Here is a 57,671-nt window from a genome sequence, read left to right on the forward strand (position 1 = left end):
TTGCGAAAAGGACGAGGGAATGAGAAAATATTTCCTAGAGATCGGGCCAACAAGTGAAGGAACAAGAATAAGATGGGAGCACGACAAAAGATCCCACTTCGTTCATTGAGCGAGGCAGAACGTGGCGTATTGCAACGAATCGCCAAGGCCAGCAGTGAGCGAGTTGATGCCGCCAAACGGGCCAAAGCACTTTTGGCAGTTGCCGATGGAAAGACCTTTACCCAAGCTGGTGGAGAGGTTGGTCTTTCCCGTGAGGGTGTTTCCCAGCTCGTGGAACGCTTCAATCAGAGCGGGCTTGCTGTCTTGCTCATCGCTCAGGGACGAGGAAGGAAGCCGATCTATGGAGTGCACGAGCGAGGGCTCGTAATCCAAGAATTGCAACGCCAACCCGATCGCATACATGATCAAACCGCGACCTGGTCGCTCAAGCTATTACAGCGAGCCTTACGACGAGGGACTCTGCCCTCCATCGGGGCAACCACCATTGGACGCATCCTCCATGAAGAGGGCTATCGTCTGCAACGTGATCGCACCTGGTGCCAGACGGGAACAGCCTTGCGGGTACGCAAAGATGGCGTCTATCGCGTTCAAGATCCCCAAGCGCAGGAAAAAAAAGATTAATTGAGCTGGCCTACCAGGTAGCGGAGAGTTGGGGGATCGCAGTGTGGTGCCAAGATGAAGCTGGTCCGTATGCAACCAGGCCTCAACCAGGGGCTTCCTGGCAGCTCCAAGGGCATCCACAACTGCAACCCCACGAATATCTGCGAGATGGGGGAGCCAAACTCATGACCCTGTTTCGCCCAGCCACTGGCGAGGTCCGCGCCAAAGGCGTCCACTCCGTGACGAACGCGGTTTTGCATCCCTGGATGCAAGAGCAATTGCTCGATATTCTTGCCAATGAGGGAGGACGCAAGAAAGATACCTGCCCCAGAGAGAAGAGAAGGGAGGCAACTCCCTATCATCAGTGGGAAACTTGGCTCGGCTGGCGTCTCAGTGATCGCTACCCTCCTGTGCGCATGATTTTGATCTGGGATAATTTGGCAGGCCATCGCAGTGATGCGATGGTTCGGTGGCTCTTTGAACACGGGATCATGCCCTTGTATACACCTCTTGGCGGCTCTTGGTTGAATATGGCTGAGTCCATGCAGCGTATCTTGGTGCGTCGGGCCTTGTCGGGTCAGTATCCTCAAACTCCTGAGCACATTATCAGCTGGTTGGAACAGACTGTAATCGGCTGGAACCAGGACCCAACGCCGTTTGTGTGGAATGGTAAGCGAAGAGAGCGCAGGCAACGAGCACGACTTCGACGCCTAGCTGGTTCTGGAGCGGCTCTCCTCTCTTACGCAAGGTAATTGCGGATTGACCCACTAAGTGGTGCATCCACCAAGTAATGGTAAAATAGGAACATCTCAAAAGTGAGGTGTTCCATGCCAAAGATTTTACAAGTACGAGCGATGACTGACGAAGAAAGCAAGATGATAGAGCATTTGAGCCGTTCTAGAACAGCGCCAGCAAGGCAGGTAGAAAGAGCCAAGATAGTGCAATGGGCGAGCGAACAACAGCGTGTTCCCCAGATCGCAACCCGGTTAGGAGTCGCGGAGAATACCGTGCGCAACTGGCTCCATCGCTTTAACGAGGCAGGATTACCTGGACTCTTTGATGAGGACCGAACCGGGCGACCGCCAACATATAGTCCCCAGGAGGTCTCAGTCGTGGTGGCGACCGCTCTTACCAAGCCCGATGACCTCGGTTTGCCCTTTGGGCACTGGACCCTAGATCGGCTTGAGGTGTACCTCAATGAGGAAAAAGGGATCGCCATCAAGCGCAGCCGGATCAACGAAATCTTGCAGGCGGAAGGGCTGCGATGGCGCAAAGATGAGCATTGGTTTGGCGAACGGGTTGATCCCGACTTCGCCAAAAAAGGGGGTCATCACCACCCTCTACACGGTTCCACCAAAGAGGAGCACCGTCGTGAATCTCGATGAAATGGGCCCTGAGTCGGCGAAAAGTTTTCTGGGGAAGAAACTGGTTCATGCTCAGCCCGCTCCAGAGAAGGGCAAGCCCGCCGAGCGGGCCAGCCAGGAGATCGACTATGGACGCCGGGCCAAGGGGTATATCTTTGGTGCCTTTCAACCTGCCACTGGCGAGGCGTTGACGAGGCCCTACGACCGGCGAACGACGGAAAACTGGATCGATTTTCTCAACCAGGTTGAGCAGTGGGTTCCCCAAAGCGTCGAACGCATCTACGCGATCTTGGATAATCTGGCAATGCATCGGGCAACCGATGTCCTGCTGTTTGCTTTGCAGTATCCGCGTTGGGAATTCGTCTTCCAGCCGACCTATGCCGCTTACTTGAACCTGATTGAGCCCTGGTGGAAAACGCTGCGTTCCCTGGCGCTCAAAGGGCGGCGCTTCGAGACCTGGGAACAGGTCTGTGATGCTATTGATCGAGCGACAGTTTACTGGAACGCTCATCGTCATCCTTTCGTTTGGGGGCGAAAGCGGCGTCATCGCCCTCGTCGTTCATCTGGGATTGCCATCCCGGCCAATGTCCGTTAATTTAGTGGATGCACCACTAAGTACACTCAACTAACTTTTTGGGCATTGGAACCAATCACTGACAGCATTTTTTCCGGGCACTGGTTAAAGCGGTCGAAGCAATCTTGGGCCGCCGTCAGCAGTGCCTGCTTGGTCTCAAACAATTCACAATGGGTAACTTCGCGACGAAAATGCCGCCAGAGCATTTCAATAGGATTGAGCCAGGGGCTATAGGTTGGCAGATAGAGCAAGATGAGCCGTCCAGCTGCCGCTCGCACAACTTCTTCCACTTCATCATCCTCATGCGTACCAGCATTATCCCAGGCGACATACATGGTTCCAGTTGGATGCTTCTCAACCAGGACTTCCAGCAACTGAGCAATCTCCTTTCGGCGCTTGCGACGCTGAAACTGGACCACCGTTTCACCCGTATGATAGTTCACAGCTCCAATGCCATAATACTTGTCCGGCTGCTTGGGCGTTGGGATCATGACCTGCCGTCCTTTTCGGCTCCACATCGCACGCAACGTTGGAAACCAACTGAGATTGAACTCGTCGGCATAATAAAAGACGTCTCCCTCTTTTAGACCGTCACGCGCCTCTTCGATCGTCTTTTTTTTTCCAGATACTCTGGATCAGGGCTACTTACTTTGTGTTGAGGACGCGAGAGCACGACCTCTCCGGCTTTGAGCACCTGACGCACGGTTTCGATGGACGCTCGAATGCCTGTTTGTTCTGCCATGTAATCGGCGAGCCGTTGCAATGTCCACATCGAATATGGCTGATCTAAGCTGCGGGGCCGACGCCGGACTGCTGCCAAGACCTGCTCTTTGTACGCTTGCGTGATCTTTGGCGGAGGACCAGGCATTGGTCGATCTTTCAACCCTTCAATTCCTTCCGCCATCCAACGTTTGAGCCAGTTGCGGACCGTTTGGGTCGCTTCCCGCACAATGGGAGCAATGACCGACACTCTCAGTTGCTGTTCTCCGGCGAGCAAGATGATTTGAGCCCGGGTACGCAGTCGCGGGTCTTTTGTCGTTCGGTACAGTTTCTCTAACGCTTCCAACTCTTCTGTTGTCAGGGACGGTATCTCCAGGGGCGCTCGCATGGATCCCTCCATTTTTTCTGACAGTTTACCTCATTTCACAAAACATTGCTTGATTGTACTTACTGACCTCGCGAGAGAGAGCTAAAGTAAAAGAGCTACCAGCCGAAAGAAAGGAGGTATGGGAGCACCAAAGAAAGCTGATTGGCGAGAAGAAAGGCGTAAACGCGCCTGGGAACTGAAACAAGCTGGATGGAAACAAAAAGAAATTGCAGAGGCACTAGGAGTGACAGAGGGGGCAGTGAGCCAGTGGATGAAGCGCGGGCGAGAAGGAGGAGAAGAAGCCCTCAAAGCCAAGCCTGCGAACGGAGCCACCCCGCGTCTGAGGGCGGACCAACAAGCACGCATCCCACACGTGCTGGCGAAAGGAGCACCCGCCTACGGATTCTGCGGAGAGGTCTGGAATAGCCGGAGATTGGCGGTAGCAATCAAGCAAGAGTTTGGGGTGAGCTATCATCCCGATCATTGTGGGTATTTGGTGCGCAAGTTAGGCTACAGTTTGCAGAAACCGGTGGAACGGGCCACTCAGCGCAATGAGCAAGCGATAGAGTACTGGAAAACGCACCACTGGCCCATGCTGAAAAAAAAGCCGAGCAGGAACAGCGGACGATAGTTTTTGTGGATGAAGCAGGCTTTTATCTGCTGCCAATGACTGTACGTACCTACGCTCTACGAGGGCATACGCCCGTACTGCGTGTCAAGCTGACACGTGATCATCTCTCTGCGATTGGGGGCATTACTCAGAAAGGGCGAATCTTCATGCAACAGCAAGAGCGTGCATACAATGCCGAAGACGTGGTGCGATTTTTACGCATGCTGTTGCGCAAGATTTCTGGCAAGCTGCTTGTCATCTGGGATGGATCGCCCATCCATCGCGCAAACGCCATCAAAGAGTACCTCGCGACTCGCGAGGGCAAAAGGCTGCATCTGGAACGCTTGCCTGGCTACGCTCCTGAATTGAATCCGCAGGAACAGGTCTGGAATCTACTTAAACGTCGTGAACTCAAGAACCTGTGCTGTGAGGATTTGCCTCACCTGAGTCAAGAGCTTGTACGCGCGAAGGAACGCCTGCGCCATCGACAGGAAGCCCTTCGTCACTGCTTTGCCCACACTCTTGATGAGGTTTAGTTGTTTCTCACGAGGTCAGTAGTAGCAGGCTTTACAATACAATCCATTTGACAATCCGCCCCTGTTTTCGTTTATACTCATGCATATATTTATCACCATTCCTGATAAGGAGCGCCCCCTCTCAATGCTATTTTGTGATTATTGTGGTGCCGAAAATAGCGACACCGTAGCCCAATGTATCTTTTGTCATCAACCCCTTATTTCCACTACCACAACCGCGTCTTCCTCCTCTTCGGGGCTGCAACAATTGCTGCTTCCAGCCAGTGCAGCCCCCTCCTCGCCCCAGGCCACTCCTCCTCCCAACCCACAAGCATCCGCTTCACTCCTGTACCAGAAATATCGTCTCCTTGAGCAGATCGGTGAAGGTGGCTATGCCTCCATCTACAAGGCTTGCGAGCGCGAAAACCAGCGCCTGGTGGTCGCCATTAAAGCCATCAACCTGCAGGGTATGAGCGCTGACCAGATCATTGATGCCACCGCAACCTTTCATACAGAGCTCACCATCCTGAGCACGCTCAAGCATCCGGCAATTCCTACCCTCTACGACCACTTCACCGACGCCTCCCACTGGTACCTCGCCATAAGCTTTATTGAGGGCAAACGCTGGAGAAGTATTTCTCGACTCTCACCCTGGACAAGTATCGCGATCCGCAGACAATGTGTACGCTGTTTGAGATCGCCCTTGAGCTTTGTAATGTCCTGATGTATATGCATCGCCAGGAGCCAAGCGTGATCTATCGCGATCTCAAACCCGCCAATATCATGCTCGGTCCTAAAAACCGCGTCACGCTGATCGACTTTGGCATCGCGCGCCACTTCAAGCCTGGACAGAGCAAAGACACGATTCCCTTTGGCTCTCCAGGCTATGCCGCCCCAGAACAATATGGCAAGGCCCAGACGACACCGCGCTCCGACATCTATAGCCTGGGCGCCCTGCTCCACCAGATGCTCACAGGCCAGGACCCGGCTGAGCATCCCTTTGCGTTCCCCCCCATTCACATCACCACGCCCGGCCTTCCCTTGGAACTGGGTAGCTTCATTGCTCGTATGCTTGCATTATCTCCTGAGGAGCGCCCCACAAGCATGGTAGAGGTCCAATATCAACTCAAGCAGGCCTACATCGGCCTTAAGGACCGACTCAGCGACAAAGTAGAGAACTCAGTCCCAGTTCCAGCACTGGTAAGCCGCCGGGCCATGGTGGGCTGGGGCGCATTTGGACTCGTAGGCCTCGCAGCAATTGGCATTACTGCGCTCTTCGACAAGCACATGCAACCTCCAGTTTCCATCCAATCACCCTCTACACAAGCCCCTACCGCCACTCCCGTCACCTACGTCACGCCAGACGATACCATTCCACGAACTCCTGAGTTGACGAAAATTAAAGTGGTAGCGACACAAAGGGTCCCCAATCAGGAAGTCGCCGCCGCCTTTGTCAATGGAGTTGATGTTCCCTTTAATATCCTAGCCAGTACTAACAATAATGTTCATGTTCTCTATGTGGACCACATCGTCTCTTATACTGGTCACATAAAGCCTGTCAAATATATCTCCTACACAACCGGGGGCACCGATGTTGCCACGTGCGCTGAAAATGAGACCGTTGTACACATCTGGGATTGCGCAACTGGACAAGCCACAATGCGACTTCATGCTCCTGCGCCAGTTGTTGCGTTGTGTTTATGGGAAAATATGCTTGCTGTGGCCTGCGACGACAACACGGTGTACCTGTATGATCTTTCAAACACCTCCGACGCGACTCATCCCACCCCTGTCCGTACGTATCCGACCCTCATGCCGATCACAGCTCTGATTGTTCAGCAACCAGTAGATACCAATTTCTACGATCATCTTTACCTAGGGATTGGCTTCCAGAATGGGATCGTACAGGTATGGGCAGATACTGACATAGTCACTCAATATGAGCATTCGAAGGCGATTACAGCTCTACAATGCTGGGATCAGCTTATTGTCTCTTCCAGCCTCGACCAGACTGTACAAGTCTATCAGTTTACGACGAACACATCTTTTGCGCTGTACCTGGGACATACACACAAGGTCAATACCGTCACCTGGCTCACTTATAACACGCTCGCTTCGCTCGATGAGAGCGGAGAAGTGCATATTTGGACCTATCCTTCAGGCAAGATCGTTCTTACAGAACCATTACTGACGACCAGAGCTGATCCCCACTACCATATGAAGACAAGTGTCGCAAAATCTCACTATTACCTCTCATGTCTTACATCTCCAACCTCCATCACGACCTATCACATTTCGTAAATCGTAGGGTCGATGCTGGCATGGACGCGCCCCTTGACAAGCATGGTTTCGCTCTTCCTGCATATGCTGTGCGAAGCGGAGAGAAACGTTCATGCAGCATAGCCCCTATGGTGGAAGCACCACAAAGTGATGCTCAGCTGTTCATCTGGGCAGGAGGGAGAATGAATGAAAGTTAGCCACACCTGAGAATCGCCCTTATGACTCTAAGCAGAGTCCAGGTGGAGGGTGAGAACACAATGCAGGGCAGCAGCCCATCCCCGATTCGCTGGCTCAGGCCCTCCCTGCCCAGGTCGTCTCCCTGCTCCTGCAAGGGGTCGCGCCCACTGCCCTCCCGCGCCAGTACCACGAGGTGATCTTCCAGACGGTCAAACTGGGCCCCTCTGTCCGCTATCTATGGTGTAGTGACCGCTGGAGAGCGTTCCTTGCACCTCATAATAGGTGAAGCTTCCCTCATCTTCATCCCAATCAAGGCAAGCAGATAAGTACTCTAGGCGCGCACGTACAAAAAATGGGTCGTACCAGGTGGTAATGGTCTGAGCAATGACATAGCTTGAACTCCTTCTCTCACGAACGATGAGGGGCTGCCTGCTCATCAAGACGACACGATAGGCAGGAGAGCCCCAGTAGAAAAATCGAGGCAGAGAACTAGGGCCAACGAGGGCTCTGGAAGGGCTCCTTGATGCAAGGAGGAAGCTGCACCCTCCACTCTTGGGCAGGGCAGCGATTCGCATGTTCCTGGTGGTAAGGGAAGCCAGATCGTGAGCGTCATCAACGCATCAATCGCATCATCCAGAGGAGGACCTTCGCAACAACGTTCCCTTCGTTACTTCTCTTAATAAATTGATGTATTGTACGATCGTGTCGTTCTTCAGAAGAGAGAGTCTGCCAATCTTCTGGCAGGCGGGAGAGGATGCGGTGTATCCATCCAGAGGCAAAAAATGACACAAAAGGGTGAACGAGGAAGGTAATGCCCATGCACAGACCAAGAACGGTTATTATATTCCATCCTAAATAGATCCCCCGATACTCCTACACTCGTACACAGAAATCCCGAAAGCAACGTTCTGAAATTAAAGGGCCGATCATAGCGCATGTAACACTTCCTTACGTAGAGAGAAAAAGAGAGACACACCACCTGTGCATCTGTTTAGCATACTGTAGGATTGCCGAAACGTCCACAGCCGAAACGTGATATAGCTGAGCAAGAAATGTGAGCCCCTAGGCATCTTGTCTGCAGTTCGTGGGCCATACCAACGTTTCAACTGGAAAGCAAACTCGGTGAGAACTGCGTTCCCCTCCATTACATGTACATTCGCTTGGAAGGTGAGCACATCTCAGACTCCCCATCCTTTACCCAATCAAGCAACTCACCCCCCTCTCCATCCAGTTTCAGTCCGAGGCACTGATCTAGAAAGCCAGCCTCATCCCCCATCATCAAGGGAGCACAAGAACCCTGTCAACGCCGCAGTTGTCGCTTCACATTGCACACCATCTCCGGTTCACGCTTACCCTCGATCTCCCAACACAGTTTCAACACATCCACCGCCGTCTCCCGCAATAACCTCTTCGGATCACTGCGGGAGACGGAAACCACGAAAAGAAAGTATCGATCTCCAATCCTGCTGCCCAAGAATGTTCACCCGATGCTCTTGTAATTCTGCGGCAAAGTGCATGTGAATCTGAGAAAGAACGTCTTCAACAGTACAGGGGAAAGCACTTTGGCGGATATTTATCGGGGTCAGATAGAGCGAGTGCTGACGCATCACGCGTTTATTATACCGAAGCAGGATGGATTGGAGAGGACCAAAAGCATTCGTTCGCATGGAGCGAGCAAAAATCGCTTCGTAGCTATAGACATCGATACCAATGACCGGTATATCACCGGGGGCCAGATACGGAAATACGGCTCGTATCTCTTGCCAGTACAGAAATATGGGAACACAGATCGCTGGTAGGTAACCCGTGTAGAGCAGAGGCCCAGGCAAGAAGATGCCCTCATGCGTGATGTGAAGCACTGGCGGCTTCAGCCATGGCCGAATGAACCAAGACGCCCAAAAAAGCAACAGTGCTCCCGCAAGGAGCAACGAGAGAACGTAGATGAGAAGCGAGTAAACATCTGTTCTGAGCGGTGGCCTCAAGACAAAGAGTCTCCAGTAAAAATAGGCAAAATAGAGAAAGGTGAAAAGATGAAAAAACCATCCACCTTTGGACAGGCGAGGACTGCGTTTCAGAGGAATACGCATCTGTGCTTCCGTTTTCTGCATACGGTTCCTTCCCGATGAATATCGATCATGGGAGATCGAAACCATCATTCAACAACAGCAGTAGGCAACTCTTAACGCAAGTCTGCTCTCATACAAGAGGTTCCCAACCATCGACGTGTGGACATCACGTAATACGTCCCTTGATGCATTCTTGCATTCTGTTCATAGCACCCTCAAGCATGTCGAACCGAGAATGCATCGGGAAGCGAAATCGGGCTCGGGGAAGCAAGAACCTCGTCATGTTGCTCCATAGAGATTTGCAGCATCTTTAACGCCCCAATCGAATACCACCCATCAGAATAATGCACTTGTGCATTCGTAAATCGGACTGGTGAGAAACGCTGTAACGGATATAAGGGAACATCCAATTCCGTTGAATTGAGGCTTGGGTCCTCGACGATGAAGTCAGCATAGACTTGACTCGAAGAATACGTGATTCTTTTCGTATACTCGGTTCCTCGCGTCACATCTCGTAATGAGAGAACCCAATGCTCATGACTTCCGGGCTCAAGCTCCATAACCGCAGCAATCCTATCACCTGGAGCAACCGTCATTGACGTCAACTGACTTAATTCTGGAAGCGTTTCATACCAGACTTTATGAGTGGTCTTTCCCTTTTCATCAGTATAGGCAAGTGTTCCGATCTGGACAAGCTCATGGTATTTGGTCTCCCATCCACCTACTCCAATCCAGATGTAGACATTGGCATTCGGCTTCCCAGCGACATCAGGCTCAATCCACTGCGCTCGTACGCCTTCAACACCTTTCCGCAGAGAGGTATACCCACTCCAAGTCTCACTTTGCATCTCATACCATCCAGGGAGAGCCCCAGGCGGAAGAGGAAGTGCTGTTGGTGAGGATGTAGCTCTTCCAGTAGGTGCCGAGATGTATTTTGAGTTATTAGAATTAACGCTAGGGGAGCACCCACAAAAAAGAATTGAGCAAAGGAAAATAGAATAAAATAAAAATTTCATGCTTGAGTCCCTCCGTGTGCTTATGTAAGCACCATCAGCAGAATCGGTTTTGAACGTAGTTCAATAGAATTGGTCTCACTGACATAGGATTCTTTATGTACATACCTACGCCAAATGATTAACATGGGCATTGAAGAATAGAATCATCTATAGCATGAATATGAACATTGGAAGAAAAAAAGCACTTTGCTTTTTTTCTTCCAATGTTCATATTAAGAGATTACACCCATACCCATATATATACGATGCTCTTCATTTTCCCTCGCGAAATTAGCAAATTGTTACTTTCGTACTTTATCCCTTATACTGAGATACTGCACATAGACACCAATGGTTAGAGACAAAAGCAAAACTATGATTGGAAAAAGTATAAAAATAAGCAAATACCAGTGAAAAAGCTCTTTAAGAAGAAGCAAATTTATTTCAAACATTAAATATACGAGAAACAACCAAATACCAATTGAAAATAAGAGACTGCTAAACAGTTTCAAGGTTTTGGGTGCTTTATGCATAGGTATAAGTGGAATGCCTCTATGTTCCTGTTGCATTTGTTTCATACTAGAAGTCAAACGGTGCCAGTCTAGGGTTAAAAACAAACTTGGTAAAATCATAATGCAGCCTACTAAGCCAATAAAAAAAGGTAAAAAGTGCAGCAAAACAGCTAACATATAACCAAATATTTGTAGGAAAATTATTAAAATATAGCTTACCCAACTGTATTTCGCAAACCAATACATTAAAAGAGACCCAAGCGGCTGTGCAGAATAAGGATGTATCTCCTGGTTTTTACTACAGTTACGAGTTTGTGCTCTCATAACCATTATGGCAACGGAAATACCTAAGCTTATTAAGCAAACGATAATCGGCGCTATAATCACAACAAAGTGTTTCATGGCAATAGAAATCTCCTCTTTTACATAAGCCCCACTTTAAAAGAGGCTAATGCAATAACTAATGCAATAACCAATGACGCTATAAAATAATAAAAGCTGTGGCCCTCTCTACCTGACTTAATATAGTCACAAACTTCAATGCGCAAAGCTGGACATTGGCAAACATTCCTGCTCATAACAAAAACCAGTTTTAAAACCTATATCAAAGCCAATAAAAAGGGCCTACAACAAAACTCTTAATAGGGAAACTTGACTGGATGTCCTTTTTCAAACTACCCGCTAGGATGATAGCAAAACACCTTACATTCTTCCCAAGAGTACTAAACTATTCAATGTTACATACTTCACCTTTGCTTTCTGTTAATCCATTTTATTATGTTCAAAATTATTCCCCAAACTGATAGTGAAGCACGTCTTTTTCAGCTTCATGATTCCACGTCCTAAACACAATTGCATTCGCTATAAGGAAGCCTGAAGCAGCAATTTCAGGCCCTGCTGATCCAAACTTAAATTCCCAAGGGATTTGCCTCAAAGCCCCTTCTGCGAGTCCAGACAGATCAGCGATAATATCGACTAGGTTGTTTACGTTATCAAAGAATTCAACAACATTATCGCGTTCAGACCCCCATTCGCTCGCTAATTGACTTGCTGTCGCATAATAATACCCTGCCAATAAGCCAGCTTCTATGCCTATAGCAACTAAAGCCCAGGCCACCACACTTATGTGAAAAGCTAATGCTTTCCCAGCCGCCCCAACCAGAGGGTTACCTTTATCTGCGATTGCAGATAGTCCAGTAATATAGGCAACTAACTGGCCCAATGTTATTGCTAACACTTCAGCGGCAGCTGCAAACACTGCATACTTCCATGCTGTATTCATAAGCGCATTTTGAGCCTTCCCAGAGTCTGTTTTTGGCTTAGAAAACTCACCATAGGCTCCCATCGCAGTTTTGTAATCCTTATTTGTCGTTGATGTTTTAGTGCCACCACCTTTCTTACCGCCTCCACTACCGCCACTAGGATGTACACCACTCGTCGGTTTCCCAACACTACCTCCTCCAGTGCCTCCGCCTCCACTATTCCCAGGATGCGTACCACCTCCTACACCACCAACACTACCTCCTCCAGTGCCTCCGCCTCCACCATTCCCAGGATGCGTACCACCTCCTACACCACCACCATCTCCAACACCCACGAACCTATGTCCACTTGGGTCCGTAAAGGATTCAGGATTCCCTTTCACATATGCATAGGGGTTGGCCCCTTGCGCATTTCCTTGCTCACTATCCGGTGAAATGAAGATGCCGACAACGGGGTCATAGTAGCGGGCGTTATAGTAATCGAGGCCCGTACCATCCTGATACTGACCCGTATAGCCTTTCTCCGTTCCCGTTGAGCCGGAGTTATAAAGGGTATTCCCGTAGGGTCCGTAGGCACGATTCCCAAGCACGGTCCCGTTGCTATCAAAGGACGAGATGACACTATTGAGCTCATCGGTGAGGAAAAACTGGGTCTTGGTGCCATCTGATTTGGCAATCAGATGTCCGCCAAAGGTATAGTAGAAGGTGTCACTCTGATGGGTTCCTGCTCCATCATAGGCGTGTTCTTCTGTCCCAAAGGCATACACGGTGATGTTCGTGCCACTTGTCGTGGTACTACGACGCAACAACCGTGAACCGGACCCATCGTAGGCATACCACTCATGCGTGTCACACTCCCACCGCACTAAGCGATTGTTGAGGTCATACGACAGGGTTGCCGTTTTGCCCTGATAGGTCCTGGTTGCCATATTGCCCCAGAGGTCATAGGTCGCGCTGTAACTGGCAGTGGCTCCACTCCTGGTGCCACAGGTCGTGCCACTTGGATAAAGGCCGGTCACCTGATGCGGATGACCACTATCACAATAGAGATAGGCCTGAGAAAGCCCTTGACTGTTGAGTGGTGCAATCCAGAGTTGCCCCAGATGCGTAAAGGCGTACCCCGTATTATAGTTTGCTCCAGTGAGCGTGTTACTTGGCGTGGCGTTGCCGCATTGCCCATTGCCAGGTCCTGGTGGGGTGCCACTATTGCCCGCCCAGACGAGGCGATTGAGTTCGTCATAACAGAAGTTTTGGGTTTGAGTACCTCCAGAAGTGCTCTGTCCGGGGACTGCCGCTTGAATGGTCGTCGCGCTGAGAGCATTGCCTACCGCGTCGTAGGTACGACCACTCTGGAAGATGGTCGTTCCGCTCTGTTGCAAGGTCGAGGTGGAGCCGGTAGGACGCAAGTTCGCATCATACTGATAGCTAGATGTTGCAAGCGTCGTCGACCCATTGAGATAATTGAGCGCACCTAACAAGCCATGGTTGTTATAGGTCGCCTTCACGATGTTAGGAATGGTGGTCGCGTTGTTGCTCAAGCCGGTTAACTGGCCTGTCGTACTGTCGTAAGCATTGGTGAAGATGGAACCATTCTGGCTCCCCGCAAATGTCTGCGCCGTCGTTGGACGACCATCATTGTCATAGGCTTGCGTCAATGTATAGGTTGGAAGTGGCGTACTGACGTTCCAACTCGTTGGAAGTTGGAATTGTAAGGTACTGGTGATGGGAAGCCCACGCTGATTATATTGATACTGTTGGGTCGTCGTGACAGCAGTATTCTCCGGACTTGGATAATACGTGGTTGCTACCGTCTGGGTCAGCTGCCCAAGAGGGAAATCATCGATCCCACTCGTTCCCAACACACTGGTATCATAGGTGTTCTGAACCAGGGGATGGCTCCCACTGCTACAGGCACCTGAACCATCCGTCGTCGGAGCCGCATCCTGGGCACATACCGCCCGACCTAATAGATCATAGCTGACGCCAATCGTGCGTGTATTCGACCCACTCGTTGTGACCTGAGTAATAGCACGCCCATCTTCATCATAGGTATAAGTAAACGTGCCCCGATCAGGATCAATAGACTTCGTCAGGTGTCCTTGATCATCATACTGAACCGTCGTGCTTACCTGAGTGATGGTCTGGCTTGGCTGCGGTTGCTCATCGGTCATCGAAACCTGGGTCACCTTCCCGATGGCATTATACTGCATCTCCTGTTGTGCAACGATATCGCTATCGGGCATGTCATCGCCAAGCGCCTTATGCGGGCCATACCACTGCACATAACGCGTTTGTTGGAGCCCATCGGTCAGGGTCACTATTGTGTGACTATTGCTATCAAAGGCCGCCGCAGCCTCTATTGGAGAGGAAAAGACGCATTTGCAACACATCGCCACAGCTGTTACTCTCAATATCGTGCGCAGTCTGGCATGGTTTGAGGGTCTGCCTCGTGCTCAGACTCGCCGTTCCGCTTTTGTTCGCCTCTACGACGTGGCTTAAAGGGATTCGCCAGTGGTATCAACTTCGCGGAAGACCCACACTCCGCCATATGAGTGTGGGATGCAAAAGAGAGACGCCGTGATGCGCAGCAAAGCCGCCAGATCCAGGCAGGGCGTTCAACGCCGAGTGTGTCCGCAAGATGCTGGTCTGTGATGGCGGCGGAAGCTGTGCCGAAACAGCTTCCGCCGCCATCATCGTCTCGGTTGACGCGCACGCCACGCGCGTCAACTGCTCAGGCATCCCTCATGAGAGGAAGGGTCACCGTAAAGGTCGAGCCTTTCCCAACAGCACTGTCCACCGTGATGGTTCCTCCATGATGGTTGACGATCTCGGCCACAATGTAGAGTCCCATGCCCAGGCCCGGAATCGCTTTCTGCTTGGAATCAGTGACCCGATAGAACCGCTCAAAAATTTTGTCGCGCAGCTCTCGCGGGATGCCCAGGCCGTGATCGTGGACACGGATCGTGACCGCATCGTCGGAGGCGGAGAGATCCATCTCAACGGTCCTGACATCTGGCGAATACTTGATGGCATTGCTCAGCAGGTTGGTAAAGACCTGTCCGAGCCGGTCTCGATCTCCGATCAGGCTGGTCTGCACGCTCCCACGGACCTGGGTGGTATGGCTTGGATGGAGGTGATGGATGGTGGCAGTGACCTCCCGCAACAACTCGTCGAGATCCACCCGCTCCCGGACGTACTCCAATCCGCCCGCCTGGATCTTAGAAACATCCAGTAACTCTGCGATCAGGCGTTCCAGCTGCTTGATCGACCTCTCCACCCTGGAAAGCGCTGTGGCCGCTTCGCGCTGGGCGTGCTTTTCGAAGCGTTTGCGCACGAGTTGGGTCTGCATCTTGACAGCCGTGAGCGGGGTCTTGAGTTCATGGCTGGCTATGCTGATAAAGTCATCCTTGCGTTGCTCCAGTTCCTTGCGCGCCGAATTATCTAGCACAAAGTTGATCACCTGGCATGGGTGATGCTGGAAGAGGACCCCACCCACGAGCACTGGAAGGCGACTGCCATCTTGACAGATGTACTCTTTCTCATAGGGCGTTATAGACTGCTGGGTGTCAAGTTTCTGATGAGCCTCTACGGTCCGAGCCAGATATTCTGGAGCCGTCATAGGCATCACGTTCATTTGCCCGGCACGCAGGTCTTCGCGGGTAGAGCCGGTCATGTGCAGAAAGGTGTCGTTGGCGTCCACGATTTGCTCGCCTTCGGTGATAATGATGCCGATAATGTTGGAGTTCATCAGGGTATTCGCGTGCTCCTGGCTCTGGCGCAGGGCTTCCTCCGTCCGTTTCTGTTCCTCGATGTCAGTGCCGGTGCCAAACCACTTGACGATCTGGCCTCCTTCATCACGTACCGGTACCCCGTGAGTTAAGAACCAGCGATAGGCGCCCGTTTGGCCCTCCTTGAGGCGATATTCGATCTCATAGGGTTCACCCATTGCGAGCGCCTGATGCCAGATCTTCAGGGTGCGCTGAGCATCGTCAGGGTGCAAAAACTGGCTCCATCTATGACCCAATGCTTGTGCGGGGGAGGAACCACTATAGTCATACCGCCGTTGATTCCAGTACTCCACACAGCCATCTGGCGACGTCGTCCACACCAACTGTGGCACCGTTTCTGCCAGCACACTCAAGCTCTCTCGACTTTCTTTGAGCTGCTGCTCCGTCCGTTTCTGCTCCTCAATGTCGGTGCTAGTACCAAACCATTTGAAAATCTGGCCGGTGTCATCACGCACCGGCAGCGCGCGGGCTAAGAACCAGCGATACTCCCCAGTCGTGCCCTGGCGCAGGCGCACTTCCGTTTCATACACTCCGCCGGTCTGGACGGCGCGCTGCCACGCGTAGCAAACGCGCGGCTGGTCTTCAGGATGAAGACACTGCATCCACCCCTCCCCCTGGGCCTCTGCGGTGCTCTGGCCAGTATAGTCATGCCAGCGTTGATTAAACAAGTCATGAAAGCCGTCCGGTTGCGTGGTCCAGACCAGCTGGGGGATGGCGTCGATGAGGGCATGGATTTCTGCTTCGGCGCGCTTGCGCTCGGTGATGTCGATGCCGGTGATGACGAGGTACGCGACGTGGTGATCTGCATCCCTGCGGGGGGTGACCACAACGTCCAGGTGGCGATCCAGTCCTTCCCTGGGGTGAATGACCGTCTCGAACCGCACGGTTTCTCCCCTGCTGGTGCGTTTGATGGCGGTGCGCAGCTGCGCTTGACTAACCGGATAAAAGGACCACCACCAGGTTTCGGCGAGCGGGTAACCAATGACCTCCTCGCGTCGGAGCTGCGCCTCCGCCAAAGGGGGGACCTCATTGATTTCCAGGACGATCCCCTCGGGGGTCAGCACCACGCCGCTCCTGCTATACAAGCCATCCAGGTCGTCGAGGCCAAGACGCTCGCCCTGGTGGACATGCACCATCAGTCCCCCAACTGTGGGAGCGATCTGCACATGCAGCCAGGCCCCGTTACGGGAGATTCATACTCCACTTCGGCGGGTTTTCGGGTCTGTCTGGTCTGCTGGACGGCCTGGTAGAGTGTGGCGCTTACCAACTGGGGAGCGCCGCGCCACAAGGGCTTGCCCACTACGTCCTCTCGTGTGACGCCAAGCAGGGCCTGCGCGCTCGCATTGGCATAGACAATCGTGGCGGCCTCATCGACGATAAACAGGGCACCTGGAAGCGTCTCAAGAAGTGTGAGGAGCGTGTCACTCGATGCAGGAGTGACATGCTGGGTCTGTTCGGTATTCGACATCGTGCGGTAGTTATCCTTTTCACGTACCCCCATCCCTGAGAACGAAGACGCATTCCTGCTCGCACATCAAGAAATATATTGCATACGATGGGCTCTATTCGAGAACAAGCAAGCTGGACGATTGGATGCCGGTGCAATCGCCCGTCCTTCTGGCGATCACCTGGACATCCCGCGCAAGGGTAGCGGCGGAGCCTGGAGACCTCTCCGGTTCGGCATGCTCTTTGAAAGAGGCGCTTCTGGGACGGGCGCGGGAGAGACGAGAGGCTGATTCCACCCGTGAAAGTCGCGAGATGTCCAGGTGGGGACGCTTGCGCGACTGGATGCTCGGTTTCTTTCCGGCATTGCAGGCTGCCTCGATGTGGAGCCGGTTGCCCAGGGATGGCGCCTGCTCTCGTGCACCATTCGCTCCTCTGGTTGCATTCGCGGCTCGCGCGAGATGCCTGCTAGAATACCGTGACTCCTTGATTGATATATTCTGAGGTGATTGCACCGCCATATGAATAATGACGGCGCAATCACCTCTTTCTCAGTAAGCAGAAGGCTTGTCTTCCTTACGCCACTTTTCACTTTCAGGCGTACCGGGTACTGGCGGTCGGAGGCCTTGGATAGTCCATAAGTCGAAGGGCGTTTCATCAATGTGTATTTCCCATCTCAAGCCGCGATCAGCGACGTAAGGTGCAAGGATGCGTGCAACAACAGCAAGAAATTGTTGTTTTTTCTCTTCGTCCTTGAGTTGTTTTGCGATGTGATCGACGGAAAGGCGAACGAAGGTATCCGTCTGTTTCCCGCCTATATAAAAGGCATGTTTTGGCACGGCCTCGAAGATGACGCCGACATAGAACGGCGGCAAAACGCTTGTGTACAGAGCGGTAATGTGTTGTGCTATGGCAGTCTTGTCGTCATCGGTAAAAGCATTTTCTGGATGATACACTTTCCAAAGGGGCATGTTTCTCTCCTGTTATGATGAGTGAGTGGGAAGAAAAAGCTTGAGCATTGGTGCAACCGCACCTGTCACATGGTCATGCATTGCTCTGGTTATAGCGCGCCGCTGGTTGACCGCCTTGTGTCAACGACTTCACCAGCAAGATCCGAGCGTTGTCGAACTCTTGCCATTGGGTGACATCATGCAAGGTCGGGAAAGTGATAAGCTCACCCTGATCGAGAGCGCTAAGAGCCGTATCAACCAGCGTTTCAGCAGACATAAACAGTTGCTCAGGGAATGGTGCCGGTTGGTCCCCGAAGAACTCCGAGTGAACCATGCTCGGCATCACAGCCTGAACAGTGACGCCACTTTGTCCAAGCTCGGCTTGCAACGAACGGCTGAAGTTCAGCACATACGCCTTGGAAGCGCTGTAACTGGATGCCCCTGAAACCGGCATCAGGGCAAGGATCGAGCCAATATTAATAATGGTGCCTTGCTTGCGTTGTGCAAAAACACGAGCAGCCACCAGTGATAACCGCGTCAGTGCCAGCACGTTGACCCTCACAAGACCATCGACCATTTTGAGGTCAACGGCTGCGCCGGGGCCAAGCGCTCCAAGGCCAGCGGAATTGACGAGCATATCTATATCTCTCGTGCTAGTGAACAGCGCTTCTACGCGCCCTAAATCCTCTTCTTTCGCGAGATCAGCCGGGAAAATCTCTACCTTGCTGCCATATGCGGTATGCAGACGCGCGGCCTGCTCTTCGAGCCGGTCACGACGGCGGGCAACGAGGATCAAATGATGACCGCGAGCGGCCAAACGGTCAGCATAGACTGCACCGATACCAGACGAAGCCCCGGTGATGAGGGTGGTGCCTTTTGATGAATTCATGGTTGTCTCCTTTTGGAAAAAACATTGGTGTAGTAGTCACTCTTAAATGATAGGGCCACTCTTAACGCTTAACACCTGCCGAACGTGAGTCACGTCGTCAGAAAACCCAGCCAGGGCCATCTGGACGGCCGTCACGGTGTTGCCTTCTTTCTGGAGGTATTCAGGCTCCAACTGGAGCCATCTGCCCAGGCACCGTGAACCAATACAATATTCGCTCCCTGGGGAGGGTGTGTATGAGCAAATAGGCTCATGAGTATGTTCTCCTTTCGCTCGCTAGACGAGCAGAGCTCCCAACAGAGGGAAGCACCTCTTTCTCCGTTGCAGAAGCGGCAATCTCCTTCTGAGATATCTTCAAATGATTGGAGCTATGCTCTCTCTGCCTCTTTGCTGTGAGGTGAATTTGCCTGTTCTCTTAGACTTTCACGCGACTACGAGTGAATCGCTTGAGATGCCGCTCGAATAAGCTCGAAGACCTCGAGGGGATGGGAAACCGGCGAGGCATGGCTTGAAGCGATCTCATGGATGGTGGCGCCCATTCTCTTCGCAAAAAAGCGCTCGGCATCAGGATTGATGACCCGGTCTTTCTGGGAAACGAGATACCAGGATGGCACCGATTTCCAGGTGGGCGTTCCTGATGGGGTGCCAAGGCAGGGGAGCGACCAGGGCTTCTGTGTCAGCGCATCCGTTCGGGCTTTGGTTACATCTACATCCTGCATAAAGACAGAGGGAAAGTCCGATGGCGTGATCCAAAGGGCGTTAGGTACAAACGAAGGCGCGAGTGCGTTGCCAACGGGCGTAGCGGGAAACTGACCTATGAGACCCTGGACTGTCTCTCCGCTATCGGGAGCGAATGCCGCGATATAGACCAGGCCACGCACGTTTGAACCAGTGAGTCCGGCGTTGCTAATCACGACCCCTCCATAGGAATGACCAACCAGGATCGTCGGGGTGGAGGTGGTCGCAAGGTAGGCCAGCGCTTCGTTGGTGACGGCGACATCATCGGCTATCGAGGTCATGGGAAGCTGGACCGTCAGCACGTTAAAGCCCTGAGCCTGGAGCAAGGGAATCACTTTGTTCCAACTGGAAGCATCAACAAAGGCACCATGAACGAGCAGAACATTGATCCCCGCTCCTGCTGATGGATGTGCATTAGTCGTGTTCGATGCGCTTGCCGCAAACACAGAAGATGTGGCGTGTCTCAGAAAAGCCATGGCTCCGGCTCCCGCAAGAGCTGTAGTTCCTGCTACGATTCCCGTGCGTTTGAGAAACATGCGGCGCGTGGCCGCGAAAGTACTTTTCAACGAATGGTCCTCCGTCAAGTACAAGCAGTCGTGGAAGAAGAGTAAAATCAGTGACAGCTTGTATCCATATTGCATACTTCAATAAGAAAGGATGGTCTCAAAGAACTATTTCCCAGTTCTATTGATGGTATTCATCGTGACCCCTCAAGCGGTGGTTTCAGGCCGCGTGAATGCGGCGGCATGGAGCTTCACGAAATCATGCACGCTCGTCGGTATCTCTCCAGTGAGCTTGAAAAAGTCGTCTGTCAGTCGGTCGTAACGCCCCTGCGTGTGCAGGTCGGCTATCACTCCGAGATGGTTGACGAGATGCGGAGGCACCCCTGCCTCCCGAAGCTTCTCGGTCCACTGGGGGAGTGGCACGTCGCGATAGCGGATCGTCCGGCCCAGTGCCTCGGAAAAGACGCGCGTGTAGTGGTCGAGATCAGCCGACTCGCGTCCAGTCAGATTGTACACCTGACCGATGTGCGGGACCGGGTCGTCAAGGATGACGGATACGGCGTGCGCCACATCGACCGCCGAGATAGGCGAGGTCTTGCCTTGGCCCATCGGCAACGCCAACTCGTCGGATTCCCGGACGCTCGCCTTGGCAAGAAGCAGGAAGAAGTTTTCGAGGAAGACCGTCGGCCGGACCGTGACGACTGGCAGTCCTGACCATGAGAGTGCCTGCTCCGCCAGCCAGTGCAGCTTTTGCTGCCGGCTGTCTGTGGTCTCTGTGATGCTCATCTGTGAGACCGTCATCTGCGACATGTTCACGAACGCCTCGATGCCGTGGTGGCGCGCTACCGCAGCGGTGTTGACCGTGGCTTCCAGATACGCCGCAGAGACGGACATGCTGAAATAGATACGCGAGCACCCTTCGATCGCACGGTGCATCGAGGTGAGATCCGTCAGGTCGCCCTGCACAACCTCGGCACCGAGCTGGCGCAACGCTTCGGCACGCTCATCCTCCCGCCGGACCAAGGCGCGTACCTTATGCCCCTTGGCGAGCAGCAATGCGGTGAGGTTGCGGCCGATAGCGCCGAGATTGCCGGCCGCTCCAGTCACAAGGATCGGGCTTTCATGGGTAGATTTCATCGTCATACTCCTTACTTTGTAGTTGGGTTCAGATGGATTGGGAGGCGTTCGGAGTTCGGTGTGTTCTAAAGTCTGATCGTCACCGGACAGGATACCTCTTGATGGAACCTCGACGTATGCCGTGTGTCTGATGTCTTCGCGCCCACGGCTTTATCCGGAGCGGCAGAGATGAGCTATCAGTCGTCACAATTGAAGCTGTGGGCACTCGGACCCGATGAATGGCTGCTCTTTCTGAAGCTGCCTGACTACGCATCGCGGAAAAAGCGGAAGCAGGTCGATGTCCTCCAGCTTCCGCTCCCATAGATCGATGAAAATCAGTTGCGGATCGTTTCATCTTAGCTTTTGTGCAAGCCCACTCTCAACCACGACACCGGTCTCGAACTGTTCCTGTCTTCTCCGTGAGAAGACGCATGGCGAGGGAATGCGAAGGTGGTCCAACGGCCACGCCCGCTCGCACTGAAGCCGGCCCGCTTCATCCGCTAGCTCGTGGAACCCAGTCAAGAGCCCCGTCTGGGATGCCGTGCTGGCCGAGAAACAGGCTCAGTTGGGCTGCATGTTCCTGCACGTGACGTATGCCGCACAACTGGAGCTCTAAAAAGCTTATGGTTGCTCCTCCCGGCCAGGGAAAAGTGAACGGTTGGCGCTCTTTCTCATCGGACAACTCAGCAATCGTGGCCTGGCACTTCTTGCGCAGCATCACCAGATAGGTGTGGAGTTCATCCCTGGTATAGGGTTGTTGGGAAATAACATCATCAGATCTCTTCTTGAAGGGTGCAGGGGGAATGAAGTCTTCCAGTGAGCAGCCTGTGAGATGCAGATCGAGCGTGCTGAGGGTATGGTACGTGATCTCCCAGAATGTTCCATAGTCCGCTCTCTCAGAGTCGATCCAGAGATGCTCCTGCCAGAGCGTCTCTGGGCAGGCCATCAGCGCGTTTTCAAGCATATCGACGGCTGCGCCAAACTGCTGCAACAGAGCAGTGCGCATCGTCGTCTCCATTGGTTGTTCATTCATAACATGTGTTCCTTTCTTCTCATCCCATGAAATGCTTCGTCTTCCGCCCAGACATAGTGGTGTTTCTCTCGTTCCTGCTCCAGACGGTTGCTGGGACCTTGAACCCTCGCCGTTCAGTCGCATCTCCACAGAACGGTGGTCTCTGGCACTGGGGAATATGGTTCCGTTTTGCCAGGTGGAGAGAGACCACGGGATGCGGTGAGATGGGCGCAGAGATGACATGCCTGACCGTCTTACGCCTGGCTCTCCGGATGACGCAGGGAAGTCGGTGGTGCGACGACCTCGACCAGCCCGGTGGTCACATCATAAACGAGTCCGGACACCAGCCGGTTGCCGGGAAGGGCTGGGTTCGCCTTGAGGGCAGCCACATCGACCGCCACCGCGGCATATGGATCGGTGACCGCTTTGGCTGCCAGTGCTTCCTGGTCGATGCCAAAGTAGCTCGCCAGCAGGGCTGGCTGCCCTTGGAGGTGCGCAATCCCGCATTGGGTGTGCTGAAGCACGACCAGGTGAAACTCGCCGGCGGAAGGGACTCCTTCCTCCTGGCCGACCCTACCCAGCATCCCCATAGTCTGCAAGGTCGCGGGAGTGATGCGCCCCCCCACATTGCGGATCACGACCGCCTCTCCTGGCTGGAGGCCAAGAAGGTGAGCCGGATCGACGCGCGGATCCACACAGCCAATGATCATGGTCCTCAAGGTCGGCATCATGGGTAACGCCCTGGGAAAATGACGGGCAGCGAAGTCCTGGTTTCGTTCTATCAACGTATCTAGCGTTGTCATACTGCTTCTCCTTTACTGATCTGCTTTTTGAACAGCAGCTATCTACCTCTTGACGGATCCCCGACGTCTGCCGTGTGCCTGATTTTCTCCCCGACCATGCCGGGTCCGGCGCGGCAGGTGGCCGGTGGGACGAACAGCGGGATTACAGGACCTCGATAGTCCTCTCCTCGTCGACAGCCGCGCGCAAAGCCTCAGCCTTCGGGTGCGCGGTACGCTCATGGACGTGCGACGCGGGCGTCCGATCGATCAGCAGACTAAGCAGTTCGGGGCGGCTGTAGTGGCCACGCGCGTCCATGAGTCTCTTGCGGGAGTCGATGAGAGCGAAGTCAAGATCGGCAATTACTTCGCCTTCACCAGCTTTGAGAGGCTCACCTATGATCTGGCCCTCCGGGTTCACAATGGCGGTAAAACAGCCTCCGGATATCGGCTCAATCGCACACCCTGTATCCTTCATAAGTCTTGCTTGCTGATCGGCATCGAGCCACGCCGTCGCGTTGACGACAAAACAAGCGGATTCGAGGGCGTGCTGGCGGATGCTCACTTCCATCTTCTCCGCGAACCGCTGGCCGGCAAATGATCCGGGATACATCGCCGAGTGGATCTCCTCACCATCGGCAATCATCGCATAACGCGCGAGCGGCTGGAAGTGCTCCCAGCAGGCGAGTTGTCCGATACGCCCAACGGCACTCTCGACGGCACGCAGACCGGAGCCGTCACCCTGGCCCCAAATCATCCGCTCCTGATAGGTTGGCGTGATCTTGCGGCGGCGCTGGATCAGCGTCCCGTCCGCGTCGAAAAGCAGCTGCGTATTGTAGATTGAGCGACCATCGCGCTCATTGGCGCCGATTGAGACGACCATATTCGCCTCCCTTGCAGCCTCACCGATTGCATGGGTTTCGGCAGACGGGACCGTGACTGACTCTTCGAGCAGACATTGATGCTCCTTCCCCATCCTCATGTCGAATGCTGGCAGCATGTAGGAGAAATAGGGGTAGTAGGGAATGACAGTCTCGGGGAAGGTCACGAACTGGACGCCCTGCTTACCCAGCTCACGGATCTTCTTCACAACCTTCTCAACAGTTCCCTCTCGGCTGTACAACACAGGGCTGATCTGCACGGAGGCGGCTTTCACAATGGTGCTCATGGTATATGTTCCTTTCCAGTTGACGTGATGGCTTTGTTCTCTTTTTTGTTGTATATACAACATTATGGACCGCTTTTTCCACAAGGTGGATGTGACGGGGTTTGTTACACTGCGCGTTGTGTATACAACATTTACTGCACTCTACATTGCATAGACAACGCTTTGGGTGGCTTACTCCACGAGTTCATCGAGCGGGATGCTGTCAGCCACGGCGACGATGGCAGTCACGCCTTCCTCGCCGAGCAACTGTTTGACTTTCTCCTGCACTCGTGCGCCGTGAGGCAAACAGCTCCGCTTACAGCAAAACCTGTGGAGGTTTATCTCAATGTACCGCCAGGGTCACCCTGTGCCCCTGAGGCTAGCAGTTCAGCGACCAATTGAAACAGCGTTTCCAGTTCAAAGGGCTTTTGCAGCGTTCTGAGATACTTTTTGCCGCTGGCTTCTCGTGGGATATCCGCACTTATCAGAAGAAGAGGGATGTGCTCATGCTCTTTTCGACTCCTCAGCCACTCTGCTAGTTCCAGACCGTTTATTCCAGGGAGATGGTAGTCCAGGAGCACTAACGCGGGAACGTCTGTTTGCAGGATACGCAGCGCCATTTCTCCACTAAGGGCATGGAGCACCCCATAGGTTTCCTCCTGTTGGAGGGCTTCCAGCAGGAGATCACCCAGCATAGGGTCATCTTCAACAATGAGGATACATTTGCTATCAGTATATTCATACGCTCTTGATTGAGTCTTGCCCATCTCTCTTTTCCTTCAATACTTCTGGTCCCCCTCGCCGCGAAGCGGCGAGGGGGAATGTAACGTGAAAAATTGAGCCTTTTCCCTTCTCGCTCTCAACCCGAATTGTTCCCCCGTGACGCCTGACAATCTCTGCGACAATATACAAGCCCATCCCGAGTCCAGGAAAGGCACACTGCTGGAGCGGGACCGCTCGGTAGAACCGTTCAAAGATCCTCCCTTGCAACTCTCGCGGAATCCCAATCCCCTGGTCGCGTACGCTGATGGTAACCGCCGAGGCCTCGGTGGCGAGCCCCACCTCGATCAGCGGGGCGTCTGGAGCATACTTGATCGCATTGCTGAGCAGATTCAGGAAGACGCGCGCGAGTCGATCGCGATCTCCAACCACGGCAGCCGGAGATGCAGCATGACGGAGCATGATCGTATGGGTAGTGTGTACACCCTGAATCACGCCAACCACTTCCTCAAGTATCTCGTCCAAATCGACCATCTCTTGCGCATATTCCAGCTTTCCGGTCTGGATGTGCGAGACGTCGAGTAACTCGTCGACCAGGCGTGTGACGGCATGGAGTTGGGTGTCCATGCGCGCACACACCACCTCCACATTGGGAAGATCTTGTTTCTCAAGTTTCTTGCGCAAAAATTGGGTTTGCAACTTCAAGGACGCAAGGGGGGTCTTCAATTCATGGCTGATCATGCCCAAAAAGGTATCTTTGCGCTGCTCCAACTCCCGGCAAGCGGAATTATCCATGACAAAGCCAACCCCTTGCAGCACCTCCTCATGAAATGCGATGCCTCCCAGTAAGACAGGAAGGTGGCTGCCATCTTTACACACCAGTTCCATTTCAAAGGGAGTCATGCAGTGGTGTGCGACCATTTCCTGGTAGGCCTGCTGGGAAAAAGAGGAAGCGAGTGCAGGTGTCGTGGTCGCCCAGGGGACATTTCGCTGCTGCAGATCTTCCTGGCTGTTTCCGGTCATGCGGAGAAACGTGGTATTGGCACACACAATCTCATCGTCTTCGGCGCAAAAGATCCCAATGATACTGGAGTTCATCAGCAGATCCACGCGTTTCTGGCTCTGGCGCAAGGTCTCTTCCGTCCGTTTCTGGTCATCGATATCGGTACAGGTGCTCAACCACAAGATAATCTGCCCAGCTTCATTGCGCAGGGGGCATGCTGTGCTAAAAACCAGCGATATGTGTTCGTGCGTTCATCCCCGAGGCGATATTCAAACGCAAAGGGTTCACCCATGGCAACTGCCTGGCGCCACAGTGCCCGAATACGCTCTTTATCCTCGGGATGAAAGTTCTGAAGCCAGATCTCTTGCTCAGGGAGGGAATTTGTGTGGGGGGGAAGTTGCCTGTTCTGAACGCCTGGGCAGTCATCAAGCTGTTGATGCGGAACACCCATCTGCTCTCCAACGTGTCGGGCGAGCGGATGGTGATAGTCGCGCCAGCATTGATTCGCGTAGACGAGAGAGCCGTCAGGTTGCATGAGCCAGACAAAGTGGGGAAGTGCATCAAGTAACGCACGATAGTCTTCTTTTATTTCCAGCTGATTTGCTTTTCCAATGGTAGGTGTCATACTATTCTTTTCCCTTTCACTTACCTCATCCCTGATTAAGAATCTGTCCTGCTTTAATTTGGCAAGTGGTGCCATTCATCACGTATCGCCAGCATTCCCTCTGGCGGATGACCCCTGACTCTCGGAGTATACTAGAAGAGCGGAGGGAAAGTCATGGATCGAAGGTGACAGAAGAAGGTGCGTAGCGACATTTGGCACCCGGCACGAAAGTAATAGGAATAGCGCTACTCATATGCCCTTGTCGACTACCTATGTTGGTGAACGTGCATGCACAGAGGATAGCCAGAGAGAAAGAACGCTGCCACAGCAACAAGGCGCAAGGGATCTCTTTCAAGGACAGGGGCCTGCGCGGGTTCAAAAGCGTTGACCTCCTCATCCGCACAAGGGCAAAAGAGCATATCCCCTCCATAAAAGGTGAACGATCATGGACCATATAAACCAGAAACCACAAGGCAACGCGCCCGAACCTGTTCCACGCGCCTCGTCTGATCCTCTGCTTGTGACCAAGTTTCTGCCCCCAACCCTTTCCCATGAGCTCATTGCTCGCCCTCGTCTCCTGGCCTTGCTCAATGCTGGCCTCCACCGGCGCCTTGTGTTCATCTCCGCCGCCGCAGGCTTCGGGAAGACCACGCTGCTGGCCAGCTGGGTTCGCTCGTTGGCTTCAGGCCACCACCTGCCAGCAGCCTGGGTGTCACTTGATGCAGGCGATAACGCTCCTGTGCAGTTTTGGACGTATGTTCTTACCGCACTGGAACAGTGCCAGCCTGGGCTCTCGCCTCTGCCCGTTGCTTCCTTGTCCGAGATACCCCAACCCTCCTGGCAGGCAGTACTCACGGCTCTTGTTAATAACCTGGCCCGGCAACGTGAACACCTGGTGCTGGTGCTGGACAATTATGAGGAGATGACAGAGCCCACAATCCATGCCCAGCTTGCCTTCCTGCTTGAGCACCTACCGCCCACGCTGTGTGTCGTCGTAGCGACTCAGACGGGCTCTCCTTTTTCCCTCGCCCGGCTACGCGCACAGGCACAAATCCAGGAATTACGCACCAAGCAGTTGCGGGCGTCCAGAGAAGAGATAACAACCTTTCTCTGCAATGTGATGGATCTTCGGCTTACCGAACAGGAAACCCGAGAGGTGGATGTACGCCTGCAAGGCTGGTGGGCGGGCATACGACTGGCAGCGCTTTCCTTGGAGGGGGGAGCGCACCCCAGCGAACTGCTGCAAGCACGTCAGGGAACCCAGCCCGAGCTTTTCGCGTATCTGGTACAGGAGGTGCTGAACCGCCAGAAAGAACAGGTACAGCGCTTCCTCCTGCGAACGTCCATCTTACCCTGCCTCTGCAACTCCTTGTGTGATACGGTCCTGGAGCAGCACGATAGCCAGTTCTTTCTGGAGGAGGTAGAACGAGCGAATCTCTTTCTCAATCCCCTGGATGAGCAGCGTCAGTGGTATGCCTATTGTCCCTTCTGGGCCTCGGTTCTGCGTGCTCGGCTAGAGCAGACCTCTCCCACAGAGGTGCCACTGCTGCATCTGCGGGCCAGTCAGTGGTATGCAGCACAGCAGATGCGCAGCAACGCGATCCAGTCCGCGCTACATGCGCACGATTGGCTCTGGGCTGCACTGCAAATGGAGCAGATTCCCGCCCAGCGTCTCTTCTTCCTTAAGTACGCACAGCTCCCGTCCTGGATTGAACAACTCCCACGCGAGGTTGTGCGCGAGCGGCCTCGTTTATGCCTGGCTTATGCTCGAAGCCTATTTTGGGTTGCACATCCAGGGATCACCGAAAGCTGGGTGCACGATGCGAGATCTGCCTGGACACGAGCCCAACGACGAGAAGAACAGGCAGCCAGCACGCGAGGTGTACATGAACCAGAGACACCGGCTTCTCTTCTGGGGGAAATCGCTGCCTTGCAGGCGGCGATTGCAAGTTTTTATCATGGGGATCCAGGAGCAACGCGAGCCTTCTGTCAGGAGGCGCTCTCCCACCTTGATGAACAACAACGGATACTACGGTGCCATATAACATTGGCCCAAGCGCAGGCAAACTTCTCTCAAGGTTATTTCGCACGCAGCACGCAGAAAATGCAGGAGGAATGGAGTCAAATCAAAGCGGAGGATGATCGAGTGCTCGAAGGCGCCTACTTGTATGTAGTAATACAAGAAATGATACTGATGGGCAATTTACACCAGGCGTGGCAACTCTGCGAGCAGGCACTCCATGCGCTTCAAACCCTGGAGGGGGATCAGTCAACCTGGTTGTGCTGGCACTATGCGTCTCAGGCAAGCCTCTTACATGAATGGAACCAGTTAGAGGAAGCCCAGTACCTCGCAGAACAAGCGATCGAGCTTGGCGAACAGGCCGAAGTTCTGGCGTTCTTGCCCCTTGCATATACCATATTGATGCGGATTGCCCTCTCGCAAGAGAGGTTAGAGGAGGCCCAAAAAGCCTTTCAGCAATTGGATTACGCCTGGAGAGTCATGCCGTCGCCATATCGCACAGCGATCTGGAGCAGTGTCGATCAGATGCGTTTATGGCTGGCGGGTGGCCATCTGGAACAGGCACGACACTGGGTGCGCGATCTGGAGCAGAAAGATCCGCTGGTTTCTCCGCTGGCGCGGGAACGACAACAGGTGGCATGCGTTCGTTTGCTGCTTGCCGAAGCCCAACCAGACCAGGCGTTGACCCTGCTCAACCCTCTGGTAAAACAGGCAACGGTCACGCAACGATGGAACCATGTGCTGGAAATGTGGCTCTTGCAGACACAGGCGTACCAGATGCTCCAGCGACAGCAAGATGTATTGTCTTTGCTTTCGCAGGCCGTGCATCTAGGTGCACCAGAAGGCTACATCCGTCATTTTGTAGATGAAGGGGCCCTCATCGCTGACTTGCTCTCCCAACTCAGACAACAGAACCCCCGCATGGAGGATCTCCCCTATCTGGAGACGCTTTTGGGTGCGTTCAATCAGCAGCCGATACTCCAGCCGACTGATCGGAAAAAAGAGCCATCCTTGAGCCCACAACCGCTGCTGGACCCCTTGACCACACGTGAACATGAGGTATTACACTTGCTCGCACGCGGTGCCTCGAACCAGGAGATTGCGGAAGCGTTGGTAGTCGTGGCTGGCACCGTCAAACATCATATCACGCATATCCTCAACAAACTTGAAGCCACCAATCGTACCCAGGCGGTTGTACGAGCACGGGCTCTTGGTCTCCTTTCCCAAGGAGAGTAAGCTTTTTTGGGTATTGTCAACTTGACGATAGAGCTGAAAAATGTGTTAAAGTAGCTTTATGAAAACAATTCCCATTGCTCCCGATTACAAAGGTTACCGCTTTCCACCAGAAATTATCAGCCATGAGGTATGGCTCTATTTTCGTTTCTCACTCAGTTTTCGTGATGTCGAAGAGCTCTTGGCACAACGCGGGATCATTGTGAGCTATGAAACGGCCCGGCAATGGTGTTTAACGTTTGGACAGACCTACGCCAATAAGTTGCGTCGCCTCCGCCCTCACAGTGGCGACATGTGGCAGATGGATGAAATGGTTCTCACCATTCGCGGCAAGAAACACACTCTCTGGCGAGCTGTGGATCAGGATGGCATTGTGCTCGACATGGTATTGTCAACTTGGCGATAGAGCTGAACACTCTGTTAGAATGCCTTTATGAAAACAAACCGTATTTCTCCCAATTACAAAGGTTTTCGTTTCCCGCCCGTCATTATCGGCCACGCGGTGTGGCTCTATTTCCGCTTTTCGCTCAGTTTCCGTGATGTTGAGGAACTTCTGGCACAGCGTGGGATCGTCGTGACCTATGAAACAGTTCGGCAGTGGTGCCTCAAATTCGGCCAAACGTATGCCAATGAATTGCGGCGTCGCCGTCCTCGTTGTGGCGAGAAGTGGCAGATGGATGAGGTGTTTCTCACAATCCGCAGAAAGAGACACTATTTATGGCGAGCTGTGGATCAGGATGGCAACGTGCTCGCCATTCTGGTCCAGAGCCGCCGCGATAAGAAAGCGGCGACAAGATTTTTTCGCAAGCTGCTCAAAGGGCTCCAATACGTTCCGCGAGTCATCATCACTGATAAGCTGAAGAATTATGGGGCGGCGAAACGCGACATCCTGCCTGGGGTGGAGCACCGTCAGCACAAAGGGCTGAACAATCGAGCAGAAAACTCGCATCAACCCACCCGACTGCGCGAGAAGAAAATGCGCAAATTCAAATCAGCCAAACAGGTACAACGCTTTCTTTCCGCGTTCGGTCCCATCTCGGGGCATTTCCAACCGCAACGTCATCGTTTGAATGCGCGAGAATACCGTGCCACGTTACAGGGTCGATTCCAGCAATGGAATGAAGTGACTGGGGTGAAACTGGTCGCATAACCACAAAGACATCCTCACCTCCCATTGCCCTTCAGCGTCTCTCCTCTTTATAACTCATCAATATATTTCATCCCCACGAACAAGTTGACAATACCCTCATTTATCCTCTCAATTTCACCCTCATCTATATTATCGATTTACAACCGGATGTGCTACCGCAATATGAGTTACTCTGCCAAGCGTTTCAATTTGCGCTCCGTCTGTCCCCATACTCGCGCGATCTTGTTGCTCCCTCTGTTCTGTAGGGGAGGAGCTTGTCTCCTCCCCTACAGAACCGGGATGGAATACCGGAATCAACGGCGAATCTGGCTGAGGATTGTTTTATCCTTAATTTTGCTATCCTCCGCCAGCAAGAATGCCTTGGAGAGTATGAGCGATAGCAAAGGATCGCCTTCGAAAGGCAAGAAGAAGCGCTCTTTCTCCGTCTTATGCATCTTTCCTCCAAAGACGATACATAGATACTGGTCCCCCGGTTGCATGAAGATATTGCCAGAAATGAGATGGATACGATAGGTATGCAAGTCACCGCGCACGGTGAGAAAGCGTTCTTCCAGTGAACATCGTTCGCTGATTGCCAGACGCGGCAACAAGCGTTCCAGGATCTGCCTTCTTGCTTCAATTTGCAGGGAAGGCGTCTCCTGGTTATAGGATTGCCAGTACTCTGCCAGTAATGAATCTCCATCATCATGACCATAGATATCAGTGCCTACGCTGGTGACGCTGACAAAGAGATCCACGTCGCGCATTATCTCTGAAAAGACAATGGGGGGAATCTCTTCCAGTGGCTTGAACTGCTGGTTGTGAAAAGGGCTGGTGATGGGCTGAAAGCGTACCTTCCTGGTCAAAAGGTAGCGTGGGATCTCTTGATCCTGATATAGATTGCCGAGCGTGAATTCGGCACGTATTCCCGCCGATGGGATATCTATATAAGCCGGATCATCCTGGATCGAGCCAGAAAAATTGCTGTGCAGGGAGAATTGCCAGTCACGAGCACGGGCCAGAGCATTAAGTTGGTGCTGCTGGATAATGTGGTCCGCAAAACGGCGCGAGTAGTCGTATGTGTCCTGCTCTGCGTCCGTAATGGGATAGATTTCACGGTGCGCTTGCTTGAAGGGCTGTGTGATCTGTTGTTCCTCCAACCAGAGTTGCCAGAGCTGCGCCTCCTGGGGCTCACTCATGAGGGGATGCCAGAGAGTAACCTCACTCTGGGTAGGCAACTCACAGGGCTGGCCCTGCGCGTTGACCAGTTGCCCATGTTGCCAGATGACGCGCCAGTTGTGTGCACCAGAACTGATCTGCCAGATGAGTCGTCGAGCCAGCACGCTGACCAATGGATGCTCCAGGTAACGTTCACGCCAGTCCTCCAGTGACCAGTGTCGCGGATTCAGGTACAGGAGCTCTAATCGGCCCCGTTGTGAGCTGATCAAGTGTTGCATAGCGTCCGCCAGACGATCGACGGACTTGATCTCATCTTTGTGCTCACGCTTGAATGCGGTTGGGAGTTTCGTTTGCGGCTGACCGCTGGCATCAAACCAGAGCGGCTCTACTTTTCTTCCTCCTGCGTCTAGCTGTACAGTCCAATCGCCAACAGTGATCTGAAGCTGACCATCGTGCAGATCGAAGGTTGGGAGCATCAATTCTTCCAGGTCTTCACGACTCATCTTCTCACGTCTGGCAACGCCATCCAGTGCCTTGCCGATTTTTTCCTGATAGGAAGGCTGTTTAACATTTCTGCGGATGCGTTCTAGTTGACTGATCGCGTCCTTGCCGGGCATGGTCGCGAGCGTGAAGATGCCAGCATCTCCCACTTTAGGGCAGCGCGGTCCCTCACCCGGGAGCTTGCGATAGCCCTCAATAGCGGCATCGGCCAGGGTCGCAGCCAGTCCACGATCGCTATTTCCGCGACAGAGCCAGATCAGCCCACGCAAGATGTCAGAGTTATCGCCATCCATGCGGCCTTCCTTCTGGGTGCAGAAAAGGTCGATCCAGCGCCGTACGGTGGATGTGAGTTGCTCTGGCTCTATGGCTTCCGTGAGCGTGTAGGCCTGCTGCTGCCATTTGTCTGTAGGGGCCGTTCCCTTAGCACTGGCACACAGGTTCAAGATCGCGAGCCAGGGATCACGTTGCTCTGGCGTGAGGTCCGTCAGTTCGTCAAGAATAGCGGTACCCCAGCGATCGGGCAGCAAAGGATAGCTGAACTGTTGTCCCCGTTCGGAGAGCAGATCGCGGAGCAGGAGATGGAAGCGACGGGTATCCGGATCGGAGAGGGAATTTTTCGTCTGGTTGACTAACCACTTGATCTCGGCGCGACACTGTGCCAGCACGTCCGGTTGCCGCAGGAATGGCTCCAGTTCTTGCACGTATGGCCTGAGGGTATGGGTCGCGTAACGTATTCCCAGGAGATCATGCAGGAGCAGATGAATGTCTTCAGGGACGAAGGGCAGCTGGTTGTTGAGCAAGGTTCCTATCAGGCAGAGATCCTGCTCTACCTGGTAGGTGTTTCCCTCTCTCCGCTCGGATTCAGAGCCGGGTTGGATGTTGTGTGTCTCTTCCGCGCTCAGGCGCAGGAGACGCACGATGCTCTGTGCGCCGAGTCGTTGCTGAATCAGGCGTGTAAGCTCGGCGTCTATATCCGGGGTGCCCGCTCCAAACTCCTCATGATATGCTGCCAGCAGTATGAGGAGCTCACTATCGCTGGTAAAGAGTCTGGTGTTGTCCTGGAGAAGATCTCTCAATGGACCCGCGCTTTGTGGGAAGAGGAGGTGGCGGATCAGAAGGCGCATTTGATTTTCCTCTATCTGTGCGCTATGCCAGCGGACTTGCGAGAGGTGTTCATAGAGAGGTGCTAACTCGTCCTGACAAAGACGTTCTAACTCTGACGGCTTGAGCACAGGAACGAAGGTTTTAAACAGGTCGAAGAGCCGTATATTTTGTGGGCCGTATTGAAATGTTCGATAATAACTATCATCCAGCCCGAATAGCTTTGCGATGCCCACCAGGATACCATAGATATCCTCGTAGCTATAGGGCAGATCGTAGGTAAAGATAGCCTGGATAAGCAGAACATTTTGCTTGTAGTGTACGGGGTGGTGATTGGAATAAGAGTCTGGAGGGTTCAGAGTGGATGTATAGCCATCGAGCAATGCTTCCTTGATCAGGTGAGCTTTGATCTGCTCGCTGGCCTGTTGACTGATAAATTCAACCACATATGGCCTGTTGACCAGGCCGTCTCGCATCTCCTGATGATAGGCGACCAGGATGGCATGTGCGTGCTCTTCTGCTGATGACTCGGCCTTTTCGGCATCGTCGCGTAGCAGTGGAGCAAGGCCGGGAGAATTCCCAGCGTAGCACAGGTCCGCGATTAAGAGGTACAACGCGTATGTCTCCTGACTTCCATTCAAGAAGTAGTCTGTGTAATCTGCTTCTTGCGACCAGGCGTAGAGTGTATGGAGCTCTTCCTGTACATATTCGTGGATAGCAGGCTGTTTGATGGCGGGTGCGATGGCGTGTAAAACTGCCGTGATGCTGATCGCCCATTGCAAGAAACGACCTCGTTCATCGAACGTCAAGCTATGGGGATAGTTATGCAGATTGCGTAGATTCTGGTTGCTATAAAATGTCACGCAGCTGTGCAGGGTCGCACGAACATCTTCTCTACTACAGGTGAGGGGTGTAGAGGAGAGAACTGTGACGAGATTCATATCTCGCTCTAAGAGACTTCTACTCTGGATTGTGGTGCTGATGACACGCGCTTTAAGCGAATCGCTGAGGGTATCCCTCATCTGCTGCAAGAGAGGATGATCCAGAGGCGGTACGTGCTCTCCGAACTCGCGCTGGTAGGCGACAAGAAACGTGTCCACCTGTTCTTCATCTGGCATCTGGTTTTCTTGATAGGCATGAAGGAGCGCGGCGAGTCCATGTGAATTGCCGGGAGAGGACATCGCTGTAATGGACTGTCTCAATGCGTAGATTTTGTCTTGCATATAGCTCATTTTTTCCTGTGCCAGACGAGCTTCAAGTGTTAGCAGCTCTGGCTGGTTACGGAAAGATTTGCCTGATGCTTTAAGGATAGTGAGCGCGTATTGCAGTAGAACGATGCCCCCTCTGCGGCCATTGCCGAGTTCTCCACCGTGCGCAAGGATGTTCAGGATGCGCTGAATATCTGCATCGGTCCAGGGAAGATCATCTGTGATGAGCGCGGCTACTATCTCCCGGTTATTATATGTAATCTCATCCGATTGAATACCTATACCTTCCTGTAAGGCAAGGAGAATCATACTCTTTTTGACGGGCGGGCTGGCTTGTCTGAGCAACGCAAATACAGGGTGGTCATATTTGTAGAGCCTCAGTCCGCGTAGCTCCTGGTGGAGTATAGTGAGTAAGACTTTGGCTTGCTCGTCGCTATCGGGTGCATCCCCGCTGGCATATCTGCGTAATTGGAAGATAAGGCCGGGTGCGTCGTCCCCAAAGAGCAGCGCTTCGAGCTGTTGTCGAAGCTGGTAGGATTCGTGGAATGGTTCAAAGGTGCCCCAGCGATACACATAGGTATAGAGTGTTTCGCATTCGCTGCGACAATAGTTGAGAATCTCTGGTTGCTGCAATGCCGGTACAAAGCTGCTCAGCAGGTGCAAGAACGGGGTCCGTGCACTATCTGAGTGATATTCCACCGCGAGAAACGATTGGAACACGTCGTTCACAAGGGAGAGGATGGCTTGCAGGTCTTTCTGCTGGTATGGCACGCCTCGTTCGCTGATCGCACTGAGAAGAGAGAGGTCTGAAGCAAACGTTTTATCATCGCGTATCTTGTAGGGTTCCAGCCGATGTTTATAGAGGACTCTCTGGATATCGTTCAGTATTACCTGGATGAGGTGGCTATATTGATTGTCATCGATTTTTTCGATGATGCGCGGACACTGCTGGCTGGCTTTGCTGGTACGATGAGCCTTATCGTATTCTGTGAGGATCTGTTGAAGCGTTTCCAATTCCTGTTCATTGATCATCGTTGTTAGCCCCCCACCAATGGTACAAGTTTGAAGAAGGTGACGCTGCTCTCCGGCGTGAGCAGGATCGGGCTGTCGAGCTGTGTTACCTGTCTGGTATCGACGATCACAATGTAGCTTCTTTTCCCGAAGGCTTTGATGGCTTGCTCATATAGTAATTGCCAATCGAGCTGAGGCTGGTTCTCTGTTACTGCTTCACTGTGGTTCTGGTCGGGTGATGGTGGGATCAGGCAGAGCTGTCGGGCACGCTTGCGGGCGTTGTATTCGGTGACATCCTGATAGATGCGGCTACGAATAATCTCGCGGAGCGTACAGTGTTCTTCAAATATCTCAAGCTGCAAGGGTGGTTGAATTTCCCCTTGCAGCGATTCGTTGTTGACGGTGATCATAATTGACATACAAAAATCTCCTGATAACACTGTTCTCTGAGACTAGGTAGAACCCCCGCTAACCGGTGGCTGAGCATAAGATGCCCTTGCGCAGGCGAACCAGCGGCCGAAGACGAGCCAGCTGAGCGACTGGAGCAGGGGAATGAGCCTGTTTCTTTCGCTGCCCTCGCCGCTTGCGCTCAACCCATGGCAAGGGAGCGATTTTGTCGTGCAAGAGCTCGCTCATCGTCCAGATATGGTCGGTGAGTCCCGCTGCCATTGCAGGCGTACAGGCTCTGCCCTCATGGGTCGTCTTGCAGAGCTCATGATGGGGCCAACACAGGTTGTAGGTCGTGCCAAGCAGGTACATTCTCGTCTCCAGTGGATGCAGGCGGCGAGCGCTCTGATGACATTTGCGCGTCAAGAGGGCAAGCCGTTGACGCATGGTGGCATTCAAGCGCTCAATGAAAGCGGTATTGAGCACATTGCCTCCTTTCGATTGTTGCAAGAGCCGCTCAGCCTCCTCTTGTGACCCGTAGGACATGGTACGCGTGACCTCGACCACCTGTTTCTTCTGCGTTCGCTTAATGACTGTTCCAATGTGCAGCTCTGGCCACACGCACAAGCGAGCTCGCCCTCGCCCTGGCTTCTCTTTTGGAATTGGCCCAGAAAAATGGAGACTTGAAACGTGGAGATCAGCTCCTTTTCGACTGATGCACTTGCTTTCGAGCAAGTGGACTGACATACTGGAGTGTCGAGTGTAAACGGATGGGATTGTAAAAGCACTCCAGGTACTCAAAAATGGCTGAGCGAGCCTGCTGCCTCGTCTGGAAACGCACACGATTGGTGCATTCTTTGGCGAGGGTAGCAAAGAAGGACTCCATCGGTGCATTGTCCCAACAATTGGCTGTACGACTCATGCTGACCTCAATCCCCAGCTCACGCAAAGCTCTCTGATAGCGTTCGCACATACACTCGCTTCCCCTCTCCGAATGATGGAGTAGCCCTCCTTCTGGCTGGCGTCTGGCAACCGCCATGCGTAATGCGAGTTCCACCAGAGCCCCATCTTCAATGGCATCCATCGCCCATCCCACGACCCGACGTGAGAAGAGATCTACAATCGCGGCCACGTAAAGCCATCCCTCGGCAGTAGCGACCGCTTTGGTATCACTCACCCAGCGTGTATTGGGCTCTTCCACCTCGAATTCCCGGTTCAGCAGATTGGGAGCAAAGCGTCCCTTCGGGTCGCTCTTGGTAGTAGGCTTGCTCTTGCGCTTCACATGGGCACTGATCCCTCACTGCTGCATCAGCCGTTGAACCCGTTTGCGGGAAGTATGCACTCCCCGTTCTTTGAGGACGGCATGAATCCGTGGGCTACCGTAGACCTGTCTATGCTCCAGAAAAATGCGCTGAATGTCTGTGGCCAGCCTGGCATCTTCTCGGCAATGGTTGGAAGCTTCGCGGGTTTTCCACGCATAATATCCGCTCTCAGAGACATCAAGTGTCTTGCAAAGCAAGGTGATTGAGGCGATGTGTTGATGCTCTGCAATGAACTGAAACCTCAGGGCTGGTGGCGCGAAAAGACGCCTAGTGCTTTTTTTACTATATCACGCTCCTGACACAGCAAGTCGTTTTCTCGCTTTAACTGGCGGATTTCTTCCTCCTGAGGGGTCTAGTGGCCGCTTCCAGGGAACGCTTGCTCTCCATGCTCGGAAAATTGCTTCCACCAATGATGTAGGGCACTGTCAGAAATGTCAAGGTCTCGTGCAATTTGTGCCAGAGGTTTCTGGCGAGATTGGACGAGTTTCACCGCTTCTACCTTAAACTCTTTGGTGAATTTCTGTTGCGGTTTTCGCATGCTCTTTCCCCTTTTCTTTGTGGGTTCACTTCTTAAAGTTTACAAAAACCGAGCGAGAAAGCCCCGCTCTTTCAAGGCTGAAAATTACCCACAAATTACAAACGGAGGTGAAGAGAGAGATGGACTCCCTCAAGCAAGGTTTGCACATGGAGCCATCCTTTCCAAAGGGTTTTCCAGCCAGGAGAGCCATCGCTGCGACGAGCAAGGAAGCCACCCAAGCGAGCCACCTCCGTCCAAAATGTCCCTAGCGCCATGAGGGATGCTTCCTGCTGAGAGCATGCCGCCACCACCTCCAGAAGCTCAGGCTCAATGACTTCGGCGGCAAGGCGCTCCGGTTCTTGGCGAGAAAGCGAGCGCAGTTGCAACAAGCGCACTGCCATGGGCGATAACAGCCCCAGTACACGCATCAAGCGTTCAGCACTTTGGACCTGACGTTCCTCAATGCGACACCCTGTTTTGAGACATTGGTGAGAGTCTTCCACGATCCATCGATGCGCATACCAAGAGGCGCGTTCCCATGCTTGCTGCAAGGTATGTGTCGGAACCGAGGTCAACAGAATCCATTCGAGAGGTTCCTCTCCTTGCGGTCTCAAGCCATCTTCTTCCCAGACACGAACCACCCACAGGTTTATTGGCTCCTGCAGCGCCTTAGGCTCATTACGAGGGGACAAGACGGTGAGAGGCCCAAAGGAGAGCGAGAGTTCGGTCTGACGTGCTTTGCGTCCATGACTTGCGGGGAGCTGAAAGGGGCGCTTGGCTTGCCATGGCCTCGCTCTGCTCTCTGAGAGCAAGTACCCAATCTGCTCATCTGCTTGCTGGATTCTTCGTTCTTGTGTCGCACGGACCAAAAACTCCACCTGGCTCTTGTGGCACGTTCGAAAGAAGTCAAAGAAATCGGCTCCTCGATCTCCCACATGGATCCAACAAGATCTCTGCGCAGCGCTTCCGACCTGAGTGACCATGCGTGTCCAAACATCCGTCTCCTTGGGGCGCTTTCTTCTTTGGGCTCTGGTTTCTCCGCGAGGAGCCCCAACGCGCACAAAAGGCTCTTGTTGAGCACAGCCCAGAACCTCTCGGCTCTCAGGTACCACAGCCAACACCGTTTGCAGCAGCAATCCTCGCCCTTTTTTATCGCCGATTTGTCCCAAACCAGACATCTTCTGTCGATGCGTCAAATCCAGTTCCGTCGTATCCTGGATCAACAAGATGAGGGGGCGCTCTTGCATCTCTGTGTGCGTCTGCAGCCAGTGAGGTTGCATTAGCGCAGCAAACGTGACATCTGGCTCGTCAAGGAAACGATACAATGCTTTTACCTCTTTCCAGGCATGCTGTTGTTTGGGCAAAGAGGCTGAGGCATCTCTTACCATGGCACTGGCGGCTTTCACTGCTCGCCTCGTCCGACGTACATCGTGTAAGAGGACTTGTCCAAACGTTTCTTCTGCCCAGTGCTCTGGGCTCTGTAGGAGCTCTGTTTTCATTCCCCATTGTATCATTTTGTTAAATGTGGGTAATTTTCAGCTCTTTTAAGGCAGGGATGAATCGCCGTTCCTTTGAAGGCGCAGGCGTGGGGCAAATCCTCACAACAACGGATGGTGAAGGACTTGACGAGATGCGACGTTGCTGCTATGCTTGTTCTTGCATAGAATATCTGTTCCAACGTCACATGAGCCAGGAGGAAGGGAGCTGGGATGAAGAAGAAGGGCCAGGCGACAAAAACACACCCACGAACCACGAGCACCCCCACATTTCTGCTGGAACTTCCGCTTCAGGTGAACGCTGGGCAGGCCAGGCGTGTGCGTGCCCATCTGGAAGCTGCCCGTCAGCTCTACAATGCCATCCTCTCCCTGGGACAACGCCGCATGCGCCGCATGCGCGCTGATCCCGCCTGGCAAGAGGCTCGCTCCATCCCTCGCACCGACAAGGCCGAGCGAGCGGCCGCCTTCTCCGCCTTGCGCAGAGCCCATGGCTTCACCGAAGCCGCCTTCCATCACGCAGTCAAAGGCTTGCGTGTGGGCTGGATCGCCGAGCATGTTGAGGCGGTGCTGGCTCAAACCCTGGCGAGTCGTGCCTACCGTGCCCTCAATCGTGTCTGCCTCGGCCAGGCCAGGCGCGTGCGTTTTAAGAGCCGCGGACGAGGCTTCAGCAGCGTCGAGAACAAGCGTCATGACACGGGCCTGCGCTTTGTCTTGCAGCCACCCGAGAAGGGAAACGCCGGGTTTCTGCTCTGGAACGGGGACCGCCTTCCAGCCCTCATCGATTGGGAGGATGAGGTGGTGGCTCATGGGCTGAGGCATCGCATCAAATACGCTCGTCTCCTCCAACGCCCTGCTAGCAGCCCCAGAGCGGCCGGAGCCGATGCGGAAGGAGACCGCTACAGTGTGCAACTGGTCCTGGAGGGTACTCCTCTCCGCAAGCCCATGGGGCAAGGGATCGTGGGAGCTGACCTGGGTCCATCGACCCTGGCGCTCGTTCCTCAGCAGGGGGAGGCCAGCCTGCAGGTGTTGTGCACGGAGTTGACTCCTGACGCCAAAGCCATTCGTCGGTTGCAGCGACGGATGGATCGGCAACGGCGAGCGGCCAACCCAGAGCACTACGACGAGAAGGGACGCCTCAAGAAGCAGGGGGCCAGGAAGCGGCGGTGGAAGCTGAGCAAGCGCTATCACGCCACGCGGCGACAAAAAACCAGCAGGGAGCGTCGCCTGGCGGCGCACCGCAAGAGCCTGCATGGTCGCAAGGTGCATGAGGTGATCGCGCTGGGCAAGACCATCATCCTGGAAAAGATTTCCTACAAGGCCTGGCAAAAGACTTTTGGGAAGAGCGTGGGGCTGAGAGCACCAGGGATGTTTGTAGCATGGTTGAGAGTGCGCCCAAAGAGGCGCCTGATCTTCTGTCGTGCGAGAGCACGACCTCACTCAGGCGAGGTGAGTAACGCGGCACCTTACTTCCAGCCGAAAGGTATGGGGGGACTGTAGCATGGTTGCTGAAACGTCTCTTGAAGCTCTACTACCAAGAGCCAGACGAGAGGCAGCGAGGCCGTCCAAGGCAAAGGCTTGATGGCTTGAACCCTAGTCGTGGTGGAATTCATGCGTCCGATGGGATTGGTAGAATTGCCCATGCCTGATGAGCACAATGAACGTCTCAAGCGTTGTGCTCGCCTGCATCAGGACCAGCCCGTAGGGAACGGGAAACGACGAACGGGGTGCCTACAGACGGAGCGAAGATCAGGTGTAACTTGGGGATCGCCTACCATCCGCGAGGATCAAGGCGACGGAGTGGCGGTAGTAGCGAGTCATCTTGTGACAAAGTGAAGCACCACAGGAGGCCAGACTCAAGAAGCGATGGTTGGCACGGATGTGTCAGCAGACCATCGTGGGAGTTGCGTTGAAAAGACGCAGGCCTCTGGAGAGCCTGGTGCATGGAAATCGTGCATGCCATGGTTCGGGGGAGGGCCGTTGGAAAAGGGCTGGCGTGAGCCAGTACCTCGCTGGCGGCCTATCCTACCGCACCGCCGTGCCCCCTTTGGGGGTTGCAAGCACGGGCGGCATCCTGGTGGAAGTCCCCACGCGCACCACCGCGCTGAGCCAGTGGTGTCATGGCTGTGGCAAGCGGGTGAAGAAGCCCCTCTCGCAGCGCTGGCATCACTGTGAATGTGGCATTGGTCCCGTGCAGCGCGACCTGTATTCGGCGTTTCTAGCCGCCTACCTTGATCCAGCAGATCCCATCCCCTCGTGTGCCCGATACCAGGCGTATTGGGAAGGTGCGGAAGCGCGCCTGCGGGCAGCACACGAGTGTCTCAATCAACGCGCGAGAGAGGGGCAGGTCTTGCCCCGAAGCTTTGGCCTGGCCAGAGCCAGAGCGCGTCTGCCCGAAAGTCCGGGAGAACCACCACTAGAACTCGTCCTCCCACAGCCGTGGGACAGGTGGGAAGCGTGGGCCGAACCCCTGGAACCCCCGCTGCTTGAGCACTGTCACTTACACACAAATTATGAAGGATGGAGAAGGGCAGCGAGATGAACGCCATCCAAGACGTCCATGACGCGCATCCATCCTTTCCATAAGGTCTGCCATCCAGGGGGACCATCGCTCTTACGGTCGAGGTAGCCTCCCAGACGCGCAATCGCGTGCCACACCTCTTTGGCCGTCGTGATGCTGCGATGGCGTTTATCCAGGAAGAGAAGCACTTGGACGGCCTCTGGCGAAATCACGTTGGTCGCAGGCGTTTCCTCTGCTTCCTGCGCCGTGTGCCGAATAATCAACAAACGCAAGGCGATGGGAGTCAACACTGCAAGTAATTTCCACTGAGCCTCCATGCTTTGCACATTGTGCTGTTCTATCCGACAACCCGTTTTGAGGGCTTTGTGGAAATCCTCCAACAGCCAGCGCCAGCCATACCATTGCACCACTTCCCATGCCTCGCTTGGGCAAGTGATTGGAAGGGTGGCCAACAAGATCCATTCCAACGGCTCTTGTCCTTCGGGTGGCTGCGATTCCCAAACCCGTACCACCCAGGCGACAATCTCCGTTTTGCGGAAACACGCTCCGTGCAGAGGAGGCTGGACACGTACCTTTTGAAAATTGATCTGGAGAAGGGCATCTCGCCTCGGTTGAGCATGCTGGGCAGGAATGCTCACCAAATGAACATCCACGCCAGGCAGGGCACGAGCCAATGTCTTAAGATGCCCTTCATCGAACGCGGCTTGCTCCTCTCCTTGCGAAATTTCTACGTTGCGATCTTGAGCCACTCGTAGGACAAAATCATACCCAAGCTCCTCGCATGCCTGCCAAAACGTGTAGACATCGCTATTGCTATCACTCACATAGATCCATTGGTGGTGCTCTGGCACTTGTCCGATCTGTTGGATACTCTCTTCCCAGACTCGCGATTCTCGCACCCTCTTTTTGCGCTGTGCCTTCGTCTCTCCAAGTGGGGCAAGCTGGCGAATGAATGGGGTGAGCATCATACATCCCAAGATTTCCTGTGTTTGAGGGTCCATTGCGAGCACCGTGTGCAAGCTGAACCCGATATTGTCTCGGCTGTTGCCCACCGGCCCCCGTCCTTTGAGCGAGTTGTGTCTCGTAAAGTCAAACTCGGTGGTGTCAGCCAACAGCAACGTACGAGCGAGGTGGGTCGCCGCGTAGTAGGTTTGGCTCCAGTGGGGGAGAATGAGATCTTCATATCCGAATGCTGGATTCCTGAGAAATCGATATCCTCCCTGCGTCCCACCCCAGGTTTCGAACGCGTGAGGCAATGAGGCTGAGGGATTCTCTGCCAGGGCGTTTGCGATCTTGATCAAACGATCCGTGCGACGCGGATCTCCCAATTCCGCCGCTCCAAAGACCTGGGCGGCCCATGTGTCGGCGTGCTGTAAAGGTTCTTGATGCATGAGCCTTCCTCCTTCGCTTGGCCTTCCTTTTCTTTTCAGCACGCCACAACTTGTGTGTAAGTGTCAGTGCTTGAGCACGGGGTGCTTCAGTTACCCCACTTTTCTGGGTCAAGACCATGTGTGCGACCAAAAGATCACGAAGGAAACTGGGTGGAACATCCACCATATCACCTATCGAGTCTACGGAGGGACAGATAACCTCACAAATCTGTCGCTACTGCATTCGAACTGCCACAGGCAACTACATAGCCGAGATTTGAAGGAAACGGGGCCGGGTATTGAAAAATGCCTTGAGGAGGCTTGAGCCGGATGACACTGAAAAGGTCATGTCCGGTTCTTAGGGGCTGGTGGGCAGTAATGCCCACCCGGCCACCCGACTGTACACCTTCATCCAAATGCTTTCATACAAATGTCAATTGTACGGGAAAGAGCTTCACTTCTTAGATGAGCGCAATACCTCAAAGCAATGTAGTGGCTGTGGGAATCTACAAGCCATGCCATTGTGGAAGAGAACGTATTGTTGTACAGAATGCGGACTCGTCATGGATCGGGATGAGAATAGTGCTCAAAATATTCTGACGAGGTTCCTTGCTCGGCAAGAGCCACACACTCAATCTGAGTGCGGTGTGCTGCGTGCGACCCAAAGCAGCGGAGAAGTCAAAGAGGCTTCCTGTGAGGGGCAAGTGCAGCAATTGAAACTATTCGACTGTGCGTGAGCACTTTTGAGTAGATTGAGAAAGGCAGAACTCTATTCACAGTTGCATCTCCAGTTCGTTGAGTAAAAAACTTTTTACTAGGACAGAAATTTCTCAACCGAAAGCTGACACAAACCATGAAGCGCCCAGACACAAACCTCCCAGGAATATACTCCCGTTACGAGCACCCGGACGAGGATGCATACGGCAGCTGGGTCAACACAGATGCCATCTTCATCTATCAAGATGAATCCCAACACATTGCTTACAACTTCCTCTTTGAGGAAGAAGACAACTATAGCAGATCCTATGTGTTTGAGGAGGGCTTTGTTTATCTGGAGATGGCAGGTCGTGAACTCCATTTTGAAAAGCGGCAACGTTACGAGTGGGCCGGCGGAGGAGGAATGGGCTACGATGTATCTGGGTCTCGTAGCTCCACCTATCGACCGAGGCAAGTTATGCAGGTCTTCCATATGTTCGATGAGGCCGAAATAGCCAGCAGCTCTCTCGCAGAGCGTATTATATATGAAGAGGAAACAAAAATGGCTCTGTTAGATAAAAATAATGATTTCCTCTATGAAAGAGTTCAGAATGGAAGACCCCTCTGGTATCAAAGCGCAGAGGGCTTGGAGATGACCATTATCAATACGAGAGAAGAGCTTCACAAATATTGGCAAGACAGGGTCAAAAACTATGCTCGTGCCAAACTGGCTCAAGGTATGTCGCCTGACGAAATAGCCGCGCGCTGTGACTTGACCGTCGAGTCTATTCAAGCTCTTCAGGATCAGAAAACGGAAAGATCTGCCAAAAAGAAAAAGTAAAATGGAACCTTCAGCAAATCGAAGGGCACTTCACGGCCGTCCGCTTCCAGCATCATCCTGAGATGCTGAAGCACTACCAGGCCAATAGCACAACCGCAAAGTGACCATGTACTTCTGCCAGGCGTCACCCATTGCATACGAGACGGGTGACGCCTGGTGCGCTTTTAGGAGTGGAGTGAAGATGGCTCTCACTAGAGGAAACACTTTTGAAAGATTTTGCATACCTCACTTTGGCTGACCTCTCGCGTTCACCATTGCTTACGCAAAACAATGTGTCGTCCCTTAGCCTTGCGTTCCATCGGCAAACTGAGAAAGCTGGATCAGCAGAATGCGTCCCATGTTCCGACACCGACGCAGCGGGGGCATATTGCGGATAATCGCAAAACAATCGACATCACCTGACTCCCACAGGAATAGTTGGGAACTCTGATAGGGATGGCGATCATCAGACTGCCATTCGACAGAGTAGCACGACAACGAGTAGTCTCCATATTCCAGCATCAGCACATCCTGAAAGATGTTGATGAATGCCCTCTTGCCAGCCAACCCTTACTCACCATAGAACAAGAAGTGACGAAGCTTGGTATAGCCTGCTTTCGTGAGGGTTCTTGTCTCGCAGATCGCTTCAAAGGCTCTGTAGAACAGGGTATATAAATAGCAAAACGCGCTTTTCATAAACCACTTAAATTGTCAAAAGCACCAATCTAATAAGGCTAATTGCCAAGATATTGCAAATAAATTTCCATATGTGTTAATATTAATCAATTATATAGCTAAAAACGCCAATTCTAAATTAAGAACAGAAAACAATGAGGAGGCTCGAGACCCTTATGTATGCAGAGCAAACATCCGATCTCGCTAGTCGTATCAACCGCATCGAGCAGAATTTATGTATGCCGAGCCGTATATCAGAATACGCTGCACAAAAATCTCGTTTGCTCGATGCCATGGAGCGTTACGGGGTACCAGGTGTGAGTGTCGCGGTCATCCATCAAGGCAACATCGAGTGGGCAAAGGGTTATGGTGTCCAGGATGTGGAGACACAGGTGCCAGTAACAACCGACACGTTATTTCAAGCAGCATCGATTAGCAAACCTGTGACGGCAGCTGCAGTGCTACGATTAGTAGATGCAGGGCAGCTCGACCTCGATGAAGATGTGAACGCAATTCTTCGTACGTGGAAACTCACTGGCACACAGCTTTGGCAGCCTCGCGTGACACTGCGCCATTTATTGTGCCATGGAGCAGGCGTCACTGTGCATGGTTTCCATGGGTATGCCCATGATGCTGCGCTCCCAACGCTTGAACAGGTGCTGGCAGGCCAGTGTCCAGCTAACACCGACCCAATTCGCGTCGATACCCTTCCTGGTACTCAATTTCGTTATTCCGGCGGAGGGTTCTGTATTCTCCAGCGCCTCTTGATGGATGTGACCGGTCTGCCATTCCCTGAACTGATGCGCGAGCTTGTTCTGGATCCCGTAGGGATGAAGCAGAGCACATTCCACCAACCTCTGCCACGCACGTTGACAGAACGTGCCGCCACAGGGCATCGGCACGGAGCCAAAACGGTCGCCGGAAAGTGGCATACCTATGCTGAAATGGCTGCTGCTGGTCTTTGGACAACGCCCTCAGATCTCGCCCGTTTCGTCCTGGCGCTTCAACGTTCCTGGTCTGGTGAAACTGGCAGCCTGCTTTCACAAGACATCACGCGTCAAATGTTGACACCTCAAATGGTACGGTTTTTCGGGTTGAGCTTTTGGCTAACGCCCCAAGGAGTGAACGATGGGACCACTATGCGTTTCACCCATCCTGGTGGCAATGAAGGATTTAGCTGTCTGCTGGAAGCTTACTGCCAGGAAGGACTGGGCGCCGTTGTGATGACCAATGTCGATCAGGGAATGGGCAAAGTCGAAGGGCTGATCCCTGCTATAGCTCAAGAATACAACTGGCCAGGTTTCTTGCCTAAGGATGCGGGAGTCCCTGAGCAAAATTCTGCGTTCTCAGATGCCTACGTTGGAGTGTATGAATTAAGGCAAGGTTTTACCTTCACCATTTTGAAACAAGCAGGAAGCCTATTCCTCAAGCCAACGGGCCAGCATGAGTTGGCACTTTTTCCCGAAAGCGAAACAGCGTACCGTCTCAACGGGATAGATGCAACGGTGACTTTTGTAAAGGAAGGGTTACAGCAAGAGGTGACGAGTCTCCTGTTCAAACAGAATGATGGCGAAATAGCAGCGAAAAAACGAGTGTCGTGCCCCTCAACATAAAACACTGTATTATACTGCAGTAGCGCATGTGCCCTGTACTTCGTGTTGAATGTCAGTGACATATCCCTCACGGCTTTCCGTAGGCGTGACACGTTTTTTGGCGTCGCCCTCTTCTTGAGCAGACGATGGCACTCAAAGGGGCAGCGATGATCACTACCGAGCGCCAGGAGAACATGCGCGTGGCGGAGGTGACGACTGCCGCCATCAGACCATGCGCTCGGTCTCGTCGATCATATTCGGGCGGTGTCCGCTCGGTCGCACGCCACGATGCTGCATCTGTTGGCTCTGCCGTTGTCGTTGTTCTCCCTGTTTGGAGAGGAGTTACGGTAACACGGTTACGTGTCACCTGCAATGGGGAAACGTTGGCCGAAAGTGTCAATGGGTTTGTTGGACGTGGGGCCGCGCTGAATGTGGCGAGTTTGCACAATGCAGCCCTCTTTGCGAAATTGAGCATCATTGAAGCGGTGGTAGGACTGCTGCTGGAAGTCGTGTTTGTGGCAACGATTCTCCAGCGTTTCTTCGGCAAATAAGCCAACTCCTCTGCTGCCAAGAAGGGACTATCTGCGCCAACCTGAACGAATTGATTTGAATTCCGTTTTCTTCCTGTGTTTGAGTTTTGGCTTGTCATATCCGTTTATTTAGAGAGAGGCCCTTCAATACGATCCTATTCCAAGGAGGGAGAAACCATGAAGAAACCATGTTTCGAGCGCGCTTGGATATGGAGAGGTCTGGTGCTCCTGCTCTGCTTCGCCTGTGTGAGTCTTTTATCTGGGCGATCTCTCAATTTGGGTGGGATTGGACAGGCTTCAGTGCCTATACTCCACCCACACCGCAGTATCAGCGAGGCAAGACGCTGTGGGATTGGTTTCAACTTCTTATTGTTCCTGCTATGTTGGCTACTGGTGCAGGCTTCTTTACCTGGCGGAGCGCACGCACGGAGCGGCAAATTGCACAACAGCGCTACGAACAGGAACAAAAGATTGCCGATCAACGCTATGAGCAGGACCAGGAGTTGGTTTTAGAGAAGCAACGAGAAGATCTCCTCCAGGCGTACTTAGATCGCATGGCCGAATTGTTGCTGGAAAAGGGACTCCGTAGCTCAAAACACAACGATGAAGTACGCAAGGTTGCCCGAACTCGTACCATCAGTACCTTAATCCAATTAGATGGGAAAAGAGCACGCACCATTTTTGTGTTTCTTAGGGAAGCTCAGTTGACAAAGGATGTTGACTCTATTATTTCTCTCGAGAGCGCTGACCTCAGCAAGGCAAAGTGGAGCGAGGCCAATCTCAGCGGATTCAATCTGAGCAGGACTAATCTCTTCGGGGCCGATCTCAGTGAGGCTCATCTCTTCGGAGCCAAGTGCATCATGCTTTGCGTTAAACCATTTCTTCTGAATCTTCTCCTCGGGATCCCCTGCGCGCCGCTGACGATACGTAGCATACTCAAAGTCAATATGCTTCGTCTGCCACATGCTCTGATGGAGAGTCACGGCATAATGATAGCTCATCTCTTCATCATAGAATGTCGAATGGCACTGTGGGCAAAAGAAGGCAAGAAATTGTGGATGCCGATAGATGTGTACACCAGGAATATTCAGACCAGCTGCTGCAATCCGTCCCTCGACCGCAATCTCTGGGGACCCCGTCATCGATTGGGGACCTCTTCCAAAAACGTAGAAACCCCAATTGAGAGAGAGATCGTCCCGCCCAGATGAAAATCAATCAATGGTTTGAGGTAGACAGCATTCGGTTCATTCATGGCTAAGGCAAGAATAGCATTGTTGTCTAAGGTGACATTATAGACCATTCGCGCTTCCTCCTCTCATATACCCACAAAACAGATACTATTACAAACATTCCTTTTTCTCATTCAAGAGTACTATAAGAAGCGCAAAAGAGCAAGGAGATCACACTATATTACATGATTGAACTATCTGCTGCCCTTTGAGGCACTGGCCCACCGCAAGCAGCCACCAGGACCTCCGCTTTATCTGAAGAGTTCCGCTACGGACCAAGAGAGTGAGCAAGGAGCAACCTACGGGATTCACCCCTCTACGACCATGAAGGGACATTATACCTCTGCTGGCAGCGAAACGCTCGTTCAAACAGTCCTATGAGTTGCAACTCCCCAGACCCTTCGTGGTCGTTGCACTTTATAGCATTGGCAATTGTGTGCATCTGCCCATGCATGATGGATGTCCCAATTCACCTCATTGCCCCACCTGTCCAAAGCTCCAAGCAAGCAGCACCCGTCTATCTGGGAGTACAAAACCAAGAAATTGCTCATCACTGTCGACGCGTTACGAGCTAATCCAGCCTATGAACGTGCGAGGCAGAAACATGAGCAGGAACTACAGCATACAGAGAAAGGCCATCAAGACGATTAAAGAGGAGGGCTTCTGGGATGGACGCATCCACAACAAAACGAACTAGAGCTGAGCAGTATCGAAAAAATGCACGGGCAACGTCAGAGCAAAAACGCCAAACCACCTTTGTCGCAATTCAAGCTTTCCAACAGGAAAACCATTCAGTAACGAGATCAGAGGTGGCCAGGAGAGCTGGCGTGTCAGTAGTATTTCTCCGCAGTCATCCCGATTTGCTTCAGGCTCTCGAAAAAGCAGAACGCCGATATCAGCTAACCTCGCCGGAGAACAAACACCACAGACAAAAGGAAAGACCTGATGATTACTGCCTTACGTCAGCGTCTGGAGGAATCGAAGCAGGTTGTGGCCGCCAAAGATGCCGAACTGCGTGAGAAGCAACGCGAGAGAGATCTTCTGTATGGGAAATTAGCCGCAGGAGGTCTGTCCTCTCACTAAGATACAACAGATGCCTCAAGAAACTCGCTAGCAAGTGCACAAAGACTCAGATGAGACCTGGCACAAGACGGTTAGACAGGTTGGGCGTTTTCACCCACTAGTTGTGCTTCAAAACTTCGGCTGTAAAATGAAAGCACCTCTTCTTCCCGGTCGATAACATGGTATCTCAAGTATTCCCACTGATCATTGCGTAAAGAGCGGATGACGAGTGGGAGCGACAGATAACCAGCGCCTGCTTGCAATTGGAGTTCCTGAACATCGTCGAAAACGAGACGAAGGTGGCGACGGGGTATTGTCAACTTGATGAAATAAGAGAAGAGCTTTTTAAGGAAGAGACAAGAGAGAGAGAAAAGAAGCTGAGTATCAAGGAGGCAGATTCGGCCTTATGCGACTGTTTCCCTTCCAATTACCTCATTCCATATCTGGAATCGTTCCTGCATGATGGTACGATACTCCCCGGCCTGGAAACGATGTCGTTTGGGACGAAAATGATCAGAGATCAAACCAAAGCAGAGAGAAAGCGTTGCGCGTGACCAGGGGATTTGAAACGGCGCATCGTACGTTCACGTTGCCGTGTTGGCTGGTGCGAATTCTCCGCTTGGTTATTCAAGCCCTTGTGCTGGCGATGCTCGACGCCTGGCATGATGTCTTTCTTTGCGGCCACATAACTGGCCAGTTTGTCGGTGATGATGACTCGCGGAACGTATTGGAGTCCTTTGAGCAGCTTGCGAAAGAAGCGTTTGGCCGCTTTTTTGTTGCGCCGACTCTGCATGAGGTATCCAACACATTGCCATGCTGATCGACGGCTCGCCACAGGTACTGTCTCTTCCCACCAATGGTGAGGTATACCTCGGCGTAGGTCTGACCGAATTTGAGGCACCACTGATGCACTGTTTCAAAGCTCACGACGATACCGCGTTGTGCCAGCAGTTCCTCAACATCGCGAAAACTGAGCGAGAAGCGGAAATAGAGCCATACTGCGTGGCTGATAATCTCCGATGGGAAGCGATAGCCTTTGTAGTCCTGGGAGGTCAGGATTGTTTTCATGACTCTATTCTAACACATTGTTCAGGTATGTGACCAAGTTGACAATACCGCACGAAATATCGCCCACTATTGCTCTAGCTCCAGGCAGTCTATATTCCTCACTCCAAACAGTTCCATCTTTCAGTGACGCCTCTCTGGGGTCCATAAGTCACTCACTGTGGGACCAAAAAAAGCATGCATCCTAGTTACTATGCACCATTCGCTCAATCAATTCAAGCAACACTTCCAGTTCAAACGGTTTCTCAAGAGTGTTGGAAATTCCTCTGCAAGCAGTCTGCTCGAGAGCTTCCTCATCTGCACTGAAGGCAAGAATCGAGCGCAATAAGGTTGGGTCTTGTTGTATCTTGTCCAAGAATTGCAATCCATTGAGACGTGGCATTGTTAAATCAAGCAAGATCACATCGTACACATTCCATTGAGAGTCCAATTGCTTTAAGGCGTCTATACCATCGAAGGCAGTGTCGACCTCATAGGCTTCATATTCCAATAGTTCTTGTAAGACAGATCTCAACGACTGATCATCCTCAACGACTAAAATACGCTTCCTCATTTCCCCTCTCCTTCTGGCACTCAAGCCATTCACTCTTAACGAACGTTCATTCGGTGCTATGGGCATGAGTCATCCATGACCACCTCACGCAAAGCTCGTGGCTTTGTTGTGCCGGGAGATGATGCGAGTGCAGCAAAACATGCATCGCATAGTTGTACCTGCACCACTATCCAATTAAATACTCCCAATTATGTTGCAAAAATGATAAAGAAAACAAGATGAGTTTTCCCTCTTCTCCTTTTATATATACCAATCAGTACATATAACAATAACAGCATTGACAGAGTGATGTCAAGAGGATACTATACCAATAGGTATGAAAAATGGTGTTGGATGCGAGGAAAGTGAGAAGATATGCCATCTGGACGAACACGTGAATTTGATACTGATCACGCCCTTGATCAGGCTCTTCGCCTCTTCTGGCGCAAGGGCTATGAGGGAACGTCACTCTCAGATCTAACGGATGCCATGGGCATCACCAAACCCAGCCTTTATGCAGCCTTTGGCAATAAAGAAGCCTTATTCCATCTCATCCTTGATCGCTATGTACAAGGACCTGCCGCCTATCTGCATGAGGTTCTTGGGGAACCAACCGCTCGAGGCGTCGTGGAGCGCTTTCTCTGCTCAGCGCTTGATGCCCAGACTGATCCACATACCCCAGCTGGATGCCTTCTAGTTCAGGGAGCGCTTGCGTGCGGGGATAATGCGGCTTCTATTAAAGCCGCTTTAATTGCTCGGCGGAAAGTAGCCGAACTGGCCCTCTCTCAGCGTCTTGAGCAGGCGCAAGCAGAGGGGGATCTACCTGCCTCCGCTGATCCTGCGAGCCTTGCTCGCTATGTCAGCACGCTTTCGCAGGGCATGGCAGTGCAGGCTGCAAGCGGGGTGGACCGAGAGCAATTGCTACAGATGATAGAGACGGCATTACAAGCCTGGCCAACCTGACAATACGGCAGGACTGTTTTTCAGGCAGTCCTGCCGTATTGTCAGGTTGCATCTCTCTATTGATTCCAGGGCTATGTATTTTTTCACTTTATTCCTTTAGAGGTGAAGCTGGATCATTTCGCAAGAGATATAGCAGTCGCTCACTGACTTTCACAGAGGGGCTAGTGGACGCTAGAATATGCTGCAGATCTGTCGCATCAAGCTCTTGTGAAGGGTCCCAACCATAACGTTTAAGATCCACTCGTCCATCGAGAGAGAAAACAACTCCTTCCGCTTCCAGGCACTGACGCATTTCTCCCTTCGGACCAAATGCCCAGCTTCCTGTCAGTTCTCCCTTACTATTCACGACACGATGAGCTGGAATTCCTCTGGGAACCTCTTTCATCACCCAGCCAATCATACGTGCCCCACGAGAATAACCGAGCGCTTTTCCAACCCAACTATAGGTTGTGACACGACCGGCAGGGCATGCCTGGACCAGTGAGAAAACGTGAGCCATGAGTTTCGCTACCTGATTATATGTGGGGAGCCCTTCATTAAACATCTCTCTTATCCACCTTTGCTGAAGATTTGTTGCATATTTGCCTGTTGAAAGATCCTATGCTTTCATGCTGATCATGATATGTTTCAAGGTACAAAATGTCATGCCTAAAAAGCGGTATTTATTATCACTTTGGGCATGTCACTTTTGTAACGTGCTTTTTTTATCCTCTTTGCCAAACCTACATATGGTTCCACAACATCTATCAATTCATTATGAGTGTTGTGGAACCATATGCAATCGCCATTATGCGCCATTTTTTTTGTCACTCATGTCGAAGCCATCCCAGGCTCTGTGCACGCATAACTGGCTGTGTGCGATTAGTGGCATCAACCTTTCCCAGCATATGCCAACAAAGCAGATCCTCGGAACAACGGATAGTGGGAAGCACCCCGCACCGCAACCCTAAACCCACAGTTAGGCAAGGAGTCCTTCGGCGCAGGATCTGGGCCCTTCGCCCCCCTCTCGTTTCCCAAGAGGGGGCAGGTATTGTGTGAGAATGAAGAGCTGGAAGCATGGGACAGACCTCTGGAACTCCTATGGCTTGAAGGGGGTAGATTGGTGATGGCGGCAGCATCACAGGTCAAGTATGACGTCATTACGAGGTTGAGAGCAACAAATTAACAGCATACCGTCAGCAGGTCGGTCAAGTGGTTCAGGTTGGTAGCTTATGCCGCCAGCAATCAATCCACTTTCACAGCTATGACAGACGCCCGTCCGACACGACCACCGCACTGGAACATCACAGGCCTCAGCGAGTTCAAGCAAGCTCTGAAACTTTGGGTCCCAGGGAACAGAGAGGCCACTTCGAGCAAAGGAGACCTGCGGACCCGTCCCAGGTGATCCGGCTGGTGGGTGTGGTAGCTGCTGGGATACGCCAACGAGGCCAGGTGTGCTGGCGGTGGCAGGTCCGAATAGTTCTGTATGTATCTGTGCTCTGGAAACACCCCAATCCATGAGTTCACGTGTGAGATCTTGCGAGAACGCGGCTGGGCCGCACAGATAAAAGTCTGCGTCATGTGGTGTGCCAATCCTCTTGAGCACAGTCATATTGAGATGCCCGATTGCGTCAAAGTCCAGCCCTGGTTTCTCTTGCGGAGTGGGTCTACTATAGAGGATATACCTATGCCCGTGGGGCAAGCGTTGCAGAAGGTGGCAAGTTTCCTTGGCAAAGGGATGTTCGTCTCGGTTTCGTGCTCCAAAGAGCCACCAGACGTCTCGTAACGTTCCTTCGGCGGTAAGACTATGGAGCATGGAGAGTACTGGAGTTGCTCCTACTCCGGCACTCAGCAGAACAATGGGACGGGTATCAGGCTGCAAGGTGAAGGAACCTCGCGGAGCACTCACTTCAAGCACATCGCCAACGTGCAACTGGGTATGCACATATGTACTTGCCACACCGCCTACCTCCTGCTTGACACTGACTCGATAATGATCGGTCGCGGGTGCGTCGGAGAGCGAGTAGTTGCGTAAGAGAGGTGGGGCGTCTGGTCCGGGCTTCAGGCGCAGGATGATAAACTGTCCAGGGAGAGCCGCTGCCAGGGGATGTTTGTCGACTGGTACCAGGACAAGAGAGCGCACGCTGTTACTCTCCCGTTTGATCGCTGATATTTGCATGGGACGGAAGCCTTGCCAAGCCGGAGGGGGCCCGCTTGAGGGGCAAGTCCGGAATTACTTCCTGTCGTCTCCCCACGTACTGCTTGCTCAAGCAGGGATTGGAAGGACATCTTCCATCCTGGACTTAAAGCAGGGATATGGAGTGCTCGCTCTAATTTTTCGCGGGGATGGTCGTTGAGATAGAGCATCCCATCAATGTCCGCAACGGTCATACGTTCAGGGCCAGCGGTAACTTTGATGATCTCATTACCAGCTTCGACTTCACCTTCTTGTAAGACGCGCAGATAAAAGCCGGGTCGGCGGTGAGCAACCAGTAGTGCTGGCATCTGGGGGTTGTTCATACGGATACTGACACGGTAGCAGGTCACACGTGGCTGTGTGACCTCAAAGAGAGCATCGCCAATCCGGTATTGGTCGCCAATACACACCTCCTCATCAGATAAGCCTTGGATGGTAAAATTCTCCCCAAATTGCCCGAAGACGAAGTCATTCCGATTGAGCTTCTGTTCCCAGTAGTGGTAGGACTCTATCTGGTAGACGAAGACTGCGCGTTGTTCTCCCCCGTGCCCAACCAGATCTCCTTGCTTATCGCCATCGATATTGAGCCGCCGGACCATGCGCCGACCCTGAACCGGCTCCTTCCAGATGGCAGTGCGTACCGTTTCTCCATGCCAGGCAATATCGCGAGGCATGCCAACGTTCACTGAGAGCAGTTGTGGCATAGAGGCTCCCTTTCTTCTCCTGTCCTCACTCCAAAGATCTTGCATAACTCATCCACCCCTTCCATCTTCCCAGGTAGCGTCCTCGCACTATTCTACAGCGTTCGCTATTTCAAAAACGTTACAAGCACTTCTCAGAGAATGCTTCATCTTTGTGAACGCCTCTAGATCAACGCTGGAAGGCCTGAAGCGATAAGATTAGGCCTTCTGAGATGAGCACCGCTGAAAGACTCTCCGACAGGAAGAAAAAAGAGACGCTCAGAACGCAGGCGGAGCCCGCGTATCGGGCTTTCAGAGCATTATCCCTCCACCCCCTGACGACAGAGCTTCTCAGCACATGCTTTTACAATACCGATTGGTATAGTATCCTCTTGACAACGATCCGTCAATGCTGCTATATTTATTTATACCATTTGGTACAATAAACGAGAAGGACTGCGGAGAGCGTCTATGACAAAGATAATCACAGGATAGGTGGCCCTGGTTGTCAGGCTCTTTGGAGCGGTTGACTAATCGCTGTCCCCTGAAATAACTAGTCAGGTGATGGCATTCCCAGTACATACTATGAAATTTAGCGCCCTGCTTCAGCCAAAGTGCGGGATGTATGAATAAAAAAGGAGAGAAGAACAATGATTGCAGCAATACTTGAAGTCTACGTGAAAGAGGAGCACAGGCAAGAGTATCTCGACATTGCAGCACAGCTACGGCCGTTGCTTGACGATATCGATGGGTTTATCTCTGTCGAACGCTTTGAGAGCCTTTATACGCCAGGGAAACTTATCTCGCTCTCCTTCTGGCGAGATGAGGAGGCAATCGCAGCATGGCAGCAAGTGCGGGAGCATCATATCGCACAGGCCAAGGGCCGAGCGACCATTTTCGAAGATTATAGGATGAAGATTGCCGGAGTGATATGGGATTACGGCAAGCGAGATCGGGCACAAGCTCCACAGAACAGACAGGCTTCCCATCAGTAGCCTGACAACCAGCAACCAGATGTGACATCTAGTTGTTGGCTGTCAGCACATTTCTGCGCCATTTGTTCAATGCACTGACGCAGTTCTACTGGCTAAGTGCCCGAGGGTCAATCAACCAATAATCGTACTCCTCGGGCCACAGGTGCAAACGCAATACGTCCATTTCTTTCTCTGCAGGATACAAGGTTCCAGATGAAGTTCGCGACAACGAAGGTGAGAAATAACATCGCGAACAAACTTGAATATGTAGCTTCAAAACAAGACGGCACCATTCAAAAAGCAAGGTGTCTCTCCAGATCAGATAATCTATCAAACAGCCAAGCACGTTCTGGTCAGCAAGAGATTTTGTAGCTCGCCAGGTTGCCTATTCCTCTTAAAACGAAGAGCAGCAACGCTTAATCAGCGATGCAAACACATCACACAGCCAGTGCTTGACCAGACAGATTATAAAGAACATAGGTAGTTCACCTTTCAGAAACGAAAGCACATCATGCCACAGACACCAGCCCTCACAGTACAGGTTACTCATATTGGTGGCCCAACGATTCTCCTTGAAATCGACGGAGTACGCCTACTCACTGATCCAACCTTTGATCCAGCTGGATCGCACTATGCCAGTAACCCGGCCCCTCGTGTCAAAACCGCGAACCCAGCAATCTCTGTTATGCAGCTTGGACCAGTAGATGCTATTCTCCTCAGTCATGATCAGCATTTTGATAATCTGGATCGTGCCGGTCGGGCGTACCTCTCGCAAGCTGATCAGATTCTCACGACGCCAGCTGGAGCACAGAATCTGGGGAATCGGGCACATGGCATGGAGACCTGGAAAACAGCCAACCTCGTCGGTGCCAATGGCCTGCCTATCTATATTACAGCGATGCCCGCACGTCATGGGCCCGCTGCACTCAAAGCGGTCATTGGCGATGTCACAGG

Annotated in this window: 46 protein-coding genes and 9 pseudogenes (1 of these 55 only partly in view); 26 read left to right on the top strand and 29 right to left on the bottom strand. The window is 52.8% G+C overall.

The window, feature by feature from the left end:
- Positions 1-72 precede the first annotated feature (72 nt).
- The 4 genes from K3T82_RS45840 to K3T82_RS45855 all read left to right on the top strand — a co-directional run bounded on the left by K3T82_RS45840 (position 73) and on the right by K3T82_RS45855 (position 2,559).
- Positions 73-621 carry a helix-turn-helix domain-containing protein gene (locus K3T82_RS45840; RefSeq protein ID WP_220200148.1) on the top strand — a complete coding sequence of 183 codons (549 nt, stop codon included), beginning with the start codon at positions 73-75 and terminating at the stop codon, positions 619-621.
- 41 nt (positions 622-662) lie between these two features.
- Complete coding sequence (locus K3T82_RS45845) at positions 663-1,352, top strand: transposase (RefSeq protein ID WP_220200149.1); 690 nt, start codon at positions 663-665, stop codon at positions 1,350-1,352.
- A 75-nt stretch (positions 1,353-1,427) separates the two neighbouring features.
- On the top strand, positions 1,428-1,985 hold the full coding sequence (locus K3T82_RS45850; protein WP_220198038.1) for a helix-turn-helix domain-containing protein: 558 nt from the start codon (positions 1,428-1,430) through the stop codon (positions 1,983-1,985).
- Positions 1,972-2,559 carry a transposase gene (locus tag K3T82_RS45855; protein ID WP_220200150.1) on the top strand — a complete coding sequence of 196 codons (588 nt, stop codon included), beginning with the start codon at positions 1,972-1,974 and terminating at the stop codon, positions 2,557-2,559. Before K3T82_RS45850 ends, K3T82_RS45855 begins: the two co-directional genes overlap by 14 nt.
- Positions 2,560-2,585: 26 nt before the next feature.
- On the opposite strand, the gene K3T82_RS45860 is transcribed toward K3T82_RS45855, so the two are convergent.
- A complete protein-coding gene (locus tag K3T82_RS45860) occupies positions 2,586-3,146 on the bottom strand; it encodes an IS630 family transposase (protein WP_220197484.1) in 561 nt (186 codons plus the stop codon).
- Positions 3,122-3,646, bottom strand: a complete 525-nt coding sequence (locus tag K3T82_RS45865; RefSeq protein ID WP_220197992.1) for a helix-turn-helix domain-containing protein — start codon at positions 3,644-3,646, stop codon at positions 3,122-3,124. Before K3T82_RS45865 ends, K3T82_RS45860 begins: the two co-directional genes overlap by 25 nt.
- 118 nt (positions 3,647-3,764) lie before the next feature.
- On the opposite strand from K3T82_RS45865, the gene K3T82_RS48805 reads away from it, so the two are divergent.
- From K3T82_RS48805 to K3T82_RS45880, 4 genes are all read left to right on the top strand, one after another.
- On the top strand, positions 3,765-4,256 hold the full coding sequence (locus tag K3T82_RS48805) for a winged helix-turn-helix domain-containing protein (protein WP_236031946.1): 492 nt from the start codon (positions 3,765-3,767) through the stop codon (positions 4,254-4,256).
- A 5-nt stretch (positions 4,257-4,261) separates the two neighbouring features.
- Positions 4,262-4,771 (top strand): transposase, encoded by a 510-nt coding sequence (locus tag K3T82_RS48810; protein ID WP_236031947.1) that lies wholly within the window; start codon positions 4,262-4,264, stop codon positions 4,769-4,771.
- A 124-nt stretch (positions 4,772-4,895) separates the two neighbouring features.
- Positions 4,896-5,474, top strand: a complete 579-nt coding sequence (locus tag K3T82_RS49560) for a protein kinase domain-containing protein (RefSeq protein WP_220200151.1) — start codon at positions 4,896-4,898, stop codon at positions 5,472-5,474.
- Positions 5,429-7,051 carry a WD40 repeat domain-containing serine/threonine protein kinase gene (locus K3T82_RS45880; protein ID WP_220200152.1) on the top strand — a complete coding sequence of 541 codons (1,623 nt, stop codon included), beginning with the start codon at positions 5,429-5,431 and terminating at the stop codon, positions 7,049-7,051. Before K3T82_RS49560 ends, K3T82_RS45880 begins: the two co-directional genes overlap by 46 nt.
- 1,571 nt (positions 7,052-8,622) lie before the next feature.
- Here K3T82_RS45880 and K3T82_RS45885 read toward each other — a convergent pair.
- The 6 genes and pseudogenes from K3T82_RS45885 to K3T82_RS45910 all read right to left on the bottom strand — a co-directional run bounded on the left by K3T82_RS45885 (position 8,623) and on the right by K3T82_RS45910 (position 17,298).
- Positions 8,623-9,315 carry a hypothetical protein gene (locus K3T82_RS45885; protein ID WP_220200153.1) on the bottom strand — a complete coding sequence of 231 codons (693 nt, stop codon included), beginning with the start codon at positions 9,313-9,315 and terminating at the stop codon, positions 8,623-8,625.
- 173 nt (positions 9,316-9,488) lie between these two features.
- Positions 9,489-10,121 (bottom strand): G1 family glutamic endopeptidase, encoded by a 633-nt coding sequence (locus tag K3T82_RS45890; RefSeq protein WP_220200154.1) that lies wholly within the window; start codon positions 10,119-10,121, stop codon positions 9,489-9,491.
- Between the two features lie 449 nt (positions 10,122-10,570).
- A complete protein-coding gene (locus tag K3T82_RS45895; protein ID WP_220200155.1) occupies positions 10,571-11,182 on the bottom strand; it encodes a hypothetical protein in 612 nt (203 codons plus the stop codon).
- 385 nt (positions 11,183-11,567) lie between these two features.
- Entirely contained in the window at positions 11,568-14,432 is a 2,865-nt protein-coding gene (locus tag K3T82_RS45900; protein WP_220200156.1) for an RHS repeat-associated core domain-containing protein, read from the bottom strand.
- Between the two features lie 127 nt (positions 14,433-14,559).
- Positions 14,560-14,760, bottom strand: a complete 201-nt coding sequence (locus K3T82_RS45905) for a hypothetical protein (RefSeq protein WP_220200157.1) — start codon at positions 14,758-14,760, stop codon at positions 14,560-14,562.
- A 13-nt stretch (positions 14,761-14,773) separates the two neighbouring features.
- Positions 14,774-17,298: pseudogene (locus K3T82_RS45910) on the bottom strand (PAS domain S-box protein).
- A gap of 125 nt (positions 17,299-17,423) precedes the next feature.
- Between K3T82_RS45910 and K3T82_RS45915 the strand changes: the two are divergent.
- Positions 17,424-17,777: a hypothetical protein gene (locus tag K3T82_RS45915; RefSeq protein ID WP_220200158.1), complete on the top strand. Its 354-nt coding sequence runs from the start codon at positions 17,424-17,426 to the stop codon at positions 17,775-17,777.
- Positions 17,778-17,824: 47 nt separating this feature from the next.
- On the opposite strand, the gene K3T82_RS45920 is transcribed toward K3T82_RS45915, so the two are convergent.
- From K3T82_RS45920 to K3T82_RS45935, 4 genes are all read right to left on the bottom strand, one after another.
- Complete coding sequence (locus K3T82_RS45920) at positions 17,825-18,244, bottom strand: tautomerase family protein (RefSeq protein WP_220200159.1); 420 nt, start codon at positions 18,242-18,244, stop codon at positions 17,825-17,827.
- Positions 18,245-18,317: 73 nt separating this feature from the next.
- Entirely contained in the window at positions 18,318-19,112 is a 795-nt protein-coding gene (locus tag K3T82_RS45925; RefSeq protein ID WP_220200160.1) for an SDR family NAD(P)-dependent oxidoreductase, read from the bottom strand.
- A 428-nt stretch (positions 19,113-19,540) separates the two neighbouring features.
- On the bottom strand, positions 19,541-20,413 hold the full coding sequence (locus K3T82_RS45930) for an alpha/beta fold hydrolase (RefSeq protein WP_220200161.1): 873 nt from the start codon (positions 20,411-20,413) through the stop codon (positions 19,541-19,543).
- Between the two features lie 144 nt (positions 20,414-20,557).
- On the bottom strand, positions 20,558-21,487 hold the full coding sequence (locus K3T82_RS45935) for an SDR family NAD(P)-dependent oxidoreductase (protein WP_220200162.1): 930 nt from the start codon (positions 21,485-21,487) through the stop codon (positions 20,558-20,560).
- Between the two features lie 168 nt (positions 21,488-21,655).
- Here K3T82_RS45935 and K3T82_RS49565 point away from each other — a divergent pair, with 168 nt between their 5' ends.
- Positions 21,656-21,790 carry a hypothetical protein gene (locus tag K3T82_RS49565; protein ID WP_268886751.1) on the top strand — a complete coding sequence of 45 codons (135 nt, stop codon included), beginning with the start codon at positions 21,656-21,658 and terminating at the stop codon, positions 21,788-21,790.
- 169 nt (positions 21,791-21,959) lie between these two features.
- Here K3T82_RS49565 and K3T82_RS45940 read toward each other — a convergent pair whose 3' ends face one another.
- The 6 genes from K3T82_RS45940 to K3T82_RS45965 all read right to left on the bottom strand — a co-directional run bounded on the left by K3T82_RS45940 (position 21,960) and on the right by K3T82_RS45965 (position 26,752).
- Positions 21,960-22,499 (bottom strand): DinB family protein, encoded by a 540-nt coding sequence (locus K3T82_RS45940; protein WP_220200163.1) that lies wholly within the window; start codon positions 22,497-22,499, stop codon positions 21,960-21,962.
- A 233-nt stretch (positions 22,500-22,732) separates the two neighbouring features.
- Positions 22,733-23,281, bottom strand: a complete 549-nt coding sequence (locus tag K3T82_RS50770) for a carbonic anhydrase (RefSeq protein WP_220200164.1) — start codon at positions 23,279-23,281, stop codon at positions 22,733-22,735.
- Between the two features lie 142 nt (positions 23,282-23,423).
- Complete coding sequence (locus tag K3T82_RS45950) at positions 23,424-24,425, bottom strand: nitrilase-related carbon-nitrogen hydrolase (RefSeq protein WP_220200165.1); 1,002 nt, start codon at positions 24,423-24,425, stop codon at positions 23,424-23,426.
- Positions 24,426-24,742: 317 nt separating this feature from the next.
- The gene (locus K3T82_RS45955) at positions 24,743-25,171 is read right to left on the bottom strand and encodes a response regulator (RefSeq protein ID WP_220200166.1); all 429 of its coding nucleotides are present in this window, start codon (positions 25,169-25,171) and stop codon (positions 24,743-24,745) included.
- Positions 25,143-26,309 carry a PAS domain-containing sensor histidine kinase gene (locus K3T82_RS45960; protein ID WP_220200167.1) on the bottom strand — a complete coding sequence of 389 codons (1,167 nt, stop codon included), beginning with the start codon at positions 26,307-26,309 and terminating at the stop codon, positions 25,143-25,145. Before K3T82_RS45960 ends, K3T82_RS45955 begins: the two co-directional genes overlap by 29 nt.
- The gene (locus tag K3T82_RS45965; RefSeq protein ID WP_220200168.1) at positions 26,300-26,752 is read right to left on the bottom strand and encodes a PAS domain-containing protein; all 453 of its coding nucleotides are present in this window, start codon (positions 26,750-26,752) and stop codon (positions 26,300-26,302) included. The genes K3T82_RS45960 and K3T82_RS45965 overlap by 10 nt, the downstream gene beginning before the upstream one ends.
- Before the next feature lie 424 nt (positions 26,753-27,176).
- Between K3T82_RS45965 and K3T82_RS45970 the strand changes: the two genes are divergently transcribed.
- The 3 genes and pseudogenes from K3T82_RS45970 to K3T82_RS45980 all read left to right on the top strand — a co-directional run bounded on the left by K3T82_RS45970 (position 27,177) and on the right by K3T82_RS45980 (position 31,134).
- Positions 27,177-29,987: a winged helix-turn-helix domain-containing protein gene (locus tag K3T82_RS45970; protein WP_220200169.1), complete on the top strand. Its 2,811-nt coding sequence runs from the start codon at positions 27,177-27,179 to the stop codon at positions 29,985-29,987.
- 58 nt (positions 29,988-30,045) lie between these two features.
- A pseudogene (locus K3T82_RS45975) lies at positions 30,046-30,387 on the top strand (IS6 family transposase); the annotation flags it as partial.
- Positions 30,388-30,417: 30 nt separating this feature from the next.
- Positions 30,418-31,134, top strand: a complete 717-nt coding sequence (locus K3T82_RS45980) for an IS6 family transposase (RefSeq protein ID WP_220200170.1) — start codon at positions 30,418-30,420, stop codon at positions 31,132-31,134.
- A 293-nt stretch (positions 31,135-31,427) separates the two neighbouring features.
- Here K3T82_RS45980 and K3T82_RS45985 read toward each other — a convergent pair whose 3' ends face one another.
- The 5 genes and pseudogenes from K3T82_RS45985 to K3T82_RS46015 form a co-directional block, all read right to left on the bottom strand.
- The gene (locus K3T82_RS45985; RefSeq protein WP_220200171.1) at positions 31,428-36,134 is read right to left on the bottom strand and encodes a DUF4132 domain-containing protein; all 4,707 of its coding nucleotides are present in this window, start codon (positions 36,132-36,134) and stop codon (positions 31,428-31,430) included.
- Positions 36,135-36,139: 5 nt separating this feature from the next.
- A complete protein-coding gene (locus K3T82_RS45990) occupies positions 36,140-36,532 on the bottom strand; it encodes a hypothetical protein (protein ID WP_220200172.1) in 393 nt (130 codons plus the stop codon).
- 49 nt (positions 36,533-36,581) lie between these two features.
- Positions 36,582-37,121, bottom strand: coding sequence for a hypothetical protein (locus tag K3T82_RS45995; RefSeq protein ID WP_236031949.1), 540 nt, complete (start codon positions 37,119-37,121; stop codon positions 36,582-36,584).
- A 76-nt stretch (positions 37,122-37,197) separates the two neighbouring features.
- Positions 37,198-38,360, bottom strand: a pseudogene (locus K3T82_RS50775) (IS3 family transposase).
- Between the two features lie 95 nt (positions 38,361-38,455).
- The gene (locus K3T82_RS46015) at positions 38,456-39,838 is read right to left on the bottom strand and encodes an IS4 family transposase (RefSeq protein ID WP_220200176.1); all 1,383 of its coding nucleotides are present in this window, start codon (positions 39,836-39,838) and stop codon (positions 38,456-38,458) included.
- A gap of 210 nt (positions 39,839-40,048) precedes the next feature.
- Here K3T82_RS46015 and K3T82_RS46020 point away from each other — a divergent pair.
- From K3T82_RS46020 to K3T82_RS46030, 3 genes and pseudogenes are all read left to right on the top strand, one after another.
- A pseudogene (locus tag K3T82_RS46020) lies at positions 40,049-41,221 on the top strand (nuclease/transposase family protein); the annotation flags it as partial.
- A gap of 231 nt (positions 41,222-41,452) precedes the next feature.
- On the top strand, positions 41,453-41,668 hold the full coding sequence (locus tag K3T82_RS46025) for a hypothetical protein (RefSeq protein WP_220195347.1): 216 nt from the start codon (positions 41,453-41,455) through the stop codon (positions 41,666-41,668).
- A 217-nt stretch (positions 41,669-41,885) separates the two neighbouring features.
- Positions 41,886-42,374: pseudogene (locus K3T82_RS46030) on the top strand (hypothetical protein); the annotation flags it as partial.
- Here the strand turns inward: K3T82_RS46030 and K3T82_RS46035 are convergent.
- Positions 42,344-43,744 carry an IS4 family transposase gene (locus K3T82_RS46035; RefSeq protein ID WP_220199664.1) on the bottom strand — a complete coding sequence of 467 codons (1,401 nt, stop codon included), beginning with the start codon at positions 43,742-43,744 and terminating at the stop codon, positions 42,344-42,346. The pseudogene K3T82_RS46030 and the gene K3T82_RS46035 sit on opposite strands and share 31 nt — an antisense overlap.
- Before the next feature lie 121 nt (positions 43,745-43,865).
- On the opposite strand from K3T82_RS46035, the pseudogene K3T82_RS50780 reads away from it, so the two are divergent.
- From K3T82_RS50780 to K3T82_RS46050, 3 genes and pseudogenes are all read left to right on the top strand, one after another.
- Positions 43,866-44,048, top strand: a pseudogene (locus K3T82_RS50780) (HNH endonuclease); the annotation flags it as partial.
- A gap of 73 nt (positions 44,049-44,121) precedes the next feature.
- A pseudogene (locus K3T82_RS46045) lies at positions 44,122-44,460 on the top strand (zinc ribbon domain-containing protein); the annotation flags it as partial.
- 290 nt (positions 44,461-44,750) lie between these two features.
- Positions 44,751-45,260: a hypothetical protein gene (locus K3T82_RS46050; RefSeq protein ID WP_220200178.1), complete on the top strand. Its 510-nt coding sequence runs from the start codon at positions 44,751-44,753 to the stop codon at positions 45,258-45,260.
- Positions 45,261-45,542: 282 nt separating this feature from the next.
- Here K3T82_RS46050 and K3T82_RS46055 read toward each other — a convergent pair whose 3' ends face one another.
- Positions 45,543-45,806 (bottom strand): hypothetical protein, encoded by a 264-nt coding sequence (locus K3T82_RS46055; protein WP_220200179.1) that lies wholly within the window; start codon positions 45,804-45,806, stop codon positions 45,543-45,545.
- A gap of 284 nt (positions 45,807-46,090) precedes the next feature.
- Between K3T82_RS46055 and K3T82_RS46060 the strand changes: the two genes are divergently transcribed.
- The 4 genes from K3T82_RS46060 (at position 46,091) to K3T82_RS46075 (ending at position 50,348) form a co-directional block, all read left to right on the top strand.
- Positions 46,091-47,527 (top strand): serine hydrolase, encoded by a 1,437-nt coding sequence (locus K3T82_RS46060; protein WP_220200180.1) that lies wholly within the window; start codon positions 46,091-46,093, stop codon positions 47,525-47,527.
- 146 nt (positions 47,528-47,673) lie between these two features.
- On the top strand, positions 47,674-48,057 hold the full coding sequence (locus K3T82_RS46065) for a hypothetical protein (RefSeq protein ID WP_220200181.1): 384 nt from the start codon (positions 47,674-47,676) through the stop codon (positions 48,055-48,057).
- 167 nt (positions 48,058-48,224) lie between these two features.
- The gene (locus K3T82_RS46070; protein WP_220200182.1) at positions 48,225-49,244 is read left to right on the top strand and encodes a pentapeptide repeat-containing protein; all 1,020 of its coding nucleotides are present in this window, start codon (positions 48,225-48,227) and stop codon (positions 49,242-49,244) included.
- A gap of 966 nt (positions 49,245-50,210) precedes the next feature.
- The gene (locus K3T82_RS46075) at positions 50,211-50,348 is read left to right on the top strand and encodes a hypothetical protein (protein ID WP_220200183.1); all 138 of its coding nucleotides are present in this window, start codon (positions 50,211-50,213) and stop codon (positions 50,346-50,348) included.
- Between the two features lie 383 nt (positions 50,349-50,731).
- Here K3T82_RS46075 and K3T82_RS46080 read toward each other — a convergent pair.
- Both K3T82_RS46080 and K3T82_RS46085 read right to left on the bottom strand, forming a co-directional pair.
- A pseudogene (locus K3T82_RS46080) lies at positions 50,732-51,395 on the bottom strand (IS6 family transposase).
- Positions 51,396-51,576: 181 nt separating this feature from the next.
- The gene (locus tag K3T82_RS46085; RefSeq protein ID WP_220200184.1) at positions 51,577-51,945 is read right to left on the bottom strand and encodes a response regulator; all 369 of its coding nucleotides are present in this window, start codon (positions 51,943-51,945) and stop codon (positions 51,577-51,579) included.
- Positions 51,946-52,299: 354 nt separating this feature from the next.
- Between K3T82_RS46085 and K3T82_RS46090 the strand changes: the two genes are divergently transcribed.
- Positions 52,300-52,887, top strand: coding sequence for a TetR/AcrR family transcriptional regulator (locus K3T82_RS46090; RefSeq protein ID WP_220200185.1), 588 nt, complete (start codon positions 52,300-52,302; stop codon positions 52,885-52,887).
- 88 nt (positions 52,888-52,975) lie between these two features.
- Here K3T82_RS46090 and K3T82_RS46095 read toward each other — a convergent pair whose 3' ends face one another.
- Together K3T82_RS46095 and K3T82_RS50785 are read right to left on the bottom strand one after the other, a co-directional pair.
- On the bottom strand, positions 52,976-53,431 hold the full coding sequence (locus K3T82_RS46095; RefSeq protein ID WP_220200186.1) for an MGMT family protein: 456 nt from the start codon (positions 53,429-53,431) through the stop codon (positions 52,976-52,978).
- Positions 53,432-54,004: 573 nt separating this feature from the next.
- Positions 54,005-55,767 (bottom strand): annotated as a pseudogene (locus tag K3T82_RS50785) (MOSC domain-containing protein).
- 626 nt (positions 55,768-56,393) lie between these two features.
- On the opposite strand from K3T82_RS50785, the gene K3T82_RS46110 reads away from it, so the two are divergent.
- Both K3T82_RS46110 and K3T82_RS46115 read left to right on the top strand, forming a co-directional pair.
- Complete coding sequence (locus K3T82_RS46110) at positions 56,394-56,738, top strand: antibiotic biosynthesis monooxygenase family protein (RefSeq protein WP_220200189.1); 345 nt, start codon at positions 56,394-56,396, stop codon at positions 56,736-56,738.
- Positions 56,739-57,228: 490 nt separating this feature from the next.
- On the top strand, positions 57,229-57,671 hold the 5' portion of the coding sequence (locus K3T82_RS46115) for an MBL fold metallo-hydrolase (protein ID WP_220200190.1). The gene runs 355 nt beyond the window's last position; only the first 443 of its 798 coding nucleotides appear in the window; its start codon is at positions 57,229-57,231; the stop codon falls past the right edge of the window.

This window comes from Ktedonospora formicarum (assembly GCF_016587355.1).
In the GTDB taxonomy this organism is placed as follows: Bacteria; Chloroflexota; Ktedonobacteria; order Ktedonobacterales; family Ktedonobacteraceae; genus Ktedonobacter; species Ktedonobacter formicarum.

Coding starts and splice junctions, on each gene's coding strand:
- K3T82_RS45840 (WP_220200148.1), top strand. CDS start 73: ATGGGAGCACGACAAAAGATCCCACTTCGTTCATTGAGCGAGGCAGAA.
- K3T82_RS45850 (WP_220198038.1), top strand. CDS start 1,428: ATGCCAAAGATTTTACAAGTACGAGCGATGACTGACGAAGAAAGCAAG.
- K3T82_RS45865 (WP_220197992.1), bottom strand. CDS start 3,646: ATGCGAGCGCCCCTGGAGATACCGTCCCTGACAACAGAAGAGTTGGAA.
- K3T82_RS48805 (WP_236031946.1), top strand. CDS start 3,765: ATGGGAGCACCAAAGAAAGCTGATTGGCGAGAAGAAAGGCGTAAACGC.
- K3T82_RS49560 (WP_220200151.1), top strand. CDS start 4,896: ATGCTATTTTGTGATTATTGTGGTGCCGAAAATAGCGACACCGTAGCC.
- K3T82_RS45880 (WP_220200152.1), top strand. CDS start 5,429: ATGTGTACGCTGTTTGAGATCGCCCTTGAGCTTTGTAATGTCCTGATG.
- K3T82_RS45885 (WP_220200153.1), bottom strand. CDS start 9,315: ATGCAGAAAACGGAAGCACAGATGCGTATTCCTCTGAAACGCAGTCCT.
- K3T82_RS45890 (WP_220200154.1), bottom strand. CDS start 10,121: ATGCAAAGTGAGACTTGGAGTGGGTATACCTCTCTGCGGAAAGGTGTT.
- K3T82_RS45895 (WP_220200155.1), bottom strand. CDS start 11,182: ATGAAACACTTTGTTGTGATTATAGCGCCGATTATCGTTTGCTTAATA.
- K3T82_RS45900 (WP_220200156.1), bottom strand. CDS start 14,432: ATGTGTTGCAAATGCGTCTTTTCCTCTCCAATAGAGGCTGCGGCGGCC.
- K3T82_RS45915 (WP_220200158.1), top strand. CDS start 17,424: ATGCCGGTGCAATCGCCCGTCCTTCTGGCGATCACCTGGACATCCCGC.
- K3T82_RS45920 (WP_220200159.1), bottom strand. CDS start 18,244: ATGCCCCTTTGGAAAGTGTATCATCCAGAAAATGCTTTTACCGATGAC.
- K3T82_RS45925 (WP_220200160.1), bottom strand. CDS start 19,112: ATGAATTCATCAAAAGGCACCACCCTCATCACCGGGGCTTCGTCTGGT.
- K3T82_RS45935 (WP_220200162.1), bottom strand. CDS start 21,487: ATGAAATCTACCCATGAAAGCCCGATCCTTGTGACTGGAGCGGCCGGC.
- K3T82_RS49565 (WP_268886751.1), top strand. CDS start 21,656: ATGAGCTATCAGTCGTCACAATTGAAGCTGTGGGCACTCGGACCCGAT.
- K3T82_RS45940 (WP_220200163.1), bottom strand. CDS start 22,499: ATGAATGAACAACCAATGGAGACGACGATGCGCACTGCTCTGTTGCAG.
- K3T82_RS50770 (WP_220200164.1), bottom strand. CDS start 23,281: ATGACAACGCTAGATACGTTGATAGAACGAAACCAGGACTTCGCTGCC.
- K3T82_RS45950 (WP_220200165.1), bottom strand. CDS start 24,425: ATGAGCACCATTGTGAAAGCCGCCTCCGTGCAGATCAGCCCTGTGTTG.
- K3T82_RS45955 (WP_220200166.1), bottom strand. CDS start 25,171: ATGGGCAAGACTCAATCAAGAGCGTATGAATATACTGATAGCAAATGT.
- K3T82_RS45965 (WP_220200168.1), bottom strand. CDS start 26,752: ATGACACCTACCATTGGAAAAGCAAATCAGCTGGAAATAAAAGAAGAC.
- K3T82_RS45970 (WP_220200169.1), top strand. CDS start 27,177: ATGGACCATATAAACCAGAAACCACAAGGCAACGCGCCCGAACCTGTT.
- K3T82_RS45980 (WP_220200170.1), top strand. CDS start 30,418: ATGAAAACAAACCGTATTTCTCCCAATTACAAAGGTTTTCGTTTCCCG.
- K3T82_RS45985 (WP_220200171.1), bottom strand. CDS start 36,134: ATGATCAATGAACAGGAATTGGAAACGCTTCAACAGATCCTCACAGAA.
- K3T82_RS45990 (WP_220200172.1), bottom strand. CDS start 36,532: ATGTCAATTATGATCACCGTCAACAACGAATCGCTGCAAGGGGAAATT.
- K3T82_RS46015 (WP_220200176.1), bottom strand. CDS start 39,838: ATGAAAACAGAGCTCCTACAGAGCCCAGAGCACTGGGCAGAAGAAACG.
- K3T82_RS46025 (WP_220195347.1), top strand. CDS start 41,453: ATGGGATTGGTAGAATTGCCCATGCCTGATGAGCACAATGAACGTCTC.
- K3T82_RS46035 (WP_220199664.1), bottom strand. CDS start 43,744: ATGCATCAAGAACCTTTACAGCACGCCGACACATGGGCCGCCCAGGTC.
- K3T82_RS46060 (WP_220200180.1), top strand. CDS start 46,091: ATGTATGCAGAGCAAACATCCGATCTCGCTAGTCGTATCAACCGCATC.
- K3T82_RS46065 (WP_220200181.1), top strand. CDS start 47,674: ATGATCACTACCGAGCGCCAGGAGAACATGCGCGTGGCGGAGGTGACG.
- K3T82_RS46070 (WP_220200182.1), top strand. CDS start 48,225: ATGTTTCGAGCGCGCTTGGATATGGAGAGGTCTGGTGCTCCTGCTCTG.
- K3T82_RS46075 (WP_220200183.1), top strand. CDS start 50,211: ATGATTACTGCCTTACGTCAGCGTCTGGAGGAATCGAAGCAGGTTGTG.
- K3T82_RS46085 (WP_220200184.1), bottom strand. CDS start 51,945: ATGAGGAAGCGTATTTTAGTCGTTGAGGATGATCAGTCGTTGAGATCT.
- K3T82_RS46090 (WP_220200185.1), top strand. CDS start 52,300: ATGCCATCTGGACGAACACGTGAATTTGATACTGATCACGCCCTTGAT.
- K3T82_RS46095 (WP_220200186.1), bottom strand. CDS start 53,431: ATGTTTAATGAAGGGCTCCCCACATATAATCAGGTAGCGAAACTCATG.
- K3T82_RS46110 (WP_220200189.1), top strand. CDS start 56,394: ATGATTGCAGCAATACTTGAAGTCTACGTGAAAGAGGAGCACAGGCAA.